This window comes from Sedimentitalea arenosa (genome assembly GCF_016428585.1).
In the GTDB taxonomy this organism is placed as follows: Bacteria; Pseudomonadota; Alphaproteobacteria; order Rhodobacterales; family Rhodobacteraceae; genus Sedimentitalea; species Sedimentitalea arenosa.
This window is the reverse complement of sequence record NZ_JAELVR010000002.1, coordinates 281,557-337,325: the sequence shown is the minus strand read 5'-3', so window position 1 is coordinate 337,325 and position 55,769 is coordinate 281,557. Positions and strand designations below refer to the sequence as shown.

The following is a 55,769-nucleotide window of genomic DNA, read 5'->3' as shown; positions in this document are numbered from 1 at the left end:
AAGCTCGCTACAGATGCCACCTATTCGGTATCATCCTCATTGAATCGATCTATCTGATGCATTCTTTCATGCAGGATCGTGACGATTCCGATGTCACCGTTGTCAAGCTGCCTCCAATACACGAAATGCCGCTCGTAGCGGAAGAAATAGCCCTGCACCTCGAATTCGGCCGGTACGATCTTCGAAGCGATGCCACGTGTTTCAATCTGTTCGAACGCGGTGAACAGACCGGTGATGTAGATTTCCGCCTGTGCCTCTCCCCATCGGTCACGGGTGTAACGGTAGATCTCGTCAAGGCGCATCGACGCCGCTTCCTGGATACGGATCGCCATGGGGTCAGGTCTGGTTCCGAGCGATCACCTCAGCCGCGGTCAGCGGCTTGTAGCTTTCGTCGGGCACGGCGAAGGCGCGATTCAACTCCGCCTTCAGACGATCAAATGCCTCGCGCTCTGAGCGCTCCTTGTCGCGACGGATCAGGTCACGGATGTATTCGCTGACGTTCTCGTAGGCGCCGTCCTCCCCGACATTCGCCGCGACGAACTCGCTGAGAGCGCCGCTCACGCGGACGGTCATGGTGGTGGTGCGAGACATGGCGCGCTCCTTTTCTTTTGTGTATTGATATTAACCAATATCGAACACAAATCAAGAGAAGGTCGAGCGCGCGCTACACGCCGTCCAGCGGGCCAGCCGGTCTGACTCTATCTTTCATCTCCCTCCGCAATCAACCGATCCGCCAGCGTGAGCAGCACGGCCAGCACGGCATCGGAATGCCGCGCGAGCGAAACAAGGTGCTCACCGCTCGGCCCCCGTTCGCCGGCAAACCAGTATTTGACGGTCCGCTCGCTGGCGCCCGTCCAGCGCATCGCGGATTTGATTGCACGGTGGGTCGAGCCGAGTTCCGCATGCAATGCCAGGGCGATTGCGGTGCGATAATCGTCTGGAATGTCGCCCGGGTGCACAATTGTGCCCATCTTCGGCACAACTGTGCCCATCTTAACCCGCATCTTCATGTCTCGCTCCGCTACAGCTGTAGAGAGTCATGAAAACGGAAGAATTCATGAATTCCTCCAGTGGGCCGATTTAACCATCTGTTGGAACGGTCAAAATCTCGAAGGTGACGGACATGAACTGCGAAAAGACAACGCCGGCGCTCGAGTGTGCGACAAGAACCATACAACAAGCGCGCCGAACTGGCAGTCATTCCGAAATGAATTCACAATGTTCCGGAAGCGTCTTCCTGGCGCTCCCACGTGCGGACTTTGGCCAAAGAGCGGTTCCCCGACTGGCTTACCCTCGCTGGATTGCCGCGTGGTGAACCGGAGCCGGATTCGTGAGTGGTCGTACAACATACATCGCGCAGACTGGCGATGGGCCGGTCGACGCGGAAGTGCCCGCCGTCGCCTATGTCCGGATGTCGACCGATCACCAGAAGTATTCGACCGAGAATCAGCTGGATGTCATCCGCAGCTATGCCGCAACTCGCGGGCTGCAAATTCTTCGCGTTTTCGAGGACGCGGGGCGCTCGGGCTTGCGCCTGGATGGCCGCGAAGCGCTGCAGGCATTGATGGCCGAGGTCCAGTCAGGTCGAGCCGATTTCAAGGCGATACTCGTCTATGACGTCAGCCGCTGGGGCCGGTTTCAGGATGCCGATGAGGGCGCCTACCACGAGCACGTCTGTTCCCGTGCAGGGATCCGCGTCCATTACTGCGGCGAGCAGTTCGAGAACGACGGTAGCATCGGCTCCAACCTGTTGAAGACCGTCAAACGCGTTATGGCGGGCGAATACAGCCGCGAGCTGTCGGTGAAGGTCTTTGCGGGGCAATGCCGCCTCGTGGAACTTGGTTTTCGCCAAGGCGGCGCGGCGGGTTACGGGCTGCGGCGCGTGCTGATCGACGAGCACGGCAATCCAAAGGGTGAGCTGTCGCGCGGCGAGCAGAAGAGCCTCCAGACCGATCGGGTAATCCTGGTGCCCGGCCCAGAAGAGGAACAGCGGGTCGTCCAGCGCATGTATGAGATGTTCGTGAATGAAGGGCGTCCCGAGCGCGAGATTACGGAGATCCTGAACGCCGAAGGACATCGCACTGATCTCGACCGGCCATGGACCCGCACAACCGTCCACCAAGTGTTGACCAACGAAAAATACATCGGGAACAATGTCTTCAACAAGGCATCGTTCAAGCTGAAGCAGCGTCGCGTCGTGAACCCGCGGGACATGTGGATCCGGGCCGAGGGCGCCTATCCGGCTATCGTCGACAAGGCGGTGTTCCTTCGCGCCCGGGAAATCGTCGATGCGCGTCGTCGCCATTTCTCCGACGAGGAACTGCTCGATGCCCTGCGGGCGATCCTGAAACGGCAGGGTACGCTGTCCGGCCTGATCATTGACGAAGAGAGCGATCTTCCGTCCTCCAGCGCCTATCGTAGCCGCTTTGGGAGCCTTCTGCGCGCGTACCGCCTCATCGGCTACAAGCCGGAGCGGGACTACAGCTACGTCGAAATCAACAGAGCACTGCGCGCGGCCCACCCCCAGGTCGTTGAGGACATCGTGGAGGGCGTGGCCGCCCAAGGTGGTTGCGTGGTGCAGGACGCCGACACGCAGCTGCTTCGGGTCAACGATGAGTTCACGGTTTCGCTCGTTCTGGCCCGCTGCCAGGCGACCGCAGCAGGCTCCTTGCGCTGGCACATCCGGCTCGACACCGGCCTCGTTCCGGACATCACGATTGCCGTTCGGATGAACGCAACCAACGACGCGCCGCGCGACTTCTACCTGCTGCCCAGCATCGACATGACCGACGCCCGGCTGAAGATGGCCGAACAGAATGGTCTTTGGCTCGATGCCTATCGAACGGAAACACTGGACGATTTCTACGCCCTCGCCGGGCGGGCGAAGGTGACGGAGGCCGCATGATGGCAAAGAACCCGGAAGAACATCACCCTAATAATGTCACCCTGGTCCCGACCGACCGCATTCGGGTCCTCAATCCGCGGGTCCGAAACCCGAGGACATTTGCGGACATGGTGGAGAACATCGCCAAGATCGGTTTGAAACGCCCGATCACCGTCACCCGTCGCGCGGAAACAGATCCGCAGGAGTATGATCTCGTCTGCGGCCAGGGTCGGCTCGAGGCCTTCATCGAGCTGAAGCAGAAAGCCATTCCGGCCATTGTCATCGAGGCCGATGAGTCGGACTGCCTGGTGATGAGCCTCGTCGAGAACTGCGCGCGTCGCCAGCATCGCCCAATCGATCTGATGCGGGAGATCGGCACGCTCCGCGAGCGTGGCTACAGTGACCGACAGATCGGCGACAAGATCGGCGTTTCGCCGGACTATGTCGGCATGATCGCTGGCCTCCTGGAGCGCGGCGAAGAGCGGCTGGTCACGGCCGTCGAGACCGGTCTGCTCCCCCTGAACCTCGCCATCGACATATCGAAAACCGATGCCGAAGGCGCGCAGCGTGCGCTGATGGATGCCTACACGCAGAAGAAGTTGCGGGGGAAGAAACTCGCGGCGGCCCGGCGCCTGATCGAACAGCGCGAGGCACGCGGGAAAAAGATGCACCCAAAAGCGTACGGGCGCGACAGCCGTAGCCGGCGGCCGCTGACAAGCGAGGCGCTGGTGCGGGCCTACCAGAAGGAGGCCGACCGTCAGAAGCTTCTGATCAAGAAAGCGGAACTGACGCAGGGGCGGCTCCTGTTCATTTGCCAGGCATTCCGAACCCTCCTCGAGGACGACCACTTCGTAACGCTGCTCCGGGCGGAAGGCCTGGAGACCATGCCCACCCACCTGCAGGTCTCCGTCGCCGACGGAGTTGCACCATGACCCAAAAGGTTCTGTTTGGCTTTGAGAATGAGTTTGCCACCATCAGGGTTGCAGACATCCTGCCAGTGCGCGCAATGAACAAGTCGGTGAAGTCCAGCCGCAAGTACATTCAGATTGCAGCCTCAATCCGCGAGATAGGCCTTGTCGAGCCACCCGTGGTGACGAGGAATACCGGCGAGGAAGGCCATTGGCTGCTTCTCGACGGGCATATCCGGATGGAAGTCCTGAAAGACCAGGGTGTCAGGCGGGTCAAATGCCTCGTCTCCACGGATGACGAAGCGTTCACCTATAACAAGCGCATCAGCCGCCTTGCGCCTGTTCAGGAGCATCGGATGATCCTGAAGGCCATCGAGCGTGGCGTCTCCGAGGAAAAGATTGCATCGGCGCTCGACCTCGGCACACGCAGTATCCAGAAAAAGATCAAGCTGCTGGACGGCATATGCCCGGAGGCGATTGCATTGCTCAAGGATAAGGCCTGCACTTCGGTGGTGTTCGATACCCTTCGGAAAATGATCCCATTGCGCCAGATCGAGGCGGCTGAATTGCTCATCAACGCGAACAACTATTCCGTTGCCTACGCGAACGCGATCCTCGCGGGAACGCCGCAGGCCCAACTGGTCGAGTCCTCCAAGCCGAAGAAGGTCAAAGGCATCACGCCGGAGGCGATGGCGCGCATGGAACAGGAACTCGCCCGCCTGCAGGAGGGGATCGCCTCGATCCAGGACACCTATGGCCAGGACCATCTGCATCTGACCGTGATCAAGGGCTACGTCGGAAAATTGCTCGGTAACACTCGAATCGTGCGCTACCTGGCCCAGAATCATGCCGAATTTCTCGGCGAGTTCCAAACCATAACCGAGATCACGCCGGAAGAGGCCGCCGTCTCGGAGTAGCGGTTCGACCGCCGACGATGGGGACCCGGACCCAATAAGCGCGGGGACCGCGGGAGACGCCGGACTGTGGGCCGGATCGAGCGCGGCGGTGGGGATGGCGGCGATCCCGTTCGGAGCCCACCAGGCCGGCTCGGAATTTCGCCGGTTGCGCAGCCGCGCCTGCGGCCGCGCGCAAACCTCGGCAGGTGGAATACCACCCCGCATCCCAATGGCACCAATACGCGACCATGGTGAAACTGCGAATATTCTTTGGTGTATCCCGGTACAATTCACCTGCTTGCTCTGAGGCGCTCAAAGCAAGCAGGTTTGTTTCACAGAACGGGATCATCACCGCCGTCTTCTGTGCGACCGGTGTCGTTCGCGGCGTTCGATATTGATCGGATGCTCGCGCCCGAGGCTTCGGTAGAAGCCATTGCCCCTGGACCAGATCAGGAACTGGCTGAAGCTGTCGACCTGGTCGTCGTGCCGTCCGCGCGGGAAGGACTGCGTCTCGCGTTTGAACACCGGGAGCCAGGGCGCCTGGGCCGGAAGCAGGACCTTGCCTTCCTCCACTGCCGCGCAGGCGGCAGCGAAGCGGATTTCCTTTTCCCTGTCGGGCTTTATGGCAACATAGCGCTTGTCGTCATAAAACAACTCCTGGAACAGCGGCCGGCCGGTCGCGGCATCCTCGATCAGCACCTTGTCGGGCTTCCACTCCTTGACCAGCGCCAGCACTTTCGCCTTGAGTTCGGGGTAGTCCAACTGCCCGCGCCAGACGTCGAGCAGATGCCAGTGCGGCGGCAGGAACCCCCAGGTGGTGCAGACGGAAAAGTCCGACCTCGGATCAGCCGAGGTCCCGGTGTCCCAGCTCTGGACGACCACGTGGTACCCGTTGCGCGGCAAGACCTCGTCATAGGTGCCGAACCAGTCCCAACGCAGCGGCGACCCGTCCGGCGCAATCGGGTTCTGCTGGTACTGGCAGTTGAAGATGGCGGACCCCATTTCACGGCGCATGCGATCCAGGGTCGCGCGGTCGAGCTTCTCCGGGAACAGGAGATCGCCCGGCTTGCGGCGATGCACCTGCCCCCGCCCGATCGGAATGATCTCGGGTTCCTCGGCAATCGCCGGCAGGTTCAGGTGCCGGTAGGTGCCCTTGTCCAGAAGATAGCCCGGAGGGTCCATTTCATGCAGCCGCTGGGCGATCATCACGACCCGTCCCTCCGCCGGATTGTCAAAGCGCGACAGCAAGGTGCCCTCGATGAACTCCTGCGCCCGGATCAGTTCCGCCTCGGAATTGGCATCCCCGGCCTTCAGAAGATCGTCGATGATGATGTAGTCGGCGCCGTGGCCCGTCACAGAACTGCCGATGGAAACCGCCTTGCGGCTGCCGCCCATCGTGGTTCTGATTTCTTCCGACGTATTGCCCTTCTTCGCCAGCCGGGTCTGCGGGAACATCTCCCGGTACCAGCGCGAGGCCATCACCCGCCGGCAATCCTCGGAATGTTTGCGGGCGAGATCGAGCCCGTAGCTGGCCACGATGATCTTGGCCCCGGGATCATGCCCGAGCAGGAAGGCCACATAGGCGACCGCCACGGTCACGGATTTCAGGCAGCGGGGCGGGATGTTGATGACCAGCCGCTGGTTCTCACCGGTCCGCACATTGTCCAGTTCATGGCACATGGCGCGCACATGCCAGACCGGTTCGAACCGGTTGTTGGGCCCGTGGTGAAGGGTTGAGAAGGCTTTCCAGACAAAAGCGAAGAAGTCGCAGCGGTACAGCGCAGATGACGTCCGCAGCGCCAGTTGACGGTCTTGCAGGGTCATGGATCTGTCTCCTCGTCATCGATATCGCCCGGCTCGCTTTCGCCAGCGACGTGAATGCCGCCTTCGCGGATTTGCGTGGCAAAATACGCCAGCACATCCTCGTCAGTCTGATCCGGGACAACCGCCTGCTCAATCTTGTCTGCCTCCTGCTGTACCCGAGTGCTCAAGTCCTCATCGAAAAAAGCCAGCATCTTCAGCGCAGCCATATCGCCCCCGAGGGCCTTGGCGACCAGGCGCTTGGCGGCGGCCTCTGCCTTGGAGACCTTCACCTCGCGACCACCTTCCCGGACCGTCACCTTGCTTTCCATTTCCTGCCTAAGGCTGGCAGTAGAGCCCATTGCCCCCTTTGGCCGCCCTTTCGGGTTGCCGGACTGGCCCTTTTTGAACCGGGTGTGTTTCGGCGGTTTGCCGTAGCCGACCTCGTAGTCTTTTGTATCGTCAGACATGGCCGGCCTCCTGGTCTTCGGCGGTGACCAGCGCTGCTGCGCGGTCGTCAAACGTCTCGCCGCTTGTGGCGAGAACAGCGTTCTGACCGGTCCTCTCCTGCCAGCGGCGGATGGCGACATCGACATAGAGCGGGTCGAGCTCGATCAGCCGGGCGCGGCGCCCGGTCTTCTCGGCCGCCAGCAGCGTGGCGCCGGAGCCGCCGAAGGCATCCAGCACCACGTCGCCGCGATGGGTGACATCCATGATCGCATCCGCCACCAGCGCCGTCGGCTTCACCGTCGGGTGATCCGCGAGATCCGCCGCGCGCGCCTTGCCGAAGCTGTTGACCCCGGCATAGTCCCAGACATTGGTGCGGTTGCGGCCATGCCGGCCCAGCTCGACATTGTTGATGTGCGGCGCGCCTGGCTTGCGGAAGACGCAGACCAGCTCGTGCTTGGACCTGTAGAGGCTGCCCATGCCACCGTTGGTCTTGTTCCAGACGCAGAGATTGATCAGCTCGAGGCCAGCAGCCTTGCCGGATGCGATCAGGTCCTCCACGTGACGCCAGTCCATGCAGATCATGGCGATGCCGCCACTTGGCAGGTTCACCACGAGACGGGCCAGGACCCTGCCGAGAAAGCCGCGGAACTCGGCCTCCGACATCTCGCCCGAAGCCATGGCGAACTCGCGATGCGCGCCATCCTTGCCCGACCGCACATGGCCCTGCACCGGCACATTGTAGGGCGGATCGGTGAAGACCATGGCCGGCCCCTCCCCCTCCAGCACCCGGGTGTAGCTGGCCGCCTCCAGCGCATCGCCACAAAAGATACGGTGGTCGCCGAGGCGCCAGAGATCGCCCGGTTGCGTCACCGCCGGCCGCGCCGGGTCCGGTGCCTCGACGGTTTCGGCGGGGTCGCTCCCGGCCTCCCCCACGCCGCCGATGAGAATGTCGATCTCCGGCACCTCGAAGCCGGTGATGTCGAGGTCAAAGTCCAGAGTGCCGTCGAGACTGAGGTCCATCAGCTCGGCGAACTCGATCTGCAGCGCCTCCGGGTTCCAATCCGACAGCTCCGCCAGCCTGTTGTCGGCGATGCGCAGGGCGCGCACCTCCGCCGGGGACAGGTGATCGGCGACCACGGTCGGAATCGCGGTGAGGCCAAGCACCCTGGCCGCTTCATAGCGCCCGTGGCCCGCGATGATCACCCCCTCGCCATCCACGAGGATCGGGGTGACGAAGCCGAACTGCGCCACCGAGGCCTTCAACTTGCCGATATTCGCGGCAGAGTGGATGCGGTTGTTGTTGGCATAGGGCCTGAGATCGGCAATGGGCGTCTGGACAACCTTCTCGGCCATCCAGACCGGGTTCGTCGATGCCGGGGCATCGGGTTTCTTGGATTGTGTGCGCATGGGCGCCTCCATTCGTCGGGGCTGTACCGACAGCCAGTTTCAGAATGGATCGCAACGGGGAAACCGGAGAGAGCATGAACAGCAACTCCCCGGACCGAACGATCCGAGTTGTTGCTCCTTCGAATGCTCCCTGCGGAAACGTGTCTTTCCAATGAGTGCTGCCAAACGGAGCAGTCTGCCGCCCCGTTGTCCGGACGGCTATGGCGAAGATAGGCAAACGAGGCATCTGATGCAAGCATTTTTGCCTTAAGAAGGTATATTAACATACTGTTTATAATACCAAAAATCTTAGCCGCGGTATCACGCCTCGGCATGTACCGGGCGCATCGCCCTACGCTGCGGAAAGGACTGGACTACCGCGCTGAACCACGCATCAGTGTCTCCACGCCCGACCCGTTCGGGCGCTCCCCGGTACCGGGGCATGGCACTCCGTCCGCCCCAGAACAGGAGGACTCCACCATGACGAAGACCAAACAGACCAAGACCGCGAGGGTGCGCGCGATGCTGCGCCGGCCAAAAGGCGCCACGATCGAGGCGATCTGCAAGGCCACCGGCTGGCAGCCGCATTCGGCCCGGGCCGCTCTGAGCGTGCTGCGCAAGGCGGGCGCGGAGATCGAACGGCGTCCGGCTCAGACGGCGGGTGCCGCGGCCACCTATCACCTTGCAGCCGAACCGGAGACGCGGTGATGGCCGCGCCGATCGGGATTGGGGCGCTGGAGGCGATGGACCGCCCGAAGCTTCTCGCGCTCTGGCAGGAGTTGTTCGGTGAACCCGCCCCGAAGATGCTGAGCCGGACCTTCCTGCGCCGTTTCATCGCCTTCGAGCTGCAGGCCCGCCGCCACGGCGGGCTGCCCCGGCAGGTGAAGACCGCGCTTGCCAAGGGAGCCGATCAAACCCCGCGAACGGTCAGCCCCGCCCTCAAGCCCGGTGGCCGGTTGCTGCGGGAATGGAACGGGGTGACTCATGTGGTCGATGTCACCGGGGGCGGCTATGTCTGGAAAGGGCAGACCCACCGCTCGCTCTCGGCCATCGCCCGCGCCATCACCGGCGCCCACTGGTCCGGGCCGCGGTTCTTCGGGCTGACCGGAAAGGCCGGCTCATGAGCCAGCGCCCGAAGATCCGCTGCGCCATCTACACCCGCAAATCCTCGGACGAGGGCCTCGACCAGGAGTTCAACTCACTCGACGCCCAGCACGAGGCCTGTGCTGCCTATATCGCAAGCCAGCGCCACGAAGGCTGGAAGCTGCTGCCCGCCCGATACGACGATGGCGGGATCTCCGGCGGCACGCTGGAGCGCCCTGCCCTGCAGCGGCTGATGGAGGAGATCGAGGCCGGGCGCGTCGACATGGTGGTGGTCTACAAGATCGACCGGCTGACCCGGTCGCTGCCGGATTTCGCCCGGCTGGTCGACCGGCTGGAGACCGCGGACTGCTCCTTCGTCTCGGTCACCCAGGCCTTCAACACCTCCTCCTCGATGGGCCGGCTGACGCTCAACGTGCTGCTGTCCTTCGCCCAGTTCGAACGCGAAGTCACCGCCGAGCGCATCCGCGACAAGATCGCCGCCTCCAAGAAGAAGGGCCTCTGGATGGGCGGTGTGCCCCCGATCGGCTACGATCCGCATCCCGATCCCATGCGCCGGGAACTGGTGGTGAACGCCCCCGAGGCCGACGTGGTCCGGCACGTGTTCACCCTCTATGCCAGCCACAAATGCCTCGCCGCCGTCACGCGCGAGGCCCGGGCGTTGGGCCTGCGCTCCAAGCGCCATGTCTTCTCCACCGGCCGGCAACAGGGCGGCAACGCCCTGAGCCGGGGCCAGATCCACAAGATCCTCACCAACCCGATCTATCTCGGCCGGATCCGCCACAAGGACAAGACCTTCCCCGGCCTGCACCCGGCGATCATCGAACGGGATCTCTGGGACCAGGTCCAGGCCCTGCTGCAGGCCGCCAGCGCACGGCGGCGGGGCGCCCCGGCCGGTGAACCGACCGGCGATGCTGCCCCTCTCAAAGGCAAGCTCCGGGACGACACCGGCGACCTGCTCACCCCGACCCACACCCGGAAGACCGGCAAGCAGCTGCGCTACTACATCTCCAACCGCCTGGTCTCCGGCGGCCCCGACCCCGCAGGCTGGCGCCTGCCCGCAGAGGCCCTGGAACAGGCGGTTGCCAGGGCCATCTCCGATCATCTCGCGGATCACGCGAAACGGCATTCGGTGCTCGTCGACGCCGATGCGACCTCATCGATCCCGGCCTCCCGGGCGATCGCGGACGTGGCATCCCGGATCTCGGCAAAGGGTTCGTCCCTGGCCGCGCGGCTGATCACCTGCGGAGAGATCGGACATGGCCGATTGGCGCTGCATCTCGACCGAACCGCCCTGGCCAATACCGCCGCCCTGCCCGCCCACGATCTGAACCCGGCGCTGCTCGCTCTGGATGTTCCCTTCACCTGCCGCCGCCACGGTGTCGAGATGAAGATCGTCGCCGGCACCCGCGCGCCCGCGCCCGATGCCACGATGATCCGGGCGCTGCGCAACGCCCATCGCTGGGCCGCAGCCCTGAAATCCGGCACGCCCCTCACGCGACTCGCCACGGACGAGAAAACCTCCGAACGCTACGCCGCCCGCATCATCGCGCTCTCCGGCCTTTCGCCAAGAATCCAGGCCGCCATCCTCGACGGCACCCAGCCCATGGATCTGACCCTGAAGCGGCTCCTCGCCACCAGCCTGCCGCTGGACTGGCGCGACCAGGAACAGGCCTTCGGCTTCCGTACCTGAGCCACTTCCCTGATCTTTCGGAACCCTTCCCTGTTCAGCCGAAAACATTCCCTGTTCCGGTCAGAAAATTCCCTGTTCCCCCGCCCAGGGAATTCGACCGCAAGGCATTGATATCACGCGCATAAACAGAGGACGCAACGATCGAATTCTCTGCAATTCGCGAAAATTCCCTGTAAATCGACCCGAAACAGGGAAACGCACCCGAAACCGGACCTCCGTTCCAGGCCACCTGAGACTCCCGCCAATTTGACCCGGGACCTGAGCAGAAAGGTGCGTCTCCGACCGCGACCCCACCGCGCAACCGACGGAAATCACGCCGAAATTCGGCACAGTCTGGACATGGGAAATAGAGACGATTGTCGGTGGCGGAGAGACAGGGATTCGAACCCTGGAGACGGTTTCCCGCCTACACACTTTCCAGGCGTGCGCCTTCGACCACTCGGCCACCTCTCCACGTTGGGGTGTTTGCCGGATCGGTGCGTGTATTGCAAGCCGGAAAAACGCCTTGAATACGCCACGCCCCAGGAGACCTGCAAGGCTAGGCGGGGTCCGGTTTCGGTGGGTTCAGGACCTCGGGGTTGCGCAACCAGACGTCCCTCTGGGCGAAGGGGATCTCGATCTCTTCCTCGGTGAAACGTTTGGCGATTTCGTGGTTCATGTCAGACTTGACCGACAGCACCCAGTTCACGTCGCGCAGGATCGCGCGGATCTCGAAGTCGAGGGAATCCGCTCCGAAGCCCTGGAACACGACTGCCGGCGCAGGGTTGGCCAGAACCATCGGGTGAGCATTGGCGATCTGCTGCAGGATCTTCTCGACGCGGCGCGTGTCGGTTCCGTAGGCCACACCGACAGGCACGATCACGCGTCCCACGGTGTTTCCGCGGGTGTAGTTGGTAACCGTTCCGCTGATCAGGTCCGAGTTCGGAACGATCACGTCCGTCCGATCGAAGGTCTCAATCCGGGTCGATCGCACCGAGATATCGCGCACATAGCCCATCAGACCGCCGACCTCGATCCAGTCGCCCTTGGAGATCGGGCGTTCGATCAGCAGGATGATCCCACTCACGAAGTTCGACACGATGGTCTGCAACCCGAAACCGATGCCGACCGACAGCGCACCCGCGACGATCGCGAGAGAGGACAGGTCGAAACCGGCGCCGGTGATCGCGATGAGCGCGGCAAGAAAGACGCCGAGATAGCCCGCGAAGGACACGATCGCGTTTTGCCCCCCCGCATCTATGCTGGTCTTCGGCAACAGGTTCGTGCGCAGCGCACCTTGCACCAGTTTTGTCAGCGAATACCCGACCGCGAAAATGACGACGAATGTCAGGAAACTGACCGGCGATATCTGCACGCCACCGACGGTGAAGCCGGCGACGAACCGCTCCCAGACCTCTACCAGATCGACCGCCCGCGCCCCCCAGATCAGGGCCAGGATCGGCAAGGCCACCAGCGACAGGCCGAACCCGACCAGAACGGTGAACAACGAGTCCTGCGCGGCTTCTCCCTTGCCCGACAGCCAGCCGTAAACATTGCCAAAGAAGCGCTGGAGAATCGCAAAGGCGGAGATCAGGGCCAAGGTCAGGATCGCCGGGTAGATGATCGCCTCGGCGGCGTTGAAATAGCCGAACACGGCGAGCACCGGTGCGGTCAGCGCCATCAGTGTGATGACCCGCCTGAGTCCCGCCAGCAACCTTGAGGAACCCGAGGTGTTTGCGGGATCTTCGTCCTCTTCCGCCACCAGCTGGCGTTGGATAATACTGATGCGCTGGATCCGGAGCAGAACCAGTGCCGAGATCAGGATCGGAGGAAACCCGATGATCGCACGCGTCGCATCCGACAGGGGAACGGCCTGCTGAAACATCGAGATCGCGTCCTGCGCGACGATCATGACGCCCAGCAGCCCGACCATCAGCCGTGTCTCCGTGCGGTGATAGGGCTTCCTGAACTCCAGCTTGTCGAAGGTGCCTTCGGCCGTGACCTGCAACCCCAACCAGCGGAAGAAAAGGTAGATGAAGCTCCATCGCGGAATGGCGCTTATCAAGGCCGCGCCCCGCTCGCCCAGCCCGGTCAGCAACAAACCTACGCAGATCAGGACGACCCCGAAATACGGCAGGATGATCCGGGCGAGAGAGACGACGAAGCTCCAAACCCCGTGCCTGCTGCCACCGAGCCGGCGCAGGTAGTTGCCGAGCCGCTCGGACCAGTGCGCGCCCATGACGATCAGCAAAAGACCGACAACGCTCAGCACGAGCAGAAGCGGCCAGGAATCGTGAAGCACATCGTTTGTTTGTGGGGCCTGGGCCGCTTCGCGCAGGTTTTGGAAGTCGGCCACGATGGCAGTCTTGAACTCGCGGAACGCTTCGGTCCAGTGGGTCGGATTCAGGGGAGACGGGCCGCGCGCGAGGAGCTGCGAGGCCTGTCTTTCGCGCACCACGCGGTCGATTTCACTGATCAACCCATTGGCGCGATTGAACGCTTCTTCGGCCACGACCTGGGGCACGCGCAACTCGTCAAGCTGTGCGTTCAGCGTTTGCCGCAGGTCGGCGATGTCCTTGGGTTCCTCGCCCTCCTCGGGCTTGGGACCGAGCGCTTCGAGTTGCGACTCAAGCGTCCTGATACGAACCGCATTCTTGTCGCGCCCTTCCGCGAAGGTCTCGCGGAACGCGGCGATCTGCTTGCGATACTCGCTTAGAACCTCGTTGGGCTCCGTCGGTTCGTCCAGCGCCTTTTCGGTTTCGTCGGCCAGCTCTTGCCAGCCGGCATAGATGTCACGATCGGGATCCGAAACCTGGGCGATGGACGCGCCGGCGAAGACTGCCAGCAGCAGGGCCAGACACAGTGTTCTGAGCGCTCGCACGGATATCATGCGTCCTGGAACACGCCCGGAATGCTGGCCGGCGCTCGGGTCAGCCAAGCCGGTGTCGGCAGGTTCCGGTCCTTCAGGAAGTCAGGGTTGAACAGCTTGGACTGGTAGCGGGTGCCATAGTCACACAGGATTGTCACGATCGTGTGGCCGGGACCCATTTCCCGCGCCATCCGCATGGCGCCCGCGACGTTGATGCCCGAAGAGCCGCCAAGGCAGAGTCCCTCGTGTTCGAGGAGATCGAAGACCACGGGCAGCGCTTCTTCGTCGGGAACCTGGTAGAGCATATCGGGCGTGAACCCGTCGAGATTGGCGGTGATCCGTCCCTGCCCTATCCCCTCGGTGATCGAGTTGCCCTCGGCTGCCGCTTCGCCATCACGATAAAGCGTGTAGAGGCCCGACCCCATCGGATCGGTCAGGGCAACCTTGACGCCCTTGGGCTGCAAGACCTCGGCCACGCCGGCGAGCGTCCCGCCGGAGCCAACCGCGCAGGTGAACCCATCGACATTGCCACCGGTCTGCTCCCAGATCTCGGGTCCGGTGGTTTCGACATGCGCCTGACGGTTCGCCACGTTGTCGAACTGGTTGGCCCAGATCGCACCGTTGGGTTCGCTCCGGCCCAGTTCCTCGGCCAGGCGTTCGGAGTAGCGGACATAGTTGTTGGGGTTCTTGTAGGGGGCGGCGGGCACCTGAACCAACTCTGCACCCGCGAGGCGAAGCATGTCCTTCTTTTCCTCGCTTTGCGTTTCGGGGATCACGATCACCGTCTTGAAGCCCATCGACGCGCCCACCAGCGCAAGGCCGATTCCGGTATTGCCAGCGGTCCCTTCGACGATCGTTCCGCCCGGTTTCAAGGTGCCGCGCGCGATGGCGTCCCGGATGATGAACAGCGCGGCGCGGTCCTTGACGGACTGCCCGGGGTTCATGAATTCCGCCTTGCCAAGGATCTCGCAGCCGGTTTCCTCACTTGCGCGGCGCAACCGGATCAAGGGCGTGTTTCCGACGGCCTCGGCCAGATCTCGGGCAATGTGCATCACGGGTCCATCCTTTCGCTTTGGCACCGGTGTAGCGTTGCTGTGTGTCGACCTCAAGCGATCCCGGACACGGTCGCGTTACAAGGCGCTGCGCAGCCTGCCGCGATGCCGCGCCAGCCAGAGCGCGGTCGTGACCAGCGGCATGTCGCGGTAAAGGCCGGCATCCACACGATCGATGAGCTCCGTGAACGGCAGGATCGCGGTCCTGATATCCTCGCCAAGATCGGTCCCGCCGGTCGCCGCGACAGGTCCGTCCAACTGGGTCAGGCCGACGAACAGATGCAGGAACTCGGTCGATGAGCCGGTGCTGGAATAGACCTGCGCCACCGGCTCCAGTCTGTCGATCTCGATCCCGGCCTCCTCGTGTGCTTCGCGCCGGGCGGCGGTCTCCGCGTCTTCGCCCGGATCGAGCAGCCCTGCGACCGGCTCCCAGACCCAGGGCGCGGGGTCGCCTGCCAGGTACACCGGTGCGCGGAACTGTTCGACCAGCAAAACCTCATCCCGAGCCGGATCATAGGGCAGCACCACCGCTGCCTGCCCGACCACGAGGGCTGCACGGTTCACCTTTGGTCCCATCGTGCCGTCATGCTGCCGCACGCTCAGATCGACCTCTTCCAGCGCGAAGAAATTCGCGTAGGGCAAGCGATGGTCGCCGGCCCTGACATCGCGAGAAAGGTCGCGATCGCGGTCGGGTGCCCCCTGCCGGGCGGCAACGCGGGCTGCCGCACGCCGTCGAATGGCGTCAAACCGGACGGCGACATCTTGGGGAGACCATCGCCCGAACAACGACATGACTTCGCGGGCGGCTTCTTCGCTGATAGCACCCCAGCGCGCGGCCCAGTCAGCCAGGGACCACAGCGCGCCAACCGGCCATTTCTCCTCCTCGGCAAAGAACATCTGTGCCGACACCTTGCCGTTGCCCGTGCGCACCGTGACAGGGACAAGGTCGTAGCCGAAACCACCTTCGTAGAAGCGAAGCCGGGCAAGGTCCGCACCCGAAAGCCCACGCACGAGCATGCCCTGTGCGCAGGCGCCGGCCTCAGCGATTATGATCGGAAAGGGCTGATCCCGAACCCAGTGGACCGCATGATCCGGCAGTTCCGCCGGAGTGATGTCAATCTGCGCCGGACCGCGCCCCAATACGATGGACAGCAACGGCGCGTGTCGGAGGGTTCCGAAAAAGAACAGGTCAGTCAATGGCTTGCTTCCGGTTCTTCACGATCACCGCCAGCGACGCCAAGCGAATTCCGTGGCCAGCCCCGACAGCACTCCGCCGATCAGCACCGTGGCGATGATCGGCGGCACCAGCAGCATCATGCCATACTCCGCAGCGATCTCGAAAATGGCCAGAACCGCCTCGAACGGGCTGTCAAAACGGTTCCGGGTCGCCTGACGGAACATCTCGTAGCAGCCCTGAACGAACAGGCCCCAGAAGATCAAAGCGGCGACCCCGGTCAGGCCGTTGTTGATGCCCGGCGTGGTGCCCCGTCCCGCGCGTTTGCCCATGACGATCCACCCGACAAGAAGGCCGAGCGCCACGTTGATCCAGGTGAAATAGCCAAAGCCCGTGCCTTCTGGCATCAGCGGCATGATCTGCCCGGACAGAATGAACGCGATCAGCGCCAAGCTGACGGCGGCGACAAGACGGGCGGCATTGGGCATGTGGCAGATTCAGTTCCTAGGCGGGACGCGATACCGTTATCTGTGTCACGTCAACGTTGGAACTGTCAAAGGCCGCCGCGCAGGAGGTCAGGTAGAAATTCCACATACGACGGAACCTGTCGTCGAACCCCAGCTTGGCGATCTGATCCCACTTGTCATTGAAGGTCTCGTGCCAGCGTCTGAGCGTCAGATCATAGCTTGCTCCGAACTCGACCGAGCGCGCGACACCCAAACCGGCTTTCTCGATCTGGTCGCGCAGCACTGACGGCGCGGGAAGCATGCCGCCGGGAAATATGTACTTCTGGATGAAGTCCACGCCCCGCTTGTAAACCTTCCATCGACGGTCGGCTACGGTAATGATCTGCAGTGTCGCGTTCGCACCGGGCTTCAGCCGGTCACGCACCGTGTTGAAATAGACCGGCCAGTATTTTTCGCCTACGGCTTCGAACATCTCGATGCTGGCAATGCCGTCATAGGTCCCGGTCTCGTCGCGATAATCCTGCAGCTTGAAGTCGACCCGATCGCTTAGCCCTGCCTTTTCAATACGATCCACGGCGTAGTTGAACTGCTCCTGGCTGATCGTCAGTCCTGTCACGCGCAAGCCGCGTTCCTTGGCCGCGTATTCGGCGAAGCCGCCCCAGCCACAGCCGATCTCGAGAATATGGTCGCCGGGCTTCGCGCCCATCTGATCGACCATGCTCGCGTATTTGGCGATCTGTGCCGCTTCCAGACTCTCCTGCCCGGTTGTGAACAAGGCACTGGAATAGGTCATCGTGTCGTCCAGCCACAGCTTGTAGAAGTCATTGCCAAGGTCGTAGTGGTAGGAAATGTTCTTGCGCGCCTGCTTCCGGTTGTTGCGCTGCAGCCAGAAGCGGAGTTGCTCATAGGCCCAGACGAGCTTCATCCCCGGGAAGCCGTCATAGATCGTTTCGTTGCCCAGATGCACGAGATCCATGAACGCCTGCAGGTCCGGCGTGCTCCACCAGTTGTCGAGATACGCGTCGCAGAACCCAAGGTCACCTTCGCGGATCAACCGCGCGAAAAGGTCGTTGTTGTGGATTTCCAGCTCGGCCACCGGTCCGGGGTTGGCGCCCTCGCGGCGAAACACCCGCCCGTCATCCAGCTTGATGTCGAGCCGCCCGAAGTCCATGCGTTCGAGCATGTCCATGACCTGCGTGAAATACCGGGGCAGGTTTTCCTGCCCGTCCGTCGATGTCAGGATCATCCGCTTTCCCCTGTGCGGTTTGAGAAAAAGTTAATTCGACTCGGCCATTCGCGCAAGCGCGACGTCGCAAGCCGCTCAGAAGTCACGGTTTTCATAGGCGTCGAGTGCCGCCTTGCGCCCATCCGACGCAGAGACGATCGGCTCGGGGTAGGCGTCATCTGGCGACAGTGCCCAGTGGCGCGGCATCGCCTGAAAGTAGCTCAGCGCGCTGTCGGGCGGATTGCCCTGCCCCTCTGCGATCCAACGACGGACATAGCTTCGGTCACGGTCGAACTTGTCCAGCTGGGTGACCGGGTTGAAGACGCGGAAATAAGGCGCCGCGTCCGGCCCCGACCCGGCGGCCCATTGCCAACCCATCGCGTTACTCGCCGGATCCCAGTCGATCAGCGTGTCCGCGAACCAGTCGAGCCCGATCTTCCAGTGGCACATCAGGTGCTTCGTCAGATAGCTCGCCACGATCATTCGCCCGCGATTGTGCATCCGACCTGTCACATAAAGCTCGCGCATCGCCGCGTCGACAAACTGGACGCCGGTTCGCCCTTTTTTCCAGGCCCAGACCTCGGACAGGCGGGCATCCTCGTTCCATGGAAAGGCATCCCACTCCTGTCGCCAATTGCCGGTCAGGATGCGTGGCGTGTGATGCATCAGGTGATAGGCGAATTCGCGCCAGACCAGTTCCTTCAGAAAGGTCTCCGCGCCGGCCTTTCCTTCCTCGCGCGCGCGCAACCCGGCATGCCAGCAGCGATGCGGACTGATCTCGCCAAGACTCAGGTTTTCGGACAGGCCAGAGGTCCCGTCGACACCCGGAATGTCGCGGGTCTCGTCGTAGCGCTCGACCAGGTCGTCGATGAAATGATCGAGCCGATTCAGGGCCGCCGCCTCGCCAAGACGCACATGGGGGCGCACCACGTCTGCCCCGCGATCCATCGCGGCTCCAAGCGCCCAATCACCGAGATTGTCACTGGCTGGCCATGCATCCGGCGCTGGAATCCGGGAGGGCGCACTCAACGGGGTGTCGACATCGCGCGACTTCACGGCTTTCCACATCGGGCTGAAAACCTTGTAGTAGCTCCCTGCCCCGGTCTCCACCGTCCAGGGCTCGAACATCAAGTGGCCGCCGAAGGACCGCGCCTCGATTTCGGCGTCCTTCAAAGCCGATTTCACCTTGGTATCGCGCTCAACCGAGTCCGGATCGTAAAGCCGCGACCAGTAGACGGCGCAGGCTCCCGTTTCACGCACCAGTGCCTGTATCTGATCCAGAGCGTCGCCCTGCCTCAGGACCAAGGCACTTCCGGCAGAGCTCAGCTGCTCCGCAAGACACGATACTCCCAAGCCCAGCCGCCATTTCGGCGCTGCACCCAATCGCTCGGCCACGGTGTCGAAAATGAAGACCGGGATCACAGGCCGCCCGCTTTCGCAGGCGGCGGTCAGAGCCGGATGGTCTCCGAGGCGAAGATCGCGCCGAAACCATACCAGAATGGGTGAAGAACTGCTCATGTGCCCCCGCGTGTTTATTGCGATACGCAGCACATGCCGGATCGGATTAAAGAACGCGGTCTAATGCATTCATAAGTTGATCAATTTCTGACCGGGTCGTGTAATGCGTGAAGCTCAGCCGCAACACGCCGCGTTTGGGGTCCACCCCCATCGCGGTCAGCGGACGCACCGCATAGAAGTCTCCGCCGCCGGCCATGATGCCGTCCTGCACGAGATCCGCCGCGGCGGCAGCGCCGTCCCGGTTCAAGGCCAAAGCGACCGTGGGCGCTCGAACCGCCGCATCCGAGGGACCGATCAGCCGAACGGAATTCCGGTCGCTGACCGCATCCAGAAGCGGCTGCAACAACGTCTGTTCGTGGGCGCGCATCAGATCATGCACGAAGCGTCCGCGATCAGAGGCCTTGGCCGATCCCGACGGTCCGCCGTGATGGTCGCACAGCGCATCGATGTAGTCGGCCATGCCGGCACTGGCGGCGATCTGCCCATGGTCCGGCCCGGCAGGCGTGAGCCGCTTGTAGAGTGTGTCGCCGTTGAAGAAATGCGCCTGGTTGGGAAGCATCTCGCCAAGCGCGCGCCGGATGACCATTAGCCCCTGGTGCGGCCCATACGTCTTGTAGGCCGAGAACAGGTAGATGTCTGGTCCAAGCTGTCCGACGTCCGGAAAACCGTGCGGCGCGTAGGAAACCCCATCCACGCAGACGAAGGCACCCGCCGCATGGGCCATCGCCGTGATCTCGGTGATCGGGTTGATTTCGCCGACCACGTTCGAACAATGTGGAAAGCAAACCAGTCGCACCGAGTCATCGAGCAACCGTTCGAGATCCTCAGGGTCGAGATGCCCGGTTTCGGAATTCACCTGCCATTCGCGAATCTGGATGCCGCGCTCGGCCAGGCGCCGCCAGGGGCCGGAATTCGCCTCGTGATCCTGATTGGTCACGATAATGGCTTCTCCGGGTGTCATCCACTGACCGAAGGCCTGCGCCAGCACATAGGTGTTCTGCGTCGTGCTCGGACCGAAGCTCAGCTCGTCGGTTTCGACACCGAGTAGCCCGGCCAAGCGCCGCCGCGCCTCGTCCATCTCTTCACCGGCAAGACGGCTGGCCTCGTATGGCCCATAGGGCTGTACCTTGCGTTGAGTGTAAAAGCGCGTCAGCCGATCGATCACGGGCTTGCAGGTGAAAGAGCCACCCGCATTCTCGAAAAAGGCCTGCCCCGCGAGGGAGGGTTCGGACAACGCAGGGAACTGCGCGCGCACGAAATCGATATCGAGTTTGGTCATGGCCCGCAGAAAACGACGCGCGCCGGGCCTCGTCAAGCCCGGCGCGCGCCCTTGTCCACGTTAAATGCGTCCTATTTCATTTCCTGCCGTTCGGTCATCAACCCACGGAAGATCGCGAAACACATGACCAACAGCACGGCGGTGAAGAACAGACCGGTCGAAATCACCATGGCCTGAAGACTGTCCAGACCCGCCGTTCCGGCCGCGCCCAGCAAGAGCACTGCCGCGACACCGCCTTCGAAGATGCACCAGAAGATGCGCTGCGACACCGGTGCATCGACCTTGCCACCCGCCGTGATCGTGTCGATCACCAGCGACCCGCTGTCGGACGAGGTCACGAAGAAGATGATGACGAGCACCACCGCCAGAACCGAGGTGATCGACGCCAGCGGCAGTTCGCCCAGCATGGCGAAGAGCGAGATCTCGGGTTTGTAAGCCTCGATCACGTTCTGGAACACGCCCGACTCATTACCGCCGTTTATAACCTGGCTGATGGCGGTGCCGCCGAAGGTGGCCATCCAGAAGATGCAGACCAGCGATGGGATGAGCAGCACGCAGACGACGAATTCACGCACCGTGCGGCCCCGCGACACGCGCGCGATGAACATGCCGACAAAGGGGGACCAACTGATCCACCAGGCCCAGTAGAAGGTCGTCCAGCCATGCAGGAAGCCGGTATCTTCGCGCCCGAATGGATTGGAGAGCGGCACGATCTCCTGCGCGTAGGCCTTGATACCCCCGAAGAAGTCGCTCAGGATCACCGCGGTCGGCCCGATGAAGAATACGAAGAACAGCAGCAGGCCCGCCAGTCCCATGTTGATCTCCGACAGCACCTTCACGCCGCCATCCAGGCCTCGGATCACCGAGATCAGGGCGATCGCCGTGATGAAGGCGATGATCAGCACAAGCAACAGGGAGCTGTCGTTGGAGGCATCGGTATTGCCCCAGAGGAACCCCATAAAGTTGCGGGTGCCCTCTTCGGAATTGCCCGCGCCGAAGACATCGGTCAGGCCGGAAGCCACCTGCGTCGCACCAAAACCGAGCGACGTCGCGAGTCCGAACAGGGTGGCGAAGGCCGCCAGCGTGTCGATCACGTTGCCCCAGAAGCCCCAGACGCGCTCGCCCAGAAGCGGGTAGAAAGCTGACCGCAACGTAAGGGGCAAACCTTTGTTGTAGCTGAACAGCGCCAGCGCCAGCGCCACGATGGCGTAGATCGCCCACGGGTGCAGACCCCAGTGGAAGATCGTCGCCGCCATCGCCATCCGCCGCGCCTCGGCGACCTGTGCCGGATCGGCCACGACACCGTCGACGATGCCGAGAGACCCGCCCAGCGGCTGGTCGCCCCAGGGTGTGCCAAAGTAATAGACCGGTTCCAGAACGCCGAAGAACATCAAGCCGATACCCATCCCGGCGGCGAACAGCATCGCGAACCAGGCAGGATAGCTGTAGTCTGGCTCCGCTTCCGAACCGCCCAGCCTGACCGATCCCCAGGGCGTGACCACGAGGAGCAGCGCAAAGATCACGAACAGGTTCGCGGACAGAAGGAAAAACCAGTCGAACTGGCTCTTCACGTAGTCGCGGATCGCGAGGAACGTCTCGCGGGACCATTCGGGCGCGATCAGCGCGAGCGCCACGAACAAGATCACCATGACCGCCGAGACGCCGAAGACGGGGTTGTGGATGTCGAGCTTTATCGGCCCGATACTGGTTTCGATATTGTCCTGACCGATCTCGTAATCGGTCTCGATGATACCTGCCGCGCCTTCCGGCTCGGGGATACCCTGGTTGACTGTTTCATCGGCCATTTGGCCTTACCTCCTGTTGTTCCCGATTATCGCGTACGCAAGCCGAAACGGCCGGGGTCAGTCGCGGACGAGCAGTACGGATGCCTTGGCATGTTGCGCCAGGTAAGGCCCGTGCCCTTCGAAGATGTAGTCGCTCAGCCCGGGCTTGTGGCTGTGCATCACCACCAGGTCCGCACCGGTGTCTGCCACCGCCTTCAGGAGCGACTTGTCTATGTCGACCGCCGGATCATGGCTTTGGACCATATGGCTCGTAGTGGTGACCCCGTGCTGGCTGGCCTGACCAGCGGCGAACTCGGCGAGTTTCGCGGCAAACTCAGACGGCGAATGCGCGATGGCGCCCGGAGTCGGCGCCGTGACACCCACATAGACGATCTCCGCCCCGTGTTGCGCGGCCAGGTCGGCGGCGCAGGCAAGTGCCCGGTCAAGCGAACCCACATGGGCCAGGTCGACGGGAACCATTATCTTTTTGAACACATGTCCCTCCTCGTCAGCGCGCCCGGTCACGGGCGCTGTTCCAGAGTCACGCCTTTTAAGGCGCGCATCGGCGCGCCGATCCACGCACCAATTGTTTGGAGCCTAGCGGAGGTTGCCCCCGGGTTGCAAACAGACACGACCAGTAAATGGTCAAAAGCGAAGCGCAAGAGAAGCGCCGTTTCGGCAGAAACCGCTCCGAAACGTCCCGATCGGCACATGTTTCAGCCCGGCGTGATCGCCGGGCCGAGGATCTTTGAAGCTGGGTCAGGCGTTCACGTCGACCACGACCCGGCCCTTGACCTGCCCCTTCAGGATATCCGCACCAAGACCGGGCAGGTCCTCCAGCGTTGCCGGCTGGATCATCGCGTCGAGCTTCTCCATCGGCAGATCCTGCGCGATCCGCTGCCAGGCGCGGACCCTGTTGTCGTAGGGCTGCATCACGCTGTCGATGCCCAAAAGATTCACCCCTCGCAGCAGGAACGGGATGACCGTCGCGGGCAGCGCCGCGCCACCTGCCAGCCCGACCGCGGCGACCGAGGCGCCATACTTCATCTGCCCCAGCACACGCGCCAGCATCGCACCGCCGACCGCGTCGACACAGCCGGCCCAGGTCTCGCCCTCGAGCGGTCGCTTGACGGTCTCGTTGATCTCCGCGCGCGGCACGATCTTCGAGGCACCCAGATCACGCAGGTAGGACTCGGTCTCGGGCCGGCCGGTGACCGCCGCCACCTCGTGGCCGAGTTGCGCCAGGATGGCCGTCGCCACCGATCCAACACCTCCGGCGGCTCCGGTCACCAGAACCGGACCGTGGCCTGTCTTCAACCCATGATCCTCCAGCGCCATCACGGCCAGCATCGCGGTGAACCCGGCCGTGCCGACCGCCATCGCCTGCCGGGTGGTCAGACCTTGGGGCAAGGGAACCAGCCAATCCGCCTTGACCCGCGCCTTCTGCGCATAGCCGCCCCAGTGCGCTTCGCCGACGCGCCATCCGGTCAGCACGACCTCGTCGCCAGGCTGGTACCGTCCGTCCTCGGAGGTCTCGACGGTCCCCGCGAAATCGATCCCCGGCACATGCGGGTAGTTGCGCACCAACCCACCGCCGGGTCCGATGCACAGCCCGTCCTTGTAGTTCACCGTGGAATACTCGACCGCCACGGTCACTTCGCCATGTGGCAGATCGTCGAGTGAAATCTGCTCCACCGCGGCCGATGTCTTGCCGCTCTCATCGTCTTTGCGAACTAGCAATGCATTGAACATGTCGCTCCTTCCTTCCCGGGCGCAGACGCCCTTGTTTCATCTTCGTCAAAATACTCATCGGACAAAGGTCCGACGCTCTAGAGCCAGAATTGTTCCTGGACCGTCGCCCGACGCAGGCCCTCGGGTGTCTCCACCTCGATCTCGGTCCCGGCGTCCCAATGGGTCATACGCACCATTCCGATGGCGACATTGGTCCGGAAATCCGGCGACCATGCCGCCGATGTGACCTGCCCGATCCGCTTGCCCCCGGCCAGCAGCGGCCAGACCCGGTCGCAGCCGGGCACTGGGTCACCGGCGATGGAAATCGCACGAATCTGCTGCACCGGCCCCTCACGCGCCACCCGCAACAGCGCATCCCGCCCGACGCAGCCAATGGCCGTCGCGGTATCGCAGAACCGGCCCAGCCCGCATTCATGTGGCGTGTTGTCGTCGGTCATGTCGTTGCCAAAGCTCAGCAGTCCGGCCTCGATCCTCTCGATCAGGTTGGGACAGCCCGCGCGCACCTGAAGGTCTTCCCCGGCGGCGAAAAGCGCGTTCCAGAGCGGCATCCCGATATCACCGCCCTCGACATAGATCTCGAACCCGCCCTGCTTGGAATAGCCCGACCGCGCGATCACAAGGTTGCGGCCTTCAAAGTCGAACATGTCGTACTTGAAGAAGCGGATGTCCCGCACCCGATTTCCGAACACCCGCGCCATCAGCTCATCGGCTTTCGGCCCCTGGATCGCCAGTGGCGACACGTCCGGTTCATCGACCAGAACATCCAGCCGATAACCCTGCACCAGCCCCTTGACCCAGAACAGAAGATCGCTGTCGGCAATCGATATCCACCAGCGATCTTCGGCCAGCTTGACCGCAACGGGATCGTTCAGCATCCCACCGGTCTCGTCAACGATCGGCACATAGCGGCACTGCCCCGGCAACATGCCGCGCAGATCGCGCGGCGTGAGCATCTGCATCAACCGCCCGGCATCTGGACCGCGCAACTCGACCTGCCGCTCACAGGCGACATCCCAGACCTGAACATGGTCCTTCAGGTGCCGATAGTCCGCCTCGATCGACTCGAAAACCGTTGGCAAAAGCATGTGATTGTAGACCGTATAGGCCTTGACCCCGGCCGCTTCGACCCCGTCGGAAAACGGTGTGCGCCGCAACCGGCGCGACAGCGAGACCTGCGGCATCAGGCATCCTCCGACATGAAGACCAGATCGCTGACGGCGCCCTTGAGTCCGGCGGCCGTCATCATCGCGTGGACCTGCCCGCGATGATGGGTCTGGTGGTTGAACATATGCACGATGCACTGCGCGATCGGCTTGGTGACATGGCGCCCCAAGGCTCCGGAGTACCAGCTGAGATCGCCGGTCAGGTCGACTGCGTTCAACCGGTCCGCCCAAGCCATGATCCGGCCATCGGCCCGAAACCGTGCGGCGTCCCAGGCGCCCAGCGTCGGGTGAAGCGTCGTGCTATCGCCGATACCGCCCGCAGGCCGCTCCCCGCCATCCAGCCGGACCATCCACAGCAGATCCCCCCAGAGCAAATGGTTGAGCGTGCCCAGGATCGAGCCGAAGAACGCGCCCCGATCGCGCGTCAACTCGGCAAGATGCAGCGGTTTCAGCAGCTCGAACAGCTGTCGGTTCTGCCAGGCGTTGTATCGCGCCATCAGAACGCAATACGCGCGGTCGATCATCACTTGGGCCCGTGCCAGTCAATCTGGCAGATCTCGGCAGACCGCCCGTCGAAATCCCAGACCCGTCCATAAGCGCGCAGCTTGCCCTTGGTGGCAGTGGCGACCGTGATGTCCGGTCCCATCCAGTACTGGGTGTTGGAGATCACGATTTCCTTGTCCGGGTCCTGCCCACCGACCGGATGCACGACCCCCTGGATCTTGCGCCCGACGGTGATGTGACGCGTATTGCCCTCGGTTTCGTAGGTCACCGGCTGACGCTCATGCCCTAGGATTTCCCCGACCAGAACCTGGAACAGCCCGGTGGTGCCTCGTGCCGCGCCGCTGAAGATATTCACCAGGGCGTCATACTGCGTCTCGCTGGAGCGATCGTCGATGAACAGGGCGACTTTCCAGTTGCCCCGGCCCATCATGCCGGGAATCTCGATCATCAATCCGACATTCAGGCCCGACAGGTCCGTCTCGCCATAGGTGCCCGAATCGATCCGCACGCCGCCCCAGGTCTGGCAATGGCCCTCGGTCGGCGGGTGTTTGCCCAGCGACACGACACAGGGGCAGAAAACCGTGCAGTTGCAATTCAGGATCAGTTCGCCCTTTAGGGTCCAGGGAACGGTTCCGATTTCCATCGTATCCAAAGCCATCGATTTTCCTCCAGTTACAGTAGTCCGGCAGTGGTGAGACCCGCAGCCGCAATCAGTGCACCCCCCAACGGTCGCGTTATCGCGCGGCCGATTTCGGGCAGTTTTTCAAGCACCATGATCACCATGGCCAAGCCCATGAACGCGAGGTTCATGACGCCGCCGACAAAGGCCAGTGCCATCAGCGCCCAGCAGCATCCAAGGCACACAAGACCCAGCCGCAGCCCGTTGCGGAATGCGCCCTCGCCCCAATGCGACATGAAAAACATCAGTGGGCGGCGGCATTTGCTCAGGCAGGCTTCCTTGAGCGACGAAAACTGATACAGCCCCGCCCCCAGCAACAGAAGTGACGACAGGGCGGTGGCAGCGCTCTGGCCAAGCGGGTCGAGCAACCCGGCCACGAACAGCCCCATCTGCACGCAGGCTGCCACCACCGAGAAACCCAACCACACCAGAAGATAGCCCGCCAGAAGCAGCATCATGCTGGTTGCGCCCGACGCATGGCCAAGATCGTCATAAGTCGCCAGCGCCGGCAGAACCGTGGGGGCCATCATCGCAGCGGACATCAAGGTCCACATCAGCACCATGCGCAGCAGACCCGCCGCATCGGGCGTGAGGGTGCAAAGGTCGCGCCAGAAATCCGGGCCATAATTAGTCCCGAGCGCACGCAGCTCGGCAGGTACCGCCATCAGAAACAGGCACAGCCAGGACACGAGGATCAGACTGAAAAAAGCCAGCCAATGCGGCGCCGCCATGGCCCTGATCCGTTCCGCCAGCATGATCCCCCCCCCCGCGCGACTCGACCGCTTGCGTTTTAAATGTCAGACTTTTAAATGTCAGACAAATAAAAAAATTGATGGGCTAAGATGAAAATCGATCCGAATGACCCCGCCGATCTGTCCGCGCAGATCGCGACCGCGATCCGCGATGCGATCATGGACGGCACGCTGATCGTCGATGAACGCCTGCCTTCGGAATCCGAACTGGCCGAACAATTCTCGGTGTCTCGCCCCACGGTGCGGGAGGCGTTGAAGCGTCTGGCCGCGCAATCGCTGATCCGCACCCAACGCGGCGCCTCCGGCGGTGCCTTCGTCAACCGGCTCAGCTACAAGGACGCTTATACGCAGCAGATCACCACCTCGACCCTGCTCTTGTCGATGAACGCGGTCAGCTTCACCACAGCCTGCGAAGCACGCTACGCCATGGAACGCGCCTGCGCACCGCTCTCGGCGGCGCGGCGCAGCGCCGATCACCTCGCCACCATGCGCGCCGAGATCCACCGGCAGTCCCAGCCCGGACTGACAGACGAAGCTTTCTGCACTTCAGACGTCGCTTTCCACAGGGCGCTGGTCGATGGGGCCGGCAACCCGATTTTGTCCTACCAACTCGCCGGCGCCGTCGAAGCGATGCAGCCGCTGATGAACATCATCACGTTCACCGCGCGCTCGCGCGAAACGATCGTCGCATTGCACGAAGCGATCGCCGACGCGGTCGAAGCCCACGATGGACTGATGGCCTGCGACCGCCTCAGCGCCCTCGAAGCCGAAACACTCGCGCTTGCACGCAGCGTCTTCACAGCGCGGGGAAAGCGCGCCTGAAACGCCGCCTTGCCGCCGGCGCGACCCGGCGCTACCTCCTGCTCATGATCGACGCACTCAACATCACCGCTGCCCTTCTGACCATCGGCTTCGGCCTTTTCGGTTTCCTCGCCCCCGCCTATACGGCGTCGGCGCTCGACCTCGCTCCGACGAACAGTACGATGGGCTTTTCCGAAATGCGCGCCTCGGTCGGCGGATTGTTCGTCGTGGCGGGACTCGCCGCGATCTGGCTGGGGACTCCGACTGCCTACGCGATGCTCGGTTTCGCCTTCGCCGGCGCAGCACTCGGCCGCACGCTGTCTCTCCTGCTCGACCACCCGCCCGTTCTCAAGGTGCTGATCTTCGGCGGGATCGAAGCCGCCCTCGCGCTCTGGCTGATCCTCGCCAACCTGTCACGCGACCCGTTCTGAGCAATCGGCTTCATCTTTGCAAAAATACTCCCGCCGGAGGCTCCTGTGATTGCAACCAGCGCACCCTCCGCCTATATAGGTGTTGTCCTTCGGGACTATGGACATAAACGCGCTCGTAATAAGCGGATCGGACCCGGGGGCGGTACCCGGCGGCTCCACCATACATCCTTCATTTGGGGATCATGGGGCCGAAACAGGATCGACGAACGTCTAAAGGGGTTAGCTTTGTCTCGGCGGGGTGCCACCGTATCGGCCCGAACAGTACAATTGCAAATGACAATCGTGCTCCGGTTGCCGTTGCTGCGTAAGCAGTAACCAGACCGAAACTTAAGCCCTTGCGCCTAGCCGCGTAAGGCGGGGTTCGCAGGCACCTGGCAACAGAAGCCTGCACTTCACCCTTCTCGACCAACCTGACGCCGCGAACTTCCACACAGGAACTTGCGAGCGGATTCAACGTTTGTTCACCTCTGGCACACTAGATGAAATGCATCGGAAGGAGGATCAGATGTCACGCTCCGAATTGCTGAAACGCTTCTATCAGGATGTCTGGGTCGACGGGAAACTCGACGAGATTGATCATTACTTCGCGCCCGACGCAAAAGCCGACGGGCTCTTCTCACGCATGCAGTTCGGTCCCGAGGATTTCCGCGACCTGATCACCGCTGCCTCCCATCTACTCGGCCCGCTCCGGATCGACTGCCCGGTCATGGTCGAAAATGGCGACTGGGTGGCAGCGCTCATTCACGTCCGCACCACGCGTGCGGACAACGGAGCGCCGATCGAGGTCACCGGCCAGACCATCGTGCGGTTCGAAGACGACCGTATCGCCGAAGCCTACAATCAGTTCGACTTCATCTCGTTCTTCGAACAACTGGGACAGTTCCCCGAGGACACCCTGCCGGTTTGCCTCACCGGGCAACGACTGGATTGGGTCTGACGGAACGGCCAGATGCCAAAGCCCTTGACCGAAAGGCGCACCCGGGTCCACTCTGAGACATGGGGATGACCGCGAACGCCCCGTGAGGCGCCAGCCCAAGGTTCGCATGTTTGCCTTGAAACAGGAGACATGCTCATGGCTGCGCCCAACGAAATCACTGTATCTCAATTGCTACGCCTGATCGGCACGCCGGACGCTCCGGCTATCGTGGATGTATGCATCGACGCGGACTTCGGTGATGATCCTTACCTCATCCCCGGTTCAATCCGTCATCCGCACACGGATATTTCCGGACTGATCTCGGCGCACTCGGGGCGCGCCTGCATTATCGTCTGCCAGAAAGGCAGGAAGCTCAGCCAAGGCGTCGCCGCCTGGTTGCGAAGCGACGGGATCGACGCGCGGTATCTGCAAGGCGGAATGCTCGCCTGGCGCGATCGTGCCGAGGCGCCCCGCGTCCCCGCCACGACAGTTCCACCGAGGGTCGGGTCGGGAACGCTCTGGGTCACGCGTCACCGTCCCAGGATCGACCGGATCGCCTGCCCCTGGCTGATCCGCCGGTTCGTCGATCCGCAGGCGCGCGTCCTGTTCGTCGCTCCCGCCGATGTCGAGGACGTGGCAGAGCGGTTCGGAGCGGTTCCCTTTGACGTTCAGGGCGCATTCTGGTCGCATCGTGGCGACGGCTGCACCTTTGACACGATGCTCGACGAATTCGCTCTTCACACCCCGCCGCTGGACCGGATGGCCCGCATCATCAGGGCCGCCGACACGAGCCGCCAAGACCGCGCGCCCGAAGCGGCAGGATTGTTCGCGCTCTCGATCGGCCTGTCCCGGCAATACCGTGACGATCAGCATCAACTCGAGGCGGGCCTCGCGATCTATGACGCGCTGTTTCGCTGGGCGCGGGACCGACAGGGCGAGACGCATGGCTGGCCGGCGGGACGAGGAGCATGAGCGCACCCTCATTTCCAGACATGACACGCGTCTTCGGACGGATCGGGCTTCTGTCCTTCGGCGGGCCCGCCGCACAGATCGCGTTGATGCACAAGGAACTGGTGGAAGAGCGCGACTGGCTCGACGAACCAACTTTCCTGCGAGCGCTGTCGCTCTGCATGTTGCTGCCCGGCCCCGAGGCGATGCAACTGGCGACCTATGCGGGGTGGCGTTTGCGGGGAGTCGCGGGCGGCGTGCTGGCGGGTGGGCTCTTCGTGATTCCCGGTGCGATCATCATCGCCGCGCTGGTCGCGCTCTACGTGGAGTTGGGTCAGTTGCCTCTCGTCCAGGCGGCTTTTTTGGGTGTCAAGGCAGCGGTCGTGATCATCGTGCTTCAAGCATTGCGCAACCTTGCCCGCAAGGCGCTTGTCGGAACATCCGCCCGCGTCATTGCAGGCCTCGCCTTTGTTGCGATCTTCGCCTTTGCCTTGCCGTTTCCTCTGATCATCGCGGTGGCCGCGCTCTGGGGTATCTGGGTTGCGCCTGCCGGTCCATCGAGCGGCGTTGTCGAGGCCCCGGTCAGCTCGGCTCGGTCCCTGCGCACCTTGGCGGTCTGGCTCCCCTTGTGGTTGTCGCCACTTCTGCTTCTCAGCGTTTTGGGGCCACCGCTCCTTGCCGATATCGGCTGGCTTTTCGCCAAGCTTGCCGTCGTCACCTTCGGCGGCGCTTATGCCGTGCTCGCCTACCTGACACAGACGGTCGTGCAGGACTACGGCTGGATCGAAACCGCCCAGATGATCGACGCGCTCGGGCTGGCAGAAACCACGCCGGGCCCGCTCATCCTTGTGACGCAATTCGTTGCGATGTTGGCGGGCCACTTGGCAGGTGGAACATCGATGGCGCTGGCGGCCGGACTCGTCGCGCTTTGGGCAACTTTCGTGCCCTGCTTTCTTTGGATCTTTCTCGCCGCACCCTATCTCGACCGGCTCGCCGCGCGGCCAAGGCTTGCAGCCGGGCTGCGCGCGATCACCGCAGCCGTGGTCGGCGTGATCCTGAACCTGTCGATCTGGTTTGCCATGCATGTGCTTTTCGAAACCGTTGCGACGCACGATGTCGGCCCGCTCACGCTCGCCCTGCCCGATCCTGCCAGCCTCGATCCGGTCGCGTTGGCGCTGACAGGGCTGGCCGCTCTGCTGCTCTTCGTCCTGCGGTTCGGCCTTGGCAAGTCGTTGGTGCTGATGGCGTTGGCAGGGGCCGGCAGCGCACTGGTCTGAAACGCATTCCTGCAGACGGCAGCCTTTCTCAGGCTTTTGTTTCTGTTCGAATCCCCTATGCTGATTTCAGACAGCAGCCGTCTGACTGGGGAAAGCAGATGTCCCGCGACATAGACTATGGAAACCTCATGCACAGCGCGATGCGCGGTCTTATAAAGACCGTGCTGCAGGACGTGGCCGATCATGGCCTGCCCGGCGCGCATCATTTCTTCATCACGTTCGACACCTCCCACCCCGATGCCGAACTTGCCGACTGGCTGGCCGACCGCTACCCCGGCGAGATGACGGTGGTCATGCAGCACTGGTTCGACAATCTCGTCGTCGGAGAGGACGGGTTTTCCGTCACCCTGAATTTCGGAGACGCGCCAGAGCCGCTCTACATTCCCTATGACGCGATCAAGACCTTCGTCGATCCGTCCGTGGAATTCGGATTGCGCTTTGAATCGGCCGAAGACGAAGACGAGGAAGAACCCTCCGCCGATCCGATGCCGCCGGCTATCAACACGGATCACGCCCAGGAAGACGCCGACACGGCGCAGAAATCAGATGCGCAGGTCGTGTCGCTGGACAGTTTTCGCAAGTAGCGCGGCGCGCCATCACTCCTCGCGCTGCAGAAACGCCGAGGTTGTGCGTTTCTGCATCCCGTCGCTGATCCGCTTGAAGTCCAGTTGCAGACCGCCTTCGGCAAGCGTTCGATCAAACTGTTGCAGCTCGTAGCCGCCATCGTGATCCACGAACAGCGAATACACGGTCAGCGTGTCCCCGGTGATGCGTGCCCAGACATAGGGTTCGCCCTTCATCGGGTCGAGTTGCACCTCGTGGCCGAACACATTCTTCTTCATAGCCGCCGCATAGACGCCATCGCGGTCGCTGGGGGTGAAGCTGATGTCATAGTTCTTTTCGCTGATATCGCCGTCTTCGCGATAGGTCACGGTGGACCACTTGACCGAAAACCCTCTCCGCGTGGTCTCGATCCGCACGCTCAGGTCGCGCGGCGTCTTGCTCCCGTCCGCGTTGACGATCTCGGCGGTGCCGGAATAGCTTCCGACGAAACGCGCGATCGCCTCATCGGGTTGCGCGGCAGCCGTCATCGTCCACAGCACCGCGACGCAGGCCGCCAACAAAGCGGCGCGGATTGGCAGGACCGGGCGGATGAGGGCATGTGTCACGGGCGTTCCCCTGTTCTGGACAGCTCAGCCGACGCGGGCCAGATGCCGCGTCGGAAGATCAGCTTACAACCTCACTGCAAAAGAACAACAATCCAATGCCCGCCCCGGTTCCGGCTGCGCGCAACTGGCCAATTGCACCGCTTGTCCGTGGCGGGTAAACGCAGGCGAGATTGACCTGACGGAGAGTTCCGATGTCCAACACCCGCACCGAAACCGACAGCTTCGGCCCGCTCGAAGTACCCGCCGACAAGTATTGGGGCGCCCAGACGCAGCGGTCGATCCTGAACTTTCCGATCGGCTGGGAAAAGCAGCCCGTCGCCATCGTGCGTGCGCTCGGCGTGATCAAGAAGGCCTGCGCGCAGGCAAACATGGAACTCGGCTCGCTCGACGAGACACGTGGCAAGGCTATCGTGCAGGCCGCTGGCGAAGTGGTCGAAGGCAAGTTCGACGACAATTTCCCTCTGGTGGTCTGGCAGACCGGGTCCGGCACCCAATCCAACATGAACGCCAACGAGGTGATCGCCAACCGGGCCATCGAAATTCTGGGCGGCGTCATCGGCTCCAAGGATCCGGTGCACCCAAACGATCATTGCAACATGGGGCAATCCTCCAACGACACCTTCCCGACCGCGATGCACATCTCGGCCGCGATGAGCGCGCATCAGGTGCTGCTGCCGGGTCTGGAAAAGCTGCACGCGGCGCTTCAGGCCAAGGTCGAGGAGTTCGACGGCATCATCAAGATCGGGCGCACCCACACCCAGGACGCCACGCCGCTGACCCTCAGCCAGGAGTTCTCGGGCTATACCCACCAGGTCGCCATGGGCATCCAGCGGGTCAAGGACGCGCTCGGGCGGATCTATGAGCTGGCGCAGGGCGGCACCGCCGTTGGCACCGGGCTGAACACGAAACAGGGCTGGGCCGAAATGGTCGCCGCCAACATGGCCGAGATCACCGGGTTGCCCTTCGTCACGGCACCCAACAAGTTCGAAGCATTGGCCGCCCATGACGCGATGGTCGAACTGTCGGGCGCGCTGAAGACCGTGGCCGTCAGCCTCTTCAAGATCGCCAACGATATCCGCCTGCTGGGCTCGGGCCCGCGCTGTGGTCTGGGCGAACTCATCCTGCCGGAAAACGAGCCCGGCAGCTCGATCATGCCCGGCAAAGTCAACCCGACCCAGTGCGAGGCGCTGACCCAGGTCTGCGCCCATGTCATGGGCAACGACGCCGCCGTCGGCTTCGCCGGTAGCCAGGGCCATTTCGAACTCAATGTCTACAAGCCGATGATGTCCTACAACGTGCTGCAGTCCATGCAGCTTCTGGGTGATGCGGCCAGCGCCTTCACCGACAACCTCGTCGACGGGCTGAAGGCCGACAAGGTGCGCATTGAAAGGCTGATGCGGGAATCATTGATGCTGGTCACCGCGCTTGCGCCCGAGATCGGGTATGACAACGCCACCACGGTCGCCAAGACTGCGCATAAGAACGGAACCACGCTCAAGGAAGAGGCCATCGCTCTGGGTTTCGTCGACGAAGAGACCTTTGATCGCGTGGTGCGTCCCGAACTGATGGTCGGCCCGAAGTAATGGCGGAACCGGTCAACCTGAACCGGTTTCGCAAGGCTAAGGCCCGCGCCGAGAAAAAGGCGCGGGCCGATCAGAACACGGTGAAATTCGGCCGGACAAAAGCCGAGCGGCAGGGCGACGCGGCCACCCGTGAAAAGGCAAAACGCGATCTGGACGGAAAGAAGCGCGACGAGACATGAGCCAGCGCCCGACGAAACGGTCTCTCACCCTGCGCGGGCACCGCACCTCTGTTTCGCTGGAAGATGATTTCTGGAATGCCTTCCGCCGCATTGCCGAATCCGACGGCATAGCGATAAACGCGCTCGCGGCCCGTATCGACGAAGAGCGCGGCACCGACATCGGGCTGGCCTCAGCGATCCGGCTTTTCGTATTGCACCGTTATCAGGCTGGCTCGGTCCCCGAAACGCGCTGACGCACGCGCAACCGGATACCGCTTGCCGAACGCACCGTCAGATGCGCGACGGGCTCGGGCGCGTCGTCCTCGACCGGCTCGAACACGAATGCCCGCACCAGAAGCGACAGGATCAACGGCCCCTCCAGCATGGCAAAGCCGGCACCCGGACAGACCCGGGGTCCGGTTGAGAACGGCAGAAATGCGGTGCGTTGGCAGGTGCGGCCATTCTCGGTCTGCCAGCGTCCCGGGTCGAACCCGTCCGGGTTCTCCCAAAGCCGCGCATGTCGATGCAGGTGCCACGGGCTGATGACCACCTGCGCGCCCTGAGCGAGTTCCCGACCCCGAAACCGTTCGGGCCGCGTCGCTTGCCGCACCATCATCGGCACCGGCGGATAGAGCCTCAGGGCCTCTCGGAAAACGTCGCGGCTGATCCGCCAGCCGGTCACATCGGCCAGTGTCGGCTCCGCATCCATTCTGGCCTCGGCGGCGACGCGGTCCTGCCAGTCAGGACACAGCGCCAGCAGGTAGAGCGCCCAGCCGAGGGCCGAGGCGCTGGTCTCGTGTCCGGCGAGAAAGAATATGGCCACCTGGTCGATCATCTCTTCGGTGCCGAAGGTCTCGTCGGTTTCGGGATCGCGCGTCGTCATGATCTTGGTTGCCAGGTCATCCGGTGCAGTGCCGGCAGCGATTTCGCCCTTCCGTCGCTCGGTCAATTCGCGGATCAAGGCACGTATCTCGGCCGCTGTCCGGCGAGTGCGGCGACCGTGGAACCGCGGCACCCAGCGCGGCAGCGGCAGGAAGGCGGCCAGATTCAGGATCGGCTGGCTGCGCTGATGGGCGCGGAACTGGTGAAAGACCCGGTTCGCGATCCGATGCTCCACCGGAATCGAAAACAGGGTGCGAAAGATCACGTCCGCCGCAACATGGCTCGCTTCCGCCTCGATCTCGACCACCTCGCCATCGCGAGACGCCAGCCGTTCCACTGCCTGGTGCGCCGCCTCCAGCATCGCGGGGAAAGTGTCGCGCAGGCGCCCTCCCTCGAAAGCCGGGTCGATGATGCGCCGCTGGCGTTCCCAGGTCGCGTCATTGGTCAAAAACACGGAATTCCCAAGCAGCGGTCGCAGCCCCTCGCCGATCCGCTCGGACTTGGGAAAGGCCTCGGGCCGCTCCCGCAGGACAAGGCGCACAAGCTCGGGCTGGTTCACAAGGTAGGAGCGGAAGAACGGCGTGCGGAACTCGGCCATCCACGCGCGATAGAGCCGCTCGGGCTGCGCCGACAGGATATCGCGCCGGAACAACCGGGCGTAGCGGGCCAGCGACACCTTGTCCGGGCGCGACTTGGGCTTGGGCGGGATCATCACGCTACCGAGACATGGCGCGACACCGGCACGTGGATCCGCGAGGGCGACGGTGCCTGCTCGGCAAAGCGGTCGCACAGGGTGCGCGGACCCGCCGTGATGCGAAAGTAGTCATAGGCACCAGGTCGGTCGAAGGCGCAGAGATACTGGAAATGCAGCCGGAAGAAGCGATGCCGTAAGGCCGCCTGCTTTTCCGGCGAAAGCGTTTGCGAGAAAGCCGCTGACAGAACCAGCGGCCAGCGCTGTTCTTTTGGCGCGACGCCGCTCACGGCCACGGGGTCGCAGAGGGCGAAGGAACACCCGTCCCCCGGCGCCGAAACGTCGACCCAGCACAACTCGTCGCGCAGCGACAGATCGCGCAGGTCGCGCCGCAACCGTTCGGCCCGCGGCAGGAACGAGGCCATCGGGACGACCTGCCCAAGCGACAGGAACCCCAGAGCCGCACCCTTGCGCCGAACGCGTCCCGCGCGCATCAGGTCAGCGAGGACAGACACGGCCAGATAGGCGCCCGAGGAATGGCCGACGACCAGCACTTCGTCGACATCGTCCAGCAAAGCGGCGGCGATCCGGTCGCCGAACACCGCGAGACGGGTTTCGAGTTCGGGCGGGTACGCGCCTTTCAGTTGCGCGGTGAACGCGAAATCATGCATGAGGTAATGGGCGAATAACCTGCCATCGACCGTCCGGAACCACCGCAGCATCAACACTGCAGCCGCAACACCCAGTACCGCCGCGGCCACCCACGGCAGCCCGAGCCCTGCCAGGCGCATCACGATCCAGCCCAGTATCATCGCCAGAACAGCCTGAAGGCATAGCATCGCCACCGGGTAGAGCGCGGCCAGCACAGGCCCCTTGCGCAGGCGCATCAGCGGCCAGAGTGCGCCGGAACCGACATAGACCCAAACAGTGCGCAGCATCTGGCCATAGGTGGCTACGATCGAGTCGGACATGCTGGCGCGGACGATATCGGACCAGACCAGCACCTCGAAATCTGCGGTGACCTCGTGGTTCTCGATCCGTGCCGTCACATGCCAACCGAAAACGTCTTGATCGACCGGTTTGCCGAGCGCGATCTGGTACCCTGATACCCGCGCCTGCGACGCCGATTCGCGGCGATAGAGTTCGCGGTATCGGCGTGGCGGCACGGGGTCATAGCCGGGGATATAGAATACCCGCCGTCGCCGCACCTGCCTGCCCGTCCCGTGATCAGTCATCGACCTGTCCTTTTTGCGGACAGCCTAGCCCAACCCCGCGCGGCGGTGTAGTGCCGTTACGCGGAGAGACGATCAGCCCAAGGTGGCAAGTGCCGGGAATTGTTCGAGCAGCCAATAGGAAAAGCTCGAGAAGCCACCGGTCAGCATCAGCAAACCGATCGTCCACAACAGCAGGCCCATGACGCGTTCGATCTGTTCCATGTGCCGCTTCATCCATCCCATGACACCGCCAAGACGCGGCAGGAAGGCCGCCACCAGCAGAAACGGCACGCCCAGCCCCATAGCATAGACGGCAAGCAGAGTAGTTCCGCGCGCGACCGAGGCTTCGGATGCGGCCAACGATAGGATCGCCCCAAGTTGCGGACCGATGCAGGGGGTCCAACCAAACGCGAAAGCGAGGCCCAGAACATAGGCCCCAAATGCGCTTCCACCTCGATCGCCCGCGTCGATCCGCGCCTCGCGGTCGAGAAACCCGATCCGGTAAACCCCAACGAAATGCGCTCCGAAAATCATCACCAGGATTCCGGCAATCGTGTTGAACCAGCCCTGGTATTGCAGGAACATGGTGCCAATGGCCGAGGCGGTAAAGCCCAGCAGCAGAAAGACCGTCGACAGTCCCAAAACGAAGAACAACGCCGGGAGCAGCGCCTTGTTGCGCGCCCGCGTGTCCTCGCCCAGATCCTGCAGCGAGACGCCGCTCATGTAGGCGAGGTAAGGCGGGACGATCGGCAGCACGCAGGGCGACAGGAAACTGATGATTCCCGCCGTCAGAGCCACGATCATCGCGGGCATCAGCCCCGCATCTATGATGTCGATCCCGAACATGAGTCGGTCTTAGGCCATCGCGCAGGCAAGGTCACGGCGCGTTCTGACACAGCTTGGTCACAACCCTGTGGACAGGGTGAAACATCGGGCCTATCTCAGCTGTCATGACCGAAATCACCGACACCCTCGACGCCATCGGGTTGCTCTGCCCCCTGCCCGTTCTGAAAGCGCGCAAGCGGTTGAAACCCTTGCCCGAAGGGGCCGTGCTGAAGGTGTTGGCCGATGATCCCGCGGCAATCGTGGATGTGCCGCATTTCTGCGCCGAGGCCGGGCACGCGCTGCTCGACCAGAGCGATGGCGGCACCCACCAGGTCTATCTGATCCGCAAGGGCGGCTGAGCGCGCCGAACGAAGAAGGGGCGGATCCAGAGACCCGCCCCTTCGTGTTTCATCAGGCCTGCGATCAGCCTCCCAGCGACCACCAGCCACGGCGCTTGGGCTTGTCGGTCGTCGCCGGTTCCGGGGCCGCGCCATCGGTCACCTCGGCGGTTTCCTTCACAGCAGGCTCCGCTTCCTTCACGACCTCGGCGGCAACAGGCCGGGGGCTTTGCGGGGCCTCCGCCGGTTCGGACGCGGGTTCGGGCGTTGCGATTGTCTCCACGGTTTCGGGCGAGGCTTCCGCCTGTTCCGGCTCGGCCTTGACCGGCTTGGGTTTGGCCTTGGAGCGAGACGAGCGGGTGCGTTTCGGCTTGGGCTTGCTGTCCTCTGCTTTCGCCTCCACCTCGGCTTCTGGCGCAGCCTCCTCGCTGGCGTCGGAGTCGCTCGGGACTGCGGTCTTGCTGGTCTTCGAACGTGACCGCGAGGACCGGCTACGCGACTTCGGCTTTTCCTCGACGTCGGCTGCGGGATCTTCCTGAGTCGGGTCAGCCGTGTTCGCGCCGTCGGCCTCTACCGGCTGCGCCTCGATCGCCGCGTCCTGACGGTCAGAGCTGTCGTCGGCGTCATCAGACTCCGAACCGTTACCGTTCGCGCCCGACTTGCTGCGCCGACGCCGACGACGGCGCTTGCGCTTGGGCTTGGTTTCGCCCTCGGATGCTTCGGGCGTCTCGGGCGTGTCCGCCTGTTCCTCGGCGTCGACGTCATCCTCCTCCGTCGCATCATCCGCATCGATCTGATCCATCAGCGATGTATCGACCGACACCACATGCTCGGGCACCGCCGGAACGTTGCGGGTTGCGGTCTTAAACTTCTCCATTGCGAAGTCCGGGCTGACCAGGTGCGGATCGCCCTCGACACGAACCGACAGGCCGTATCGCGCCTCGATCTGGGCAATGTGCTCGCGCTTCTGGTTGATCAGGAAGTTGGCGATGTTGACCGGGCAACGCACGAGAACCTCGCGCGAGCGACGGCGCACGCCTTCTTCCTCGATCTGGCGCAGGATCGACAGCGCCATGTTGTCGTCGGAACGGATCAAGCCGGTGCCGTGGCATACCGCGCAGGGCTGCGTCGTCGCCTCGATCATGCCGGGCCGCAGGCGCTGGCGGCTCATCTCCAACAGGCCGAAGCCCGAGATGCGCCCGACCTGGATGCGCGCCCGGTCGGTCTTGAGCCGATCCTTCAGGCGTTTTTCGACGGCCGCGTTGTTCTTGCGCTCGTCCATGTCGATGTAGTCGATCACGATCAGACCGGCGAGATCGCGCAAGCGCAACTGGCGCGCAACCTCGTCGCTGGCCTCGAGGTTGGTCTTGAGCGCGGTTTCCTCGATGCTGCCCTCTTTCGTGGCCCGGCCCGAGTTCACGTCGATCGCTACCAGCGCCTCGGTGACGCCGATCACGATGTAGCCGCCGGACTTCAACTGCACCGTCGGGTTGAACATCGCGCCCAGATAGCTTTCCACCTGGTAGCGCGCAAACAGCGGCATCGGATCGGTGTATTGCTTCACGTTCTTGGCGTGGGACGGCATGATCATCTTCATGAAGTCCTTGGCGATGCGATAGCCCCGTTCGCCCTCCACGAAGACCTCGTCGATGTCCCGGTTGTAAAGATCGCGGATCGACCGCTTGATCAGATCGCCTTCCTCGTAGATCTTGGCCGGTGCGATCGATTTCAGCGTCAGTTCGCGGATCTGTTCCCACAGGCGCTGTAGGTATTCGTAGTCGCGCTTGATCTCGGCCTTGGTGCGCTTGGCGCCCGCCGTCCGCACGATGAGGCCAGCGCCCTTGGGTACGTCGATCTCGCCGGCGATCTCTTTCAGTTTCTTGCGGTCGGCGGCGTTGGTGATCTTGCGCGAAATGCCACCGCCACGCGCTGTGTTGGGCATCAACACGCAATACCGGCCCGCCAGGGACAAGTAGGTGGTCAGCGCGGCCCCCTTGTTGCCCCGCTCTTCCTTGACGACCTGCACCAGAAGAATCTGGCGCACCTTGATCACTTCCTGGATCTTGTAGCGCCGCGGACGCGGTTTGCGCGGTGGGCGGATATCCTCGATGTCGTCCTCTTCGGCCACGGACTCGATCGTGTCGTCCTTCTCAGCGGCGTCGGGGCCTTCCTCGTCTTCGGAGGCTTCGCGGTCGTCCATATCCTCGGACGACGCCTCTTCGGGCTCTTCGACCGGTGTTTCCGAAACACGCTCCATGGGCGAGGTGCCCTCGGGCGTCTCCGCGACGGTGGTGTCCTCGGCGTCGCCATCGCTCAGGTCGATGGTTTCCATACCGCTGATCTCTTCCGAGACCTCGCGGGTCGCGACCGCATCGCCGGATGCGGCATCCGCAGCTTTGCTGCGGCTGCGCGAGGAAGAGCGGCGCGACCGGCTGGGCCGGTTTGCGTCTTCCTCGTCGCTCGCCTTCATCGCCTCGGCATAGGCGCGCTCTTCCTCCATCAGAGCCTCCCGGTCTGCGACCGGGATCTGGTAGTAATCAGGATGAATCTCGGAAAACGCGAGGAATCCATGGCGGTTGCCGCCATATTCCACGAACGCCGCCTGAAGCGACGGTTCGACCCGTGTTACCTTTGCGAGATAGATGTTGCCAGCAAGCTGGCGTTTGTTTTCGGATTCAAAATCGAATTCCTCGACCTTGTTTCCATCCACCACCACGACGCGGGTTTCTTCCGCGTGGGTGGCATCGATAAGCATTTTCTTGGCCATGTGTCCTTGATGCACGATCCCGAACGCGCCTGCCCAGGCGGACGCGCGCGTTTGGGATGGTGTCTTGTGAGGGCGATCTCTGACACGGCGCGGCAAGGTCGGGCCGATGGCCCCCCTGCCGATATGCTCAATGCGTGCGCGCGCGTCATCGCGGTTCTTCTCCGACAGGCCGGATCGCGTCCTTGCCTGCCCATTCTTTCCCCAATCCGGTTGTTCGCGAACAGGGGCACTTCACTGATCCCCGAAGGGATCGCATCGGTCTGTCCAGTCCTGCGGGATTTTCGATCGGGCAAGGGCCGGAGCAGCGAAACTCTCGATGGGTCCTGCGCCGCTCAATAGCGGCAGACCCATCTGGCACAATAAAAGCAGCCCAGCGGAAATGACAATGGGTATTCTGCATCAGCTGCCACCGAATCCCCCTTAAGTTGAAAAATTACGCCTTGCTTCGCGCGTGATTTCGCGTGTTTCTGGGGCAGAAGATCAGTTTCACGGGAACCCGCTTCCAATGCCCGCCGTCCCAGTGCAGCGCCTCCTCGCTCTCCTGTTTCGCGGCATCGCCGTTGCGGGGCTTGCAGCCCCGGCGAGCGCACAGACCACACTCCCGCCGACCGAGCTGTCCTATATCCTGTCGGCGACCATCACTTCGGACTATGTCGCGAACGGGATCAGCCAATCGGGCGGCAATCCCAGCTTCCAGCCTTTTTTCGAACTGGATTGGCGCGGTTTCTATGGCGGTGTCGCCGTGTCCTACGTGCGGCTGAACCGGGATCGCACCGAGTTCGATGTCTATGTCGGTCACCGACGTCGACTGGCGAATGACCTGTTCTTCGATCTCAGTTATCGGCGGTTCTGGCTTAACGCGTCGGGCGATTGCTGCGGCGAAGCCAAGGCCCGCGTGATATTCCCGATCGGCAAGACGGTCGGTGCCGAACTCTTGCTCGCCTATAACGACACGATCGACTCGCTCAACCAGAGAGGCCGCGTGCTCTGGGACTTGAGCGATCGCTGGAATATCACCGCAGCTCTTGGTGAAACCAGCTTCAACGACAACCAGTACTGGAACGTCGGTGCCACTTACACTCTGCGCAACCGCCTTGCGCTTTCCATGCGCTACGAGGGCGCCGAGACCGGCGATCCGGGGCTCGTCGTATCGCTGGGATGGTCCAACGTCACCAACGACATCGCCCGGCTGCTGGTCAACCCGTTCCAGTAACGGGACGGCGTACCGTCGAATGCGGTGGCTAGAGGTAGTCCGACCGCTGCAACCCGTACTTCGCCATCTTCTCGTTCAGGGTGCGGCGCGGCAAGCAAAGCTCCTCCATGACCGAGGCGATGCTGCCCTTGTGGCGGCGCATCGTGTTGTCGATCAGCATCCGCTCGAACGCTTCGACATACTCCTTCAAAGGCTTGCCCTCAGTCGTCATGACCGGCTGCATCTCCTCGTGATCGCTCATCAGCAGCGACGCGATGGTGCCGCTGCCTCTGCGCGATTGCAATACCGCGCGTTCGGCGATGTTGATCAATTGGCGCACGTTGCCCGGCCAGGGCGCCTGCAGTAGCTGTGCGGCCTCCTGCGCGCTGACGGGTGGCGACTCGCACCCGTACTCGTCGGCGAACTGCTCGGACAGACGGGTGAACAGCGTCAGGATATCCTCGCCGCGCTGGCGCAGCGGCGGCACGGTGATGCGCAGCGCCGCCAACCGATAGAACAGGTCGGGCCGCAACACATCTTCGCTGGTGCGGCCGGCCTCCTGCAGGTTGCTGATCCCGACGATGCGGGTTTCGGCCGGGCTACCCTGTTCGTTGATGACGCTCAGCAGCTTGGCCTGCAGCATTTCGCTCAACGCCTCGATATCCTCGAGAACCAGCGTGCCACCGCGCGCTTCCTCGATGGCCGGCAGCTGTTCGTCCTCGGGCAACATTGGCCCGAAGAGCCGCTTGGACAGCGCGTCTTCCTCATGGGCCGCGCAACTGACCAGTACGAATTTCTTGCCCGCCCGGCTGCCCACCGCGTGCAGCGCGTGCGCCACAAGCGTCTTGCCGGTGCCGGTCTCGCCATCGATCAGCACATGTCCGTCGGCCTGCCCCAGGTCGAGGATATCCTCGCGCAGACGCTCCATCACCGGGCTCGCGCCGATCAGCTTGTTCATCAGCTGCGTGCCATCGGACAGTTCGCGGCGCAGCGCGCGGTTGTCCAGAACAAGTCGACGCGCGACGGTGGCCCGCTTGGCAAGGTCCGACATCCGGTCGGGGCTGAACGGTTTTTCCAGGAAATCGAAGGCCCCCACGCGCATCGCCTCCACCGCCATCGGCACGTCGCCATGGCCGGTGATCATGATCACCGGCAGCGCGCTGTCGCTGCCCATCAGCTTCTTCAGGAACTGCATCCCGTCCATGCCCGGCATCTTGATGTCCGAGATCACGATGCCCGGATATTCCGGCCCCAGCGTCTTCAGCGCATCCTCCGCGCTGGAGAACGTCTCGGTGTCATAGCCCGACAGGGCCAGCCACTGGCTGATCGACTGGCGCATGTCCTGTTCGTCATCCACGATCGCGATTTTCATGGCCTGTGCCATCACGTCTTCTCCATCACTCTGCAGCCTCGACACCGGGTCCGAGCCGCGGCAACTGCATTTCAAAAACCGCGCCGCCGTCGCGCCCGTTGCGCGCGGTCAGTCGGCCCCCGAGGTCATTCACGATACCCGAGGAGATCGCCAGCCCCAAGCCCACACCGTCGCCGGGATGCTTGGTCGTGTAGAACGGTTCGAACAACGACTCCAGATCCTCGATACCCTCTCCGTTGTCGCGCACCGTCAGCGTCGCCGTCTCCCCCGCCGACAGGATGATGTCGACCTCCGGATTACGCACCGATTTGGTGGCGTCCAGCGCGTTCCGCAAGAGGTTCACCATCACCTGTTCGATCCGCAGCCTGTCGCCCATCACCAGCACCGGTTCCTCGGGCAGGATTCGGGTGATGCGCACCTGGCGCTGGCGCAATTGCGGCTCCATCATCGCCAGGGACGAGGCCAGCGCATCGCCCATGTTGACGGGCGTGAACGCGTCACCGCCCTTGCGGGCATAGGATTTCAGCTGCCGCGTGATCGCCCCCATCCGCTCCAGCAGGTCGTCGATCCGCCCGAAGGACGACAGCGCTTCCTCGGGCCGGTTCCTTCGCAGCAGCAGCCGCGCGCCCGCCAGATAGGTTTTCATCGCCGCGAGCGGCTGGTTCAACTCGTGGCTCACGGCGGCCGACATCTCGCCCAGAGCGGCCAGCTTGCTCGATTGCGCGAGCGTCTGTTCAGCCACCGCCAGGGTTTCCTGCACACGCTCACGCTCGGCGATTTCCCGCTGCAAACGGGCGTTCAATGCGCGAAGCTCTGCCGACTCCCGCTGGAACAGCGCCATGCGCAGGGCCGTGCGCCGACTCAGCGCATAAAAGACCAGCGCCAGCAGGATTGCGAATCCCATGATCTCGAGCGCCAGGATCGCGTTCACCCGTTCCCGAACCGACGCGTAGGTGGTGAAAGACGTCATCCGCCAGCCACGGAAGGGGATCTTCTTTTCCATCCGGATCACCGCCTCGCCCTGCAGGTAGGCATCCGCCGGCAAGGCGGTCCAGTCCGCCGTGGCACGGATCGCGCGCTCGATGGCGCTCTGCGGCGTTTCGCGCTGGAGTGCCTCGGTCTCGTTCAGCCCGCGCCAGCGCGACTCCGTCGACAGCACGATCGTGCCGGTGCTGTCCGTCACCATCACCGCGTCCGAAATCCCCGACCATGCCCGTTCGAATTTCTGCAGGTCGACCTCGACGACGATGACTCCCAGGATGTTCAGGCCGCTCTCGATCCGCCGGGAATAGGCGAAGCTGTACCCCCCCGCCTCGCGTGGGATGACCGAGAAGGTCGTGGAATTGGAGCGGATCGCATCGACGTAGTAAGGCTCGTTGCGATGCTGCGAGCCAAGCCGATTGCGATCCGTCGCCGCAACCGTGCGCCCGTCGACATCCAGCAGCATCAGCGAGGCTGCCCCGATCTCCTCGACAAAGGAAATCAACCGCTGCGTCGACTGGCTGAAATCGCTGGAATTGAGCGCCCCGATCAGCGTCGGGTCGCGAGCCAGAAGCTGCGGCACGATAGCATTGCGGCCCAGTTCGCTCTGCAGGTTGCCGCTGTAGAGCAGAAGACGGAGTTCGGCGCGGTTGCGTGTGCTTTCGGTGAACCGGTCCGTCATCACCTGGTTGGTGATCCAGATGGTTCCCACGGCGATGATCAGCAGCAGCACCAGCGCCAGCCGGACACGCCAACTGATCGCCCCGGACCGAGGCCAGCCCGAAATCGGTGGTTTGGGGGTGAAGGGCGCGTTCATGGAAAGAGGTTACGCCCGCCGCGCCCCGCGCTCAAGTCATGCCGGCGCCAGCGCATCCGCCAGTCCGCGGAAAAGCGCCATGCCGTCGGTGCCACCATGACCGGAATCGGCAGCGCGCTCAGGATGCGGCATCATTCCCAGCACGCGGCGGTTTTCAGACAGGATGCCGGCGATGTCGCGCGCCGATCCGTTCGGGTTCTCGGCATAGGTGAACGCCACACGGTCCTGATCGTGCAGCGCCGCCAGCGTTTCCGGATCGGCGAAATAGTTGCCGTCGTGGTGAGCGATCGGGATCGCGGCCGTGTCGCCGCCGTTGTAACCGCTCGTGAACACACTGGCGCTGGTTTTGACAACAAGATCAACGGTCTTGCAGATGTACTTCAACCCCGCATTGCGCAGCAGTGCGCCGGGCAGGATACCGGTTTCGGTCAACACCTGGAAGCCGTTGCACACCCCCAGGACATAGCCGCCGCGCTCGGCATGGGCCTTGACAGCGCGGCAGATCGGCGATTGCGCCGCGATCGCACCGCAACGCAGGTAATCACCGTAGGAAAAGCCGCCCGGCACACCGACGATATCGACGCCTTCGGGCAGATCGGTGTCCTTGTGCCAGACCATCGAGACCTGCGCCCCGGCCCGTTGAAAGGCCACCGCGAGATCACGGTCGCAATTGGATCCCGGAAAAACGACAACGGCAGCGCGCATCGGCAAGCTCCTTCAGTTCAGAAAATCGGTGACAACAGCCACACCGGGCGGCGCCGGTGCGTCGAAAGCGGCGAGTTCATCGCTCACATCAGACAGCGCGATACGTCGCGTGACAAGCCCGGTCAGATCGACGTGACCGCCCTCTATCAGCGACAACAACGACGGATAACGCCAGGACGGCATTCCGCGGGTGCCGTAGACGGCCAGCTGACCGCCATAGAGCGCGTCCATCGGCAGCCGCATCTCGCGATGCGCCCCGGCTGGCATTCCGACCTGAACCATCCGCCCCAGCTTGCGCAGCGACAGCATCGCGGCACGCGTGGTCTCCTCGACCCCCAACGCCTCGATAGCGAGATCGGCGCCGCCGCCTGTGACCTCGCGCACCATTTCGGCGGCATCGCCCGCACGGGCGTCCACGACCGCGTCGGCCCCAAGCGTGCGTGCAAAGTCCAGCTTGTCCGCTACCACGTCGACAACGACCACCCGCGCCCCCAGCGCGCGGCCCAGCAGAAGGGCCGCGGTCCCGACCCCGCCGCCACCAAACACCGCCAGCCATTCGCCAGCTTGCAGCGCCGCCCGCCCGGTCAGGGCGTGCCAGGCGGTGGTGATCCGGCAGCCGAGTGCCGCCGCCAAATCAGGCGCGATCGCCTCGGGCAAGGCGGTCAGGTTGACATCTGCATAGCGGACCGCGATTTCCTCGGCGAAAGCCCCCGGCGCGGTAAACCCGGGCACGACTTGCTCGGCACAGATCGTCTGGTGACCTGCGGCGCACTCCGGGCAGCGCCCACAGGCCAGAATGAACGGCGCGATCACCCTGTCGCCCACGCGCCAACGTCGCACGTCACGCCCGACCGCGATCACCTCGCCGCAATACTCGTGCCCTGGCACATGCGGCAGATCGACCGGGTCCGCGCCGGTCCAGGCGTGCCAGTCCGACCGGCAGACGCCGCAGGCCAGCACCTTGAGAACAACCCCGTCAGGCGCGGACTCGGGCGATGGCAGCTCGACAAGCTCCAGCGGCGCACGCCAGTCAACCAGCCGCGCCGCGCGCATCACCCCATGTCCACCGTGTAGGATTCGATCACAGTGTTCGCCAGCAGCTTCTCGCACATCTCGCGCACATCCGCTTCGCTTGCGCCGTCGGCCAGGTCCAGCTCGATCACCTTGCCCTGCCGGACGCCTTCGACGCCGTCAAACCCCATCGCCCCCAGCGCGTGGCGGATGGCCTCGCCCTGCGGATCCAGCACCCCGGCCTTCAGCATCACATGCACCCGTGCCTTCATCTCGTCACCCTCTGATCCCGAAGCGGCGCGTTCCCGCTTCCTTCTGGTCGAAAAATCCTGTGCCCCCTGCCCACAACCCGCGCGTCAGTTGATCAGCGTCGGCTTGGTGATGGGCTTGGAGGTCTTGGGCATCACTCCGAGGCGGCGCGCCACTTCCGAATAGGCGTCCGTCAGGCTGCCCAGGTCGCGGCGGAAAACGTCCTTGTCAAGCTTCTGCCCCGTCTCGATATCCCACAGCCGGCAACTGTCGGGGCTGATCTCGTCGGCCACAATCAGACGCTGGAAATCGCCGTCATAGACCCGGCCCACCTCGATCTTGAAATCGACGAGCCGGATGCCGACGCCGAACATCAATCCAGACATGAAATCGTTCACCCTGAGCGCCAGGCTCAGGATGTCGTCCATGTCCTGCTGGCTGGCCCAGCCGAAGGCCGCGATATGCTCCTCGGTGACCAGCGGATCTCCCAGCGCGTCGTCCTTGTAGCAGTATTCCACGATCGGGCGTGGCAGTTGCATGCCCTCCTCGATCCCGAGGCGCTGGCTCATCGAGCCGGCGGCGAAATTGCGCACGATGATCTCCAGCGGCACGATCTCGCAGCTGCGGACCAGTTGTTCGCGCATGTTCAGCCGCTTCATGAAGTGAGTCGGCACGCCGACCGCGCCAAGCCCGGTCATGAAGAACTCGCTCATCATGTTGTTCAACACGCCCTTGCCGTCGATCACGTCTTTCTTCTGGGCGTTGAACGCGGTGGCGTCGTCCTTGAAATACTGCACGAGCGTACCCGGCTCGGGGCCTTCATACAGGATCTTGGCCTTGCCTTCGTAGATCTTCTTGCGACGCGCCATGAACAGCCCTTCCGGATAGACGGCCGGGATGAGTCCCGCCCGCGTGTCGCCGCTATAGTGCAAGGGCCGCAGTGTCGCAAGCGCACGGCCCCCTCTTGCACTGGCGGGAGCGGATCGGCATATCAACCAGAGACACATCATCGCAAGGGGCCAGCGCCATGACCACATTCGACAACCGCGAAAAAGCATTCGAGAACAAGTATGCCCATGACGAGGAAATGACCTTCAAGGCCGTCGCCCGCCGCAACAAGCTGACCGGCCTGTGGGCGGCCGAACTGATGGGCAAGACCGGAGACGAGGCGCAGGACTATGCCAAGTCCGTCGTGCTGGCCGATTTCGAGGAAGCCGGCCACGAGGATGTGGTGCGCAAACTGGTGGCCGATCTGGGCGACAAGGCGGATGCCGACACCATCCGCGCCAAGATGGACGAACTGCTGGTCGTCGCAAAGGGGCAGATCATGCAGGAAGTCGGCTGACACGCCGCCCTGTCCGCCGGCAGCCTGAAGCACCGCGCCGCTTCCGCATATGTCGGGACCGGCGCCAGTGCCGCGACCGGCCTCATGTCGAACATGAGAATTTCCGGTTTGCCGTTTCCCGCATGCCGTGACACACCGGGCCATAGACCCTTGCGACCGCGCTACCATTGAACAGGACGACATCAGTGACCTCCGCACTCGAGACCCTTCTCGCCGATAAAGACGTGATCCTGGCCGATGGCGCGACCGGAACCAACCTGTTCAACATGGGGCTCATGTCCGGCGACGCGCCGGAATTGTGGAATGTCGAGCAGCCGGCCAAGATCACGGCGCTCTACAAGGGCGCAGTCGAGGCCGGCAGCGACCTCTTCCTCACCAACACTTTCGGCGGCACCGCGGCGCGGCTGAAGCTGCACAATGCCCAGAACCGGGTGCGTGAACTGTCCCGCGTCGGCGCAGAACTCGGCCGCGACGTCGCCGACACCGCCGGACGCAAAGTGGTCGTGGCCGGCAGCGTCGGCCCAACCGGAGAAATCATGGAACCCGTCGGCACGCTCAGCCATGCATTGGCAGTCGAGATGTTCCACGAACAGGCCGACGGTCTGAAAGAAGGCGGCGTCGACGTGCTCTGGCTCGAAACGATCTCCGCCCCCGAGGAATACCGCGCTGCCGCCGAGGCTTTCTCGATGGTCGACCTGCCCTGGTGCGGCACGATGAGCTTCGACACCGCCGGGCGCACCATGATGGGCGTCACCTCGGCCGACATGGTGCAGATGGTCGAAACGCTCGACACGCCTCCGCTGGCGTTCGGCGCGAATTGCGGTACCGGCGCGTCCGACATCCTGCGCACGGTCCTGGGCTTTGTCGCTCAGGGCACGGAACGCCCGCTGATCGCCAAGGGCAACGCCGGCATCCCGAAATACGTGGACGGCCATATCCACTACGACGGCACGCCCGAGCTGATGGCCGAATACGCGGTGATGGCGCGCGATTGCGGCGCCCGGATCATCGGCGGCTGCTGCGGCACCATGCCCGATCACCTGCGCCTGATGCGCGCGGCCCTCGACGAACGCCCCCGCGGTGACCGTCCGACGCTCGAGCAGATAACCGCCGCATTGGGGGCATTTTCCTCGGCGGGCGACGGCACTGGCGACGATACGCCCAAGCCGCGCGAGCGTCGCGGCCGACGGCGCGGCTGACCCGCCGCAATAGGCGCGTTGCGCTCAGGCAGCCGCATGAGAACTGCCCTTTAACACCCTGAATACATGTCAAGAAACCTGATTGTTTCGCGCGCGAAACAAGTTTCTGCAACCTGCTAAAATCGTTGGCTCCGCCTGAGCTACGGTGTGCTCAATCGGCCGGTTTGCGCGCGACCAGATCCACCAGCGCCGAGCGCCCCGAATGGCCCGCGCCTTCCTCGATGTCTGCATCGTAGTCCGCCAGGTGCAGGATTTCGAACTCCTTGAATGCCTCGCGCAACAACGCCTCGGTGTACATGTTCTGCGCATCGGGCGGACCGCCCGTGCCATAGTCGACCTGCCGCGGCGCATACCCATGCAGCAACAGCAGACCACCCGGCCTGACCGCCCGGGCCATACCCGCGAACAGCTCGGCCCGCATCGCCGGCGGTGCGAACTGGATGAACACACCGACCACCACGTCGAACTTCCGTGACCAGTCCCAGTCCTCGACCCCGGCTTGTCGAACCGCGACCGTCACGTCCCGCGCATTGGCCAGCGCCCGCGCCTTTTCCAGCGCCACCGCAGACGGATCGAAGGCCGTCACGTCATGTCCCAGCCCGGCCAGGTAGACCGAGTTGCGCCCCTCCCCGTCGGCCACGCACAGCACTTCTGAACCGGCAGGCAATCGCTCCGCCTCGCGCGCAACAAACGCCGCGGGTTCGGTCCCGAACAGATACCACTCTGCCGCATACCGCGCATCCCATCCGACCGGTTTATCCGCCATCTCTCCCCCTCTTTCATTTGGTCGATCCTGTCAGAACAATGACATCTGGTCACCCACTTTGGTCGGCACCCTGAACAGGTCACATCGGAGCGGCTCGGTGCGCCGGTCCAGCCCCAGCCGTTTCGCCGCCAGACGGAACCGCTGCGCCACCATTTCAGCGTAGGGTCCCTGCCCCCGCATACGATGCCCCCATCGTGCGTCGTAGTCCTTGCCGCCGTGCATTTCTCGCAGCCGCGCCATCACCCGTACCGCCCGGGCAGGGTAATGCTCGGCCAACCAATCCTGCCAGAGCCGGGAAACCTCCATCGGAAGGCGCAGCATGATCCAACTCGCCGCATCGGCCCCGGCAGCGCGCCCTGCTTCCAGCAGCGCCTCGAGCTCGTGATCGCTCAGCCCCGGCACCAACGGCGACGTCATGACCCGCACCGGGATCCCCGCTTCGGTCAACCGCCGGATCATTTGCAGACGCCGCGCCGGAGCGGGCGCGCGCGGCTCCATCCGGCGGCTCAGGACCGGGTCAAGCGTCGTCAAAGAAACCCCAACGCGCGCCAGCCCCTGCCGCGCCATGGTAGCCAGGATATCGATGTCGCGCTCGATCAACGTGCCCTTGGTGACGATGGCCACCGGATGCCGGAACCTTGCCAGCACCGAGAGGCAGTCGCGCATGATGCGATGATCCCGCTCGATCGGCTGGTAAGGATCGGTGTTGGTGCCTACGGCGATCGGTGCCACCCGATAACGCGGCGCGCAGAGCTCGCGCGCAAGCACCTCGGCCGCCTCGGGCCGCGCCACCAGCCGCGTCTCGAAATCAAGCCCGGGCGACAGGCCCAGATAGGCATGGCTCGGCCGCGCGAAGCAATAGACGCACCCGTGTTCGCACCCGCGATAGGGATTGATCGAGCGATCAAACGGCAAGTCCGGACTGCGGTTGTAGGTGATCATCCGGCGCGGCCGTTCCAGCGACACCTCGGTGCGCAACGGCGGCAGATCCTCGGGACGGTCCCAACCATCCGCTTCGGTCTCGCGCGCCAGGTCGTACCGCCCGGCGGCATTGCCAAGCGCGCCCCGCCCCTTGCGCCGTGTCGGATCGATATGCTCTGCGCTGGCCATGCCCGACATTGGAACATTAGGAGAACTCCTGCAAGCACAGCATGATCACCATGCGCAATCTTCATTATCAATCGGGCGGATTTCCCCCTAGTGTCGGTTGCGGAGCCGCCTATGTCGTAAATATCGCAGTCGCCCTACGGCAAAACGGCAAAACCGATGAAACAACGGCCACCGGGGCGACGCCCACGCCATCAAGGAACGCGCGCATGTCTGACGAAGACGACATCATCCTGTCGGAACTGGACGACGAGGAACTGGTCCAGCAGATGTTCGACGACCTCTATGACGGTCTCAAGGAAGAGATCGAGGAGGGCGTGAACATCCTGCTCGATCGCGGCTGGGAGCCCTATCGGATCCTGACCGAAGCGCTGGTCGGCGGCATGACCATCGTCGGGGCCGACTTCCGCGACGGCATCCTGTTCGTGCCCGAGGTGCTTCTGGCCGCTAACGCGATGAAGGGCGGCATGGCGATCCTCAAGCCGCTCTTGGCGGAAACCGGCGCGCCGCGCGTCGGCAAGATGGTGATCGGCACCGTCAAGGGCGACATCCACGACATCGGCAAGAACCTCGTCAGCATGATGATGGAAGGTGCCGGGTTCGAAGTGGTCGATCTGGGCATCAACAACCCGGTCGAGAACTACCTCGAGGCGCTGGAAACCGAACAGCCCGATATCTTGGGCATGTCGGCCCTGCTGACCACGACCATGCCCTACATGAAAGTCGTGATCGACACCCTGATCGAACAGGGCAAACGGGACGACTACATCGTGCTGGTCGGCGGCGCACCGCTGAACGAGGAATTCGGCAAGGCGATCGGCGCGGACGCTTATTGTCGGGATGCCGCCGTAGCGGTCGAAACCGCCAAGGACTTCGTCGGCCGCAAGCACAACCGAATGGCGGTCGGCTGACCCGCACGCCGTCGGCCGTCAGAAGACCATGACACGCGCTCCCCTGCCCGATGACGCCACCCTGACACGCAGCGGCCTCGCCGCGACAGAGGGCGGGAAGCTTCTTCTGATCGCCTGCGGTGCCCTCGTCCGCGAGATCCTTGATCTCAAGGAGAGGAATGCTTGGACGCATATCGACCTCACCTGTCTGCCCGCGATCCTGCACAACCACCCCGACCGGATCACCGCGGCCGTCGAGGCCGCCATCGCGAAACACAACGCCTCCTATGACGACATCTTCGTCGTCTATGCCGATTGCGGCACCGGTGGGCAATTGCAGGCGGCCTGTGCCCGGCTGGGCGTCAGGATGGTCGAGGGCCCGCATTGCTACGCCTTCTACGAGGGTCTCGACCGCTTCGCCGACCACGAGGACGAGATCACCGCCTTCTACCTCACCGATTTCCTGGCCCGCCAGTTCGACGCCTTCGTCTGGACACCTTTGGGACTCGACCGCCATCCCGAACTGCGCGAGGCGTATTTCGGCCACTACGAGAAATTGGTCTACCTGGCACAGACAGACGATCCGGCCCTGACCGAGCGGGCCAGGCGCTGCGCCGACAAGCTGGGCCTCGCCTTTGAACGCCGCCGGACCGGCTATGGCGACCTTGCGACCACTCTCGAGAGCTGGGTCGACAGCCCCGCCTGACCGCCGCTTCATCTTCGAACAAATACTCCGGGGGAGGCCCCGCAGGGGACGGGGGCAGCGCCCCCCCCACGTGTCCCGTCGGTCAGGCGTGTTCGGATGCCACGGCGCGAATCCGCTCGATCATCGCTCGCAGGCCGTTTGAGCGTTGCGCCGAAAGATGATCGTTCAGCCCCAGCCGGGCCAACTCGCCCCGTGCATCCACCGCCGGGACCTCGGCGACGGGGATACCGTTGTAGAGCGCGCGCAGAACGGCGATCAACCCGCGCACGATCATCGCGTCACTGTCGCCGTCGAACCGAAATCGCTCGCCCTCGATCATCGGATGCAGCCAGACCTGGCTCGCGCAGCCGTCGACCTTGGTCGCCGGAACTTTCAGCGCATCGTCGAGCGGATCCATCGCTTTGCCCAACTCGATCACGTGGCGATAGCGATCCTCCCAGTCCTCCAGGAACTCGAAATCCTCCACGATGTCTTCAAAGGCGTTGGTGGCCATGCGTATTCCCCGGCTTCGCTCGTTCCTGAGGTAAGTCGCCCCACACCGACTGTCCAGCCCGGCCTTGCGTCTTTTCAACCGCGGCCGGATGCGGTAACCGGACAGGAGGCAAGTCTCCAGATCGGCGAAAGCGCATGAAATTTCCCCTCACCCTTCTCGTTGCGAGCAGCTTGATCCTGTCGGGCTGTGGCTGGCGCGACTCGCGGATCAACCCGAGCAACTGGGGTGGTGGTGGCGAGACCGTTCCCGTTGACGGCACCGTGAATCCGCTGCTTCCCGAGCGCAGCGGCAGCGGCCTGCGTCGCCCGCCGCCCGAGGACGTGTCGGTGCTGATCGCCACGGTGACCGATCTGCGGATCACCCCCGCGCCGAGCGGCGCGGTCATCGTGGCCGAAGGCGTGGCCAGCCGGCAAGGTGCCTACGGCGCCGAACTGCGGCCGGTCTCCGAAGACCTGATCGACGAGAACGGCGTGCTGGAACTGGAATTCCGTGTCGCCTACCCACAGTCCGCAACACCTGTCGGCAGCGAACGCACGCGGCGCGTGGTCAACGGCTACAGCCTCAACACGCAGCAATTGGCCGCGATCCGGCTGGTGCGGGTGCGCGCGGCCCAGAACGCCCTGGAGAGCGGCCGCCGCTGAGCGCGCGCGCCGCTAGAGATCGACCGCCACCACCTGCTGCCCCTGTGCCGCAAGGCCGATCCGGCCGTCGCAAAGCCTGAGCGCGTCTTCGCCAAACACTTCGCGCCGCCAACCCGTCAGCGCCGGCAGGTCGCGCAGACCCGCCGCAATCGCGTCGAGGTCGGCGCTGGTCGCGATGAGCTTGGCGGCGACACCGGAGCTTTCGGTCTTGGATTTGAGCAGCACCCGCAGCAGGTCGGCGAGCGCCGGGTTGACCTGCAGGCTTTCGCGGCTGCGGTCCGGGCTGGGCAACTGGTCCTTGGGGCAGTTCAGGCCGCGTTCGACCGCCGCAAGGATTCCGTCCGCGATCGCGCCCTTACGGGCTTCGCGCAGCAGCAGCCGCATCCCGCCGAGATCGGCCTGCGTGCGTGGTTTGGCCGACGCCAGTTCGACCAGCGCATCGTCCTTGAACACCCGGTTGCGCGGAATGTTGTTGCTCTGTGCGTGGGTTTCGCGAAACGCCGCCAGTTCGCGCACGATGGCCAGAAAACGCGGCGAATTGGTCCGTGTGCGCACGCGCTTCCACGCCTCTTCGGGCTGGACGTCATAGGTCGCCGGATCGGTCAGGATCTGCAGTTCCTCCGCGACCCAGCGGGCGCGGTCGGTCTTTTCCAACTCGTCGGCAAGGTATTCATAGACCTTGCGCAGGTGGGTCACATCCGCCAGCGCGTATTTCTTCTGCGCTTCGGTCAGGGGGCGGCGCGACCAGTCTGTGAATCGGCTTGTCTTGTCGACCTGGGCGCGGGCGATCTTGCGGACCAGCGTCTCGTATCCCGCCTGCTCGCCAAAGCCACACACCATCGCTGCCACCTGAGTATCGAACAGCGGCTCGGGAAAGACCCGCGCCTCGGTCCAGAAAATCTCGAGATCCTGCCGCGCGGCGTGAAACACCTTGACCACGGACGTGTCGCGAAACAGGTCGTAGAGCGGATCGAGCGACA

Annotated in this window: 57 protein-coding genes, 1 tRNA gene and 1 other RNA gene (1 of these 59 running past the window's edge); 23 read left to right on the top strand and 36 right to left on the bottom strand. The window is 63.5% G+C overall.

Translation table 11 applies throughout. From position 1 onward, the window contains the following. Positions 1–20: 20 nt before the first annotated feature. The 3 genes from JF290_RS04460 to JF290_RS04450 form a co-directional block, all read right to left on the bottom strand. Positions 21–332, bottom strand: coding sequence for a type II toxin-antitoxin system RelE/ParE family toxin (locus tag JF290_RS04460; RefSeq protein WP_199023557.1), 312 nt, complete (start codon positions 330–332; stop codon positions 21–23). A 4-nt stretch (positions 333–336) separates the two neighbouring features. Continuing rightward, positions 337–591 (bottom strand): ribbon-helix-helix domain-containing protein, encoded by a 255-nt coding sequence (locus JF290_RS04455; protein ID WP_199023556.1) that lies wholly within the window; start codon positions 589–591, stop codon positions 337–339. 107 nt (positions 592–698) lie between these two features. Then, on the bottom strand, positions 699–1,010 hold the full coding sequence (locus tag JF290_RS04450) for an XRE family transcriptional regulator (RefSeq protein ID WP_199023555.1): 312 nt from the start codon (positions 1,008–1,010) through the stop codon (positions 699–701). A 377-nt stretch (positions 1,011–1,387) separates the two neighbouring features. Between JF290_RS04450 and JF290_RS04445 the strand changes: the two genes are divergently transcribed. Genes JF290_RS04445 through JF290_RS04435 form a run of 3 tightly spaced genes read left to right on the top strand, consistent with a single transcriptional unit; the run spans position 1,388 to position 4,709 of the window. Then, positions 1,388–2,905 (top strand): recombinase family protein, encoded by a 1,518-nt coding sequence (locus tag JF290_RS04445; RefSeq protein WP_199023606.1) that lies wholly within the window; start codon positions 1,388–1,390, stop codon positions 2,903–2,905. After that, a complete protein-coding gene (locus JF290_RS04440; protein WP_425503917.1) occupies positions 2,905–3,816 on the top strand; it encodes a plasmid partitioning protein RepB C-terminal domain-containing protein in 912 nt (303 codons plus the stop codon). Before JF290_RS04445 ends, JF290_RS04440 begins: the two co-directional genes overlap by 1 nt. Beyond that, positions 3,813–4,709 carry a plasmid partitioning protein RepB C-terminal domain-containing protein gene (locus tag JF290_RS04435; protein ID WP_199023553.1) on the top strand — a complete coding sequence of 299 codons (897 nt, stop codon included), beginning with the start codon at positions 3,813–3,815 and terminating at the stop codon, positions 4,707–4,709. The genes JF290_RS04440 and JF290_RS04435 overlap by 4 nt, the downstream gene beginning before the upstream one ends. Positions 4,710–5,036: 327 nt before the next feature. Here the strand turns inward: JF290_RS04435 and terL are convergent, their stop codons facing one another. The 3 genes from terL to JF290_RS04420 are packed head-to-tail and all read right to left on the bottom strand — an operon-like array spanning position 5,037 to position 8,345. After that, entirely contained in the window at positions 5,037–6,512 is a 1,476-nt protein-coding gene (gene terL / locus JF290_RS04430) for a phage terminase large subunit (RefSeq protein ID WP_199023552.1), read from the bottom strand. Then, positions 6,509–6,958, bottom strand: coding sequence for a DUF5681 domain-containing protein (locus tag JF290_RS04425; RefSeq protein ID WP_199023547.1), 450 nt, complete (start codon positions 6,956–6,958; stop codon positions 6,509–6,511). The genes terL and JF290_RS04425 overlap by 4 nt, the downstream gene beginning before the upstream one ends. Next, the gene (locus JF290_RS04420) at positions 6,951–8,345 is read right to left on the bottom strand and encodes a site-specific DNA-methyltransferase (RefSeq protein WP_233155130.1); all 1,395 of its coding nucleotides are present in this window, start codon (positions 8,343–8,345) and stop codon (positions 6,951–6,953) included. Before JF290_RS04420 ends, JF290_RS04425 begins: the two co-directional genes overlap by 8 nt. Positions 8,346–8,804: 459 nt before the next feature. Here JF290_RS04420 and JF290_RS19445 point away from each other — a divergent pair, with 459 nt between their 5' ends. Genes JF290_RS19445 through JF290_RS04405 form a run of 3 tightly spaced genes read left to right on the top strand, consistent with a single transcriptional unit; the run spans position 8,805 to position 11,118 of the window. Continuing rightward, a complete protein-coding gene (locus tag JF290_RS19445) occupies positions 8,805–9,032 on the top strand; it encodes a DUF3489 domain-containing protein (protein ID WP_233155129.1) in 228 nt (75 codons plus the stop codon). Next, entirely contained in the window at positions 9,032–9,448 is a 417-nt protein-coding gene (locus tag JF290_RS04410; protein WP_199023544.1) for a DUF2924 domain-containing protein, read from the top strand. The genes JF290_RS19445 and JF290_RS04410 overlap by 1 nt, the downstream gene beginning before the upstream one ends. Continuing rightward, entirely contained in the window at positions 9,445–11,118 is a 1,674-nt protein-coding gene (locus JF290_RS04405) for a recombinase family protein (protein ID WP_199023543.1), read from the top strand. Before JF290_RS04410 ends, JF290_RS04405 begins: the two co-directional genes overlap by 4 nt. 363 nt (positions 11,119–11,481) lie before the next feature. Here the strand turns inward: JF290_RS04405 and JF290_RS04400 are convergent. From JF290_RS04400 to JF290_RS04330, 15 genes are all read right to left on the bottom strand, one after another. Beyond that, positions 11,482–11,571 (bottom strand) — tRNA-Ser (locus JF290_RS04400). A gap of 85 nt (positions 11,572–11,656) precedes the next feature. Then, positions 11,657–13,987: a DUF3772 domain-containing protein gene (locus JF290_RS04395; RefSeq protein WP_199023542.1), complete on the bottom strand. Its 2,331-nt coding sequence runs from the start codon at positions 13,985–13,987 to the stop codon at positions 11,657–11,659. Beyond that, complete coding sequence (locus tag JF290_RS04390) at positions 13,984–15,018, bottom strand: cysteine synthase A (protein WP_199023541.1); 1,035 nt, start codon at positions 15,016–15,018, stop codon at positions 13,984–13,986. The genes JF290_RS04395 and JF290_RS04390 overlap by 4 nt, the downstream gene beginning before the upstream one ends. A gap of 78 nt (positions 15,019–15,096) precedes the next feature. Next, on the bottom strand, positions 15,097–16,215 hold the full coding sequence (locus JF290_RS04385) for an NUDIX domain-containing protein (RefSeq protein WP_199023540.1): 1,119 nt from the start codon (positions 16,213–16,215) through the stop codon (positions 15,097–15,099). Between the two features lie 24 nt (positions 16,216–16,239). Then, entirely contained in the window at positions 16,240–16,680 is a 441-nt protein-coding gene (locus tag JF290_RS04380) for a TrgA family protein (protein WP_199023539.1), read from the bottom strand. Between the two features lie 16 nt (positions 16,681–16,696). Beyond that, positions 16,697–17,905: an SAM-dependent methyltransferase gene (locus tag JF290_RS04375; protein WP_199023532.1), complete on the bottom strand. Its 1,209-nt coding sequence runs from the start codon at positions 17,903–17,905 to the stop codon at positions 16,697–16,699. A 75-nt stretch (positions 17,906–17,980) separates the two neighbouring features. Then, positions 17,981–19,402, bottom strand: coding sequence for a cryptochrome/photolyase family protein (locus JF290_RS04370; protein WP_199023530.1), 1,422 nt, complete (start codon positions 19,400–19,402; stop codon positions 17,981–17,983). 46 nt (positions 19,403–19,448) lie between these two features. Next, positions 19,449–20,681: an aminotransferase class V-fold PLP-dependent enzyme gene (locus JF290_RS04365; protein WP_199023528.1), complete on the bottom strand. Its 1,233-nt coding sequence runs from the start codon at positions 20,679–20,681 to the stop codon at positions 19,449–19,451. 71 nt (positions 20,682–20,752) lie between these two features. Beyond that, positions 20,753–22,486: a BCCT family transporter gene (locus tag JF290_RS04360; protein ID WP_199023526.1), complete on the bottom strand. Its 1,734-nt coding sequence runs from the start codon at positions 22,484–22,486 to the stop codon at positions 20,753–20,755. Between the two features lie 57 nt (positions 22,487–22,543). Continuing rightward, positions 22,544–22,960, bottom strand: coding sequence for a universal stress protein (locus JF290_RS04355; protein ID WP_199023524.1), 417 nt, complete (start codon positions 22,958–22,960; stop codon positions 22,544–22,546). A gap of 264 nt (positions 22,961–23,224) precedes the next feature. After that, positions 23,225–24,217: an acryloyl-CoA reductase gene (gene acuI / locus JF290_RS04350; protein WP_199023520.1), complete on the bottom strand. Its 993-nt coding sequence runs from the start codon at positions 24,215–24,217 to the stop codon at positions 23,225–23,227. 77 nt (positions 24,218–24,294) lie between these two features. Then, positions 24,295–25,398: a dimethylsulfoniopropionate demethylase gene (locus tag JF290_RS04345; protein WP_199023518.1), complete on the bottom strand. Its 1,104-nt coding sequence runs from the start codon at positions 25,396–25,398 to the stop codon at positions 24,295–24,297. After that, positions 25,398–25,904, bottom strand: a complete 507-nt coding sequence (locus JF290_RS04340) for a DinB family protein (protein ID WP_199023516.1) — start codon at positions 25,902–25,904, stop codon at positions 25,398–25,400. The genes JF290_RS04345 and JF290_RS04340 overlap by 1 nt, the downstream gene beginning before the upstream one ends. Beyond that, a complete protein-coding gene (locus JF290_RS04335) occupies positions 25,904–26,542 on the bottom strand; it encodes a DUF1326 domain-containing protein (RefSeq protein WP_199023515.1) in 639 nt (212 codons plus the stop codon). Before JF290_RS04335 ends, JF290_RS04340 begins: the two co-directional genes overlap by 1 nt. 14 nt (positions 26,543–26,556) lie before the next feature. Beyond that, positions 26,557–27,318, bottom strand: coding sequence for a DUF2182 domain-containing protein (locus tag JF290_RS04330; RefSeq protein WP_233155128.1), 762 nt, complete (start codon positions 27,316–27,318; stop codon positions 26,557–26,559). 87 nt (positions 27,319–27,405) lie between these two features. Here JF290_RS04330 and JF290_RS04325 point away from each other — a divergent pair, with 87 nt between their 5' ends. From JF290_RS04325 to JF290_RS04295, 7 genes are all read left to right on the top strand, one after another. Beyond that, positions 27,406–28,137, top strand: a complete 732-nt coding sequence (locus tag JF290_RS04325; protein WP_199023514.1) for a FadR/GntR family transcriptional regulator — start codon at positions 27,406–27,408, stop codon at positions 28,135–28,137. Positions 28,138–28,181: 44 nt separating this feature from the next. Beyond that, on the top strand, positions 28,182–28,547 hold the full coding sequence (locus JF290_RS04320; RefSeq protein WP_199023513.1) for a DUF4345 family protein: 366 nt from the start codon (positions 28,182–28,184) through the stop codon (positions 28,545–28,547). A gap of 45 nt (positions 28,548–28,592) precedes the next feature. Next, positions 28,593–28,939: a transfer-messenger RNA gene (ssrA, locus tag JF290_RS04315) on the top strand. Positions 28,940–29,052: 113 nt separating this feature from the next. Beyond that, entirely contained in the window at positions 29,053–29,484 is a 432-nt protein-coding gene (locus tag JF290_RS04310; RefSeq protein ID WP_199023512.1) for an ester cyclase, read from the top strand. Positions 29,485–29,619: 135 nt separating this feature from the next. Then, positions 29,620–30,435 carry a chromate resistance protein ChrB domain-containing protein gene (locus JF290_RS04305; RefSeq protein WP_199023511.1) on the top strand — a complete coding sequence of 272 codons (816 nt, stop codon included), beginning with the start codon at positions 29,620–29,622 and terminating at the stop codon, positions 30,433–30,435. Beyond that, positions 30,432–31,688, top strand: coding sequence for a chromate efflux transporter (chrA, locus tag JF290_RS04300; RefSeq protein ID WP_199023509.1), 1,257 nt, complete (start codon positions 30,432–30,434; stop codon positions 31,686–31,688). The genes JF290_RS04305 and chrA overlap by 4 nt, the downstream gene beginning before the upstream one ends. A 98-nt stretch (positions 31,689–31,786) precedes the next feature. Beyond that, a complete protein-coding gene (locus tag JF290_RS04295; RefSeq protein ID WP_199023508.1) occupies positions 31,787–32,272 on the top strand; it encodes an SspB family protein in 486 nt (161 codons plus the stop codon). 12 nt (positions 32,273–32,284) lie between these two features. Here JF290_RS04295 and JF290_RS04290 read toward each other — a convergent pair whose 3' ends face one another. Beyond that, the gene (locus JF290_RS04290) at positions 32,285–32,857 is read right to left on the bottom strand and encodes a hypothetical protein (protein ID WP_425503914.1); all 573 of its coding nucleotides are present in this window, start codon (positions 32,855–32,857) and stop codon (positions 32,285–32,287) included. A 191-nt stretch (positions 32,858–33,048) separates the two neighbouring features. Between JF290_RS04290 and fumC the strand changes: the two genes are divergently transcribed. The 3 genes from fumC to JF290_RS04275 are packed head-to-tail and all read left to right on the top strand — an operon-like array spanning position 33,049 to position 34,852. Next, positions 33,049–34,440: a class II fumarate hydratase gene (gene fumC, locus JF290_RS04285; RefSeq protein WP_199023507.1), complete on the top strand. Its 1,392-nt coding sequence runs from the start codon at positions 33,049–33,051 to the stop codon at positions 34,438–34,440. Beyond that, positions 34,440–34,619, top strand: a complete 180-nt coding sequence (locus tag JF290_RS04280; protein WP_199023506.1) for a DUF4169 family protein — start codon at positions 34,440–34,442, stop codon at positions 34,617–34,619. Before fumC ends, JF290_RS04280 begins: the two co-directional genes overlap by 1 nt. Next, entirely contained in the window at positions 34,616–34,852 is a 237-nt protein-coding gene (locus JF290_RS04275; RefSeq protein ID WP_199023505.1) for a ribbon-helix-helix domain-containing protein, read from the top strand. Before JF290_RS04280 ends, JF290_RS04275 begins: the two co-directional genes overlap by 4 nt. Here the strand turns inward: JF290_RS04275 and JF290_RS04270 are convergent. The 3 genes from JF290_RS04270 to JF290_RS04260 all read right to left on the bottom strand — a co-directional run bounded on the left by JF290_RS04270 (position 34,822) and on the right by JF290_RS04260 (position 38,231). Next, entirely contained in the window at positions 34,822–36,192 is a 1,371-nt protein-coding gene (locus JF290_RS04270) for a cytochrome P450 (protein WP_199023504.1), read from the bottom strand. The two genes, JF290_RS04275 and JF290_RS04270, sit on opposite strands and share 31 nt — an antisense overlap. Next, entirely contained in the window at positions 36,192–37,406 is a 1,215-nt protein-coding gene (locus tag JF290_RS04265) for a hypothetical protein (protein ID WP_199023503.1), read from the bottom strand. Before JF290_RS04265 ends, JF290_RS04270 begins: the two co-directional genes overlap by 1 nt. A gap of 72 nt (positions 37,407–37,478) precedes the next feature. Further along, entirely contained in the window at positions 37,479–38,231 is a 753-nt protein-coding gene (locus JF290_RS04260; protein WP_199023502.1) for a cytochrome c biogenesis CcdA family protein, read from the bottom strand. Between the two features lie 104 nt (positions 38,232–38,335). Between JF290_RS04260 and JF290_RS04255 the strand changes: the two genes are divergently transcribed. Beyond that, positions 38,336–38,569 (top strand): sulfurtransferase TusA family protein, encoded by a 234-nt coding sequence (locus tag JF290_RS04255; protein WP_199023501.1) that lies wholly within the window; start codon positions 38,336–38,338, stop codon positions 38,567–38,569. A 64-nt stretch (positions 38,570–38,633) separates the two neighbouring features. On the opposite strand, the gene JF290_RS04250 is transcribed toward JF290_RS04255, so the two are convergent. After that, positions 38,634–41,315, bottom strand: coding sequence for a ribonuclease E/G (locus JF290_RS04250; RefSeq protein WP_199023500.1), 2,682 nt, complete (start codon positions 41,313–41,315; stop codon positions 38,634–38,636). Positions 41,316–41,820: 505 nt separating this feature from the next. Here JF290_RS04250 and JF290_RS04245 point away from each other — a divergent pair. Beyond that, entirely contained in the window at positions 41,821–42,528 is a 708-nt protein-coding gene (locus JF290_RS04245; protein ID WP_199023499.1) for a TorF family putative porin, read from the top strand. A gap of 28 nt (positions 42,529–42,556) precedes the next feature. Here JF290_RS04245 and JF290_RS04240 read toward each other — a convergent pair whose 3' ends face one another. The 6 genes from JF290_RS04240 to purC form a co-directional block, all read right to left on the bottom strand. Further along, on the bottom strand, positions 42,557–43,891 hold the full coding sequence (locus JF290_RS04240) for a sigma-54-dependent transcriptional regulator (RefSeq protein ID WP_199023498.1): 1,335 nt from the start codon (positions 43,889–43,891) through the stop codon (positions 42,557–42,559). Between the two features lie 13 nt (positions 43,892–43,904). Next, positions 43,905–45,677 carry a sensor histidine kinase gene (locus tag JF290_RS04235; protein WP_199023497.1) on the bottom strand — a complete coding sequence of 591 codons (1,773 nt, stop codon included), beginning with the start codon at positions 45,675–45,677 and terminating at the stop codon, positions 43,905–43,907. Positions 45,678–45,713: 36 nt separating this feature from the next. Beyond that, a complete protein-coding gene (gene purQ / locus JF290_RS04230) occupies positions 45,714–46,382 on the bottom strand; it encodes a phosphoribosylformylglycinamidine synthase subunit PurQ (RefSeq protein ID WP_199023496.1) in 669 nt (222 codons plus the stop codon). A gap of 12 nt (positions 46,383–46,394) precedes the next feature. Continuing rightward, complete coding sequence (locus JF290_RS04225) at positions 46,395–47,435, bottom strand: zinc-dependent alcohol dehydrogenase family protein (RefSeq protein ID WP_199023495.1); 1,041 nt, start codon at positions 47,433–47,435, stop codon at positions 46,395–46,397. Beyond that, positions 47,435–47,665, bottom strand: coding sequence for a phosphoribosylformylglycinamidine synthase subunit PurS (gene purS, locus JF290_RS04220; RefSeq protein ID WP_199023494.1), 231 nt, complete (start codon positions 47,663–47,665; stop codon positions 47,435–47,437). Before purS ends, JF290_RS04225 begins: the two co-directional genes overlap by 1 nt. A gap of 84 nt (positions 47,666–47,749) precedes the next feature. Further along, entirely contained in the window at positions 47,750–48,511 is a 762-nt protein-coding gene (gene purC, locus JF290_RS04215) for a phosphoribosylaminoimidazolesuccinocarboxamide synthase (protein WP_199023602.1), read from the bottom strand. A 158-nt stretch (positions 48,512–48,669) separates the two neighbouring features. Here purC and JF290_RS04210 point away from each other — a divergent pair, with 158 nt between their 5' ends. Then, positions 48,670–48,987: a DUF1476 domain-containing protein gene (locus JF290_RS04210; RefSeq protein ID WP_199023493.1), complete on the top strand. Its 318-nt coding sequence runs from the start codon at positions 48,670–48,672 to the stop codon at positions 48,985–48,987. A gap of 185 nt (positions 48,988–49,172) precedes the next feature. Then, positions 49,173–50,186 carry a betaine--homocysteine S-methyltransferase gene (gene bmt / locus JF290_RS04205; protein ID WP_199023492.1) on the top strand — a complete coding sequence of 338 codons (1,014 nt, stop codon included), beginning with the start codon at positions 49,173–49,175 and terminating at the stop codon, positions 50,184–50,186. Between the two features lie 151 nt (positions 50,187–50,337). On the opposite strand, the gene JF290_RS04200 is transcribed toward bmt, so the two are convergent. Further along, on the bottom strand, positions 50,338–50,952 hold the full coding sequence (locus JF290_RS04200; RefSeq protein ID WP_199023491.1) for an SAM-dependent methyltransferase: 615 nt from the start codon (positions 50,950–50,952) through the stop codon (positions 50,338–50,340). Positions 50,953–50,982: 30 nt separating this feature from the next. Next, positions 50,983–52,062, bottom strand: coding sequence for a PA0069 family radical SAM protein (locus JF290_RS04195; RefSeq protein WP_199023490.1), 1,080 nt, complete (start codon positions 52,060–52,062; stop codon positions 50,983–50,985). Between the two features lie 206 nt (positions 52,063–52,268). On the opposite strand from JF290_RS04195, the gene JF290_RS04190 reads away from it, so the two are divergent. After that, the gene (locus JF290_RS04190) at positions 52,269–52,970 is read left to right on the top strand and encodes a corrinoid protein (RefSeq protein ID WP_199023489.1); all 702 of its coding nucleotides are present in this window, start codon (positions 52,269–52,271) and stop codon (positions 52,968–52,970) included. A 28-nt stretch (positions 52,971–52,998) separates the two neighbouring features. After that, positions 52,999–53,655, top strand: a complete 657-nt coding sequence (locus tag JF290_RS04185; protein WP_199023488.1) for a DUF1638 domain-containing protein — start codon at positions 52,999–53,001, stop codon at positions 53,653–53,655. An 82-nt stretch (positions 53,656–53,737) separates the two neighbouring features. Here JF290_RS04185 and JF290_RS04180 read toward each other — a convergent pair whose 3' ends face one another. Beyond that, complete coding sequence (locus JF290_RS04180; RefSeq protein WP_199023487.1) at positions 53,738–54,148, bottom strand: SufE family protein; 411 nt, start codon at positions 54,146–54,148, stop codon at positions 53,738–53,740. Between the two features lie 134 nt (positions 54,149–54,282). On the opposite strand from JF290_RS04180, the gene JF290_RS04175 reads away from it, so the two are divergent. Next, the gene (locus JF290_RS04175; RefSeq protein WP_199023486.1) at positions 54,283–54,789 is read left to right on the top strand and encodes a hypothetical protein; all 507 of its coding nucleotides are present in this window, start codon (positions 54,283–54,285) and stop codon (positions 54,787–54,789) included. Between the two features lie 12 nt (positions 54,790–54,801). On the opposite strand, the gene rnd is transcribed toward JF290_RS04175, so the two are convergent. Continuing rightward, positions 54,802–55,769, bottom strand: partial view of a ribonuclease D gene (gene rnd / locus JF290_RS04170; RefSeq protein ID WP_199023485.1) — the 3' portion only. The gene runs 190 nt beyond the window's last position; only the last 968 of its 1,158 coding nucleotides appear in the window; its start codon lies beyond the right edge, outside the window; its stop codon occupies positions 54,802–54,804.

Bases quoted from the DNA above. Each gene is read 5' to 3' on its own strand.
- JF290_RS04460 (WP_199023557.1), bottom strand. From the start codon at position 332: ATGGCGATCCGTATCCAGGAAGCGGCGTCGATGCGCCTTGACGAGATC.
- JF290_RS04455 (WP_199023556.1), bottom strand. From the start codon at position 591: ATGTCTCGCACCACCACCATGACCGTCCGCGTGAGCGGCGCTCTCAGC.
- JF290_RS04450 (WP_199023555.1), bottom strand. From the start codon at position 1,010: ATGAAGATGCGGGTTAAGATGGGCACAGTTGTGCCGAAGATGGGCACA.
- JF290_RS04440 (WP_425503917.1), top strand. From the start codon at position 2,905: ATGGCAAAGAACCCGGAAGAACATCACCCTAATAATGTCACCCTGGTC.
- JF290_RS04435 (WP_199023553.1), top strand. From the start codon at position 3,813: ATGACCCAAAAGGTTCTGTTTGGCTTTGAGAATGAGTTTGCCACCATC.
- terL (WP_199023552.1), bottom strand. From the start codon at position 6,512: ATGACCCTGCAAGACCGTCAACTGGCGCTGCGGACGTCATCTGCGCTG.
- JF290_RS04425 (WP_199023547.1), bottom strand. From the start codon at position 6,958: ATGTCTGACGATACAAAAGACTACGAGGTCGGCTACGGCAAACCGCCG.
- JF290_RS04420 (WP_233155130.1), bottom strand. From the start codon at position 8,345: ATGCGCACACAATCCAAGAAACCCGATGCCCCGGCATCGACGAACCCG.
- JF290_RS19445 (WP_233155129.1), top strand. From the start codon at position 8,805: ATGACGAAGACCAAACAGACCAAGACCGCGAGGGTGCGCGCGATGCTG.
- JF290_RS04410 (WP_199023544.1), top strand. From the start codon at position 9,032: ATGGCCGCGCCGATCGGGATTGGGGCGCTGGAGGCGATGGACCGCCCG.
- JF290_RS04405 (WP_199023543.1), top strand. From the start codon at position 9,445: ATGAGCCAGCGCCCGAAGATCCGCTGCGCCATCTACACCCGCAAATCC.
- JF290_RS04395 (WP_199023542.1), bottom strand. From the start codon at position 13,987: ATGATATCCGTGCGAGCGCTCAGAACACTGTGTCTGGCCCTGCTGCTG.
- JF290_RS04390 (WP_199023541.1), bottom strand. From the start codon at position 15,018: ATGCACATTGCCCGAGATCTGGCCGAGGCCGTCGGAAACACGCCCTTG.
- JF290_RS04380 (WP_199023539.1), bottom strand. From the start codon at position 16,680: ATGCCCAATGCCGCCCGTCTTGTCGCCGCCGTCAGCTTGGCGCTGATC.
- JF290_RS04375 (WP_199023532.1), bottom strand. From the start codon at position 17,905: ATGATCCTGACATCGACGGACGGGCAGGAAAACCTGCCCCGGTATTTC.
- JF290_RS04370 (WP_199023530.1), bottom strand. From the start codon at position 19,402: ATGAGCAGTTCTTCACCCATTCTGGTATGGTTTCGGCGCGATCTTCGC.
- JF290_RS04365 (WP_199023528.1), bottom strand. From the start codon at position 20,681: ATGACCAAACTCGATATCGATTTCGTGCGCGCGCAGTTCCCTGCGTTG.
- JF290_RS04360 (WP_199023526.1), bottom strand. From the start codon at position 22,486: ATGGCCGATGAAACAGTCAACCAGGGTATCCCCGAGCCGGAAGGCGCG.
- acuI (WP_199023520.1), bottom strand. From the start codon at position 24,217: ATGTTCAATGCATTGCTAGTTCGCAAAGACGATGAGAGCGGCAAGACA.
- JF290_RS04345 (WP_199023518.1), bottom strand. From the start codon at position 25,398: ATGCCGCAGGTCTCGCTGTCGCGCCGGTTGCGGCGCACACCGTTTTCC.
- JF290_RS04340 (WP_199023516.1), bottom strand. From the start codon at position 25,904: ATGATCGACCGCGCGTATTGCGTTCTGATGGCGCGATACAACGCCTGG.
- JF290_RS04335 (WP_199023515.1), bottom strand. From the start codon at position 26,542: ATGGCTTTGGATACGATGGAAATCGGAACCGTTCCCTGGACCCTAAAG.
- JF290_RS04330 (WP_233155128.1), bottom strand. From the start codon at position 27,318: ATGCTGGCGGAACGGATCAGGGCCATGGCGGCGCCGCATTGGCTGGCT.
- JF290_RS04325 (WP_199023514.1), top strand. From the start codon at position 27,406: ATGAAAATCGATCCGAATGACCCCGCCGATCTGTCCGCGCAGATCGCG.
- JF290_RS04320 (WP_199023513.1), top strand. From the start codon at position 28,182: ATGATCGACGCACTCAACATCACCGCTGCCCTTCTGACCATCGGCTTC.
- JF290_RS04310 (WP_199023512.1), top strand. From the start codon at position 29,053: ATGTCACGCTCCGAATTGCTGAAACGCTTCTATCAGGATGTCTGGGTC.
- JF290_RS04305 (WP_199023511.1), top strand. From the start codon at position 29,620: ATGGCTGCGCCCAACGAAATCACTGTATCTCAATTGCTACGCCTGATC.
- chrA (WP_199023509.1), top strand. From the start codon at position 30,432: ATGAGCGCACCCTCATTTCCAGACATGACACGCGTCTTCGGACGGATC.
- JF290_RS04295 (WP_199023508.1), top strand. From the start codon at position 31,787: ATGTCCCGCGACATAGACTATGGAAACCTCATGCACAGCGCGATGCGC.
- fumC (WP_199023507.1), top strand. From the start codon at position 33,049: ATGTCCAACACCCGCACCGAAACCGACAGCTTCGGCCCGCTCGAAGTA.
- JF290_RS04280 (WP_199023506.1), top strand. From the start codon at position 34,440: ATGGCGGAACCGGTCAACCTGAACCGGTTTCGCAAGGCTAAGGCCCGC.
- JF290_RS04275 (WP_199023505.1), top strand. From the start codon at position 34,616: ATGAGCCAGCGCCCGACGAAACGGTCTCTCACCCTGCGCGGGCACCGC.
- JF290_RS04270 (WP_199023504.1), bottom strand. From the start codon at position 36,192: ATGATCCCGCCCAAGCCCAAGTCGCGCCCGGACAAGGTGTCGCTGGCC.
- JF290_RS04265 (WP_199023503.1), bottom strand. From the start codon at position 37,406: ATGACTGATCACGGGACGGGCAGGCAGGTGCGGCGACGGCGGGTATTC.
- JF290_RS04260 (WP_199023502.1), bottom strand. From the start codon at position 38,231: ATGTTCGGGATCGACATCATAGATGCGGGGCTGATGCCCGCGATGATC.
- JF290_RS04255 (WP_199023501.1), top strand. From the start codon at position 38,336: ATGACCGAAATCACCGACACCCTCGACGCCATCGGGTTGCTCTGCCCC.
- JF290_RS04250 (WP_199023500.1), bottom strand. From the start codon at position 41,315: ATGGCCAAGAAAATGCTTATCGATGCCACCCACGCGGAAGAAACCCGC.
- JF290_RS04245 (WP_199023499.1), top strand. From the start codon at position 41,821: ATGCCCGCCGTCCCAGTGCAGCGCCTCCTCGCTCTCCTGTTTCGCGGC.
- JF290_RS04240 (WP_199023498.1), bottom strand. From the start codon at position 43,891: ATGGCACAGGCCATGAAAATCGCGATCGTGGATGACGAACAGGACATG.
- JF290_RS04235 (WP_199023497.1), bottom strand. From the start codon at position 45,677: ATGAACGCGCCCTTCACCCCCAAACCACCGATTTCGGGCTGGCCTCGG.
- purQ (WP_199023496.1), bottom strand. From the start codon at position 46,382: ATGCGCGCTGCCGTTGTCGTTTTTCCGGGATCCAATTGCGACCGTGAT.
- JF290_RS04225 (WP_199023495.1), bottom strand. From the start codon at position 47,435: ATGCGCGCGGCGCGGCTGGTTGACTGGCGTGCGCCGCTGGAGCTTGTC.
- purS (WP_199023494.1), bottom strand. From the start codon at position 47,665: ATGAAGGCACGGGTGCATGTGATGCTGAAGGCCGGGGTGCTGGATCCG.
- purC (WP_199023602.1), bottom strand. From the start codon at position 48,511: ATGGCGCGTCGCAAGAAGATCTACGAAGGCAAGGCCAAGATCCTGTAT.
- JF290_RS04210 (WP_199023493.1), top strand. From the start codon at position 48,670: ATGACCACATTCGACAACCGCGAAAAAGCATTCGAGAACAAGTATGCC.
- JF290_RS04200 (WP_199023491.1), bottom strand. From the start codon at position 50,952: ATGGCGGATAAACCGGTCGGATGGGATGCGCGGTATGCGGCAGAGTGG.
- JF290_RS04195 (WP_199023490.1), bottom strand. From the start codon at position 52,062: ATGGCCAGCGCAGAGCATATCGATCCGACACGGCGCAAGGGGCGGGGC.
- JF290_RS04190 (WP_199023489.1), top strand. From the start codon at position 52,269: ATGTCTGACGAAGACGACATCATCCTGTCGGAACTGGACGACGAGGAA.
- JF290_RS04185 (WP_199023488.1), top strand. From the start codon at position 52,999: ATGACACGCGCTCCCCTGCCCGATGACGCCACCCTGACACGCAGCGGC.
- JF290_RS04180 (WP_199023487.1), bottom strand. From the start codon at position 54,148: ATGGCCACCAACGCCTTTGAAGACATCGTGGAGGATTTCGAGTTCCTG.
- JF290_RS04175 (WP_199023486.1), top strand. From the start codon at position 54,283: ATGAAATTTCCCCTCACCCTTCTCGTTGCGAGCAGCTTGATCCTGTCG.